General features: G+C 43.8%; 49 protein-coding genes, 1 rRNA gene and 1 pseudogene. 28 read left to right on the forward strand and 23 right to left on the reverse strand.

Translation table 11 applies throughout. The features are described from left to right. Together BLR65_RS14900 and gyrA are read right to left on the reverse strand one after the other, a co-directional pair. A 16S ribosomal RNA gene (locus tag BLR65_RS14900) occupies positions 1 to 76 on the reverse strand; the annotation flags it as partial. A 368-nt stretch (positions 77 to 444) separates the two neighbouring features. After that, the gene (gyrA, locus tag BLR65_RS14905) at positions 445 to 2,886 is read right to left on the reverse strand and encodes a DNA gyrase subunit A (protein ID WP_093795071.1); all 2,442 of its coding nucleotides are present in this window, start codon (positions 2,884 to 2,886) and stop codon (positions 445 to 447) included. A 194-nt stretch (positions 2,887 to 3,080) separates the two neighbouring features. Between gyrA and ytaF the strand changes: the two genes are divergently transcribed. Further along, a complete protein-coding gene (gene ytaF, locus BLR65_RS14910; RefSeq protein ID WP_093794989.1) occupies positions 3,081 to 3,710 on the forward strand; it encodes a sporulation membrane protein YtaF in 630 nt (209 codons plus the stop codon). 87 nt (positions 3,711 to 3,797) lie between these two features. Further along, positions 3,798 to 4,865 (forward strand): butyrate kinase, encoded by a 1,068-nt coding sequence (buk, locus tag BLR65_RS14915; RefSeq protein WP_093794990.1) that lies wholly within the window; start codon positions 3,798 to 3,800, stop codon positions 4,863 to 4,865. Positions 4,866 to 4,994: 129 nt separating this feature from the next. Here buk and BLR65_RS14920 read toward each other — a convergent pair whose 3' ends face one another. The 5 genes from BLR65_RS14920 to BLR65_RS14940 form a co-directional block, all read right to left on the reverse strand. After that, positions 4,995 to 6,299, reverse strand: coding sequence for a SpoVR family protein (locus BLR65_RS14920; protein ID WP_093794991.1), 1,305 nt, complete (start codon positions 6,297 to 6,299; stop codon positions 4,995 to 4,997). Continuing rightward, the gene (yhbH, locus tag BLR65_RS14925) at positions 6,293 to 7,525 is read right to left on the reverse strand and encodes a sporulation protein YhbH (protein ID WP_093794992.1); all 1,233 of its coding nucleotides are present in this window, start codon (positions 7,523 to 7,525) and stop codon (positions 6,293 to 6,295) included. Before yhbH ends, BLR65_RS14920 begins: the two co-directional genes overlap by 7 nt. Positions 7,526 to 7,544: 19 nt before the next feature. After that, on the reverse strand, positions 7,545 to 9,470 hold the full coding sequence (locus tag BLR65_RS14930; protein ID WP_093794993.1) for a PrkA family serine protein kinase: 1,926 nt from the start codon (positions 9,468 to 9,470) through the stop codon (positions 7,545 to 7,547). Between the two features lie 195 nt (positions 9,471 to 9,665). Next, entirely contained in the window at positions 9,666 to 11,363 is a 1,698-nt protein-coding gene (locus BLR65_RS14935) for a methyl-accepting chemotaxis protein (protein ID WP_093794994.1), read from the reverse strand. A gap of 198 nt (positions 11,364 to 11,561) precedes the next feature. Then, positions 11,562 to 12,083 (reverse strand): hypothetical protein, encoded by a 522-nt coding sequence (locus BLR65_RS14940; protein WP_093794995.1) that lies wholly within the window; start codon positions 12,081 to 12,083, stop codon positions 11,562 to 11,564. A 154-nt stretch (positions 12,084 to 12,237) separates the two neighbouring features. On the opposite strand from BLR65_RS14940, the gene BLR65_RS14945 reads away from it, so the two are divergent. Continuing rightward, the gene (locus tag BLR65_RS14945) at positions 12,238 to 12,717 is read left to right on the forward strand and encodes a YbaK/EbsC family protein (protein ID WP_093794996.1); all 480 of its coding nucleotides are present in this window, start codon (positions 12,238 to 12,240) and stop codon (positions 12,715 to 12,717) included. Positions 12,718 to 12,871: 154 nt separating this feature from the next. Here BLR65_RS14945 and BLR65_RS14950 read toward each other — a convergent pair whose 3' ends face one another. Continuing rightward, the gene (locus tag BLR65_RS14950) at positions 12,872 to 13,864 is read right to left on the reverse strand and encodes a beta-ketoacyl-ACP synthase III (protein WP_093794997.1); all 993 of its coding nucleotides are present in this window, start codon (positions 13,862 to 13,864) and stop codon (positions 12,872 to 12,874) included. 278 nt (positions 13,865 to 14,142) lie between these two features. Between BLR65_RS14950 and BLR65_RS14955 the strand changes: the two genes are divergently transcribed. Further along, positions 14,143 to 15,228, forward strand: a complete 1,086-nt coding sequence (locus BLR65_RS14955) for an FUSC family protein (protein WP_093794998.1) — start codon at positions 14,143 to 14,145, stop codon at positions 15,226 to 15,228. Between the two features lie 50 nt (positions 15,229 to 15,278). Here the strand turns inward: BLR65_RS14955 and BLR65_RS14960 are convergent, their stop codons facing one another. The 8 genes from BLR65_RS14960 to dnaA form a co-directional block, all read right to left on the reverse strand. Next, positions 15,279 to 16,619, reverse strand: coding sequence for an acetyl-CoA hydrolase/transferase family protein (locus BLR65_RS14960; protein ID WP_093794999.1), 1,341 nt, complete (start codon positions 16,617 to 16,619; stop codon positions 15,279 to 15,281). A gap of 732 nt (positions 16,620 to 17,351) precedes the next feature. Next, positions 17,352 to 19,268, reverse strand: coding sequence for a DNA topoisomerase (ATP-hydrolyzing) subunit B (gene gyrB, locus BLR65_RS14965; protein ID WP_093795000.1), 1,917 nt, complete (start codon positions 19,266 to 19,268; stop codon positions 17,352 to 17,354). A gap of 17 nt (positions 19,269 to 19,285) precedes the next feature. Next, a complete protein-coding gene (remB, locus tag BLR65_RS14970) occupies positions 19,286 to 19,540 on the reverse strand; it encodes an extracellular matrix regulator RemB (RefSeq protein WP_093795001.1) in 255 nt (84 codons plus the stop codon). Next, positions 19,518 to 20,384, reverse strand: a complete 867-nt coding sequence (locus BLR65_RS14975) for a DciA family protein (protein ID WP_093795002.1) — start codon at positions 20,382 to 20,384, stop codon at positions 19,518 to 19,520. The genes remB and BLR65_RS14975 overlap by 23 nt, the downstream gene beginning before the upstream one ends. A gap of 4 nt (positions 20,385 to 20,388) precedes the next feature. Further along, complete coding sequence (gene recF, locus BLR65_RS14980) at positions 20,389 to 21,486, reverse strand: DNA replication/repair protein RecF (protein WP_093795003.1); 1,098 nt, start codon at positions 21,484 to 21,486, stop codon at positions 20,389 to 20,391. Beyond that, positions 21,483 to 21,704, reverse strand: coding sequence for an RNA-binding S4 domain-containing protein (locus BLR65_RS14985; RefSeq protein ID WP_093795004.1), 222 nt, complete (start codon positions 21,702 to 21,704; stop codon positions 21,483 to 21,485). Before BLR65_RS14985 ends, recF begins: the two co-directional genes overlap by 4 nt. Before the next feature lie 85 nt (positions 21,705 to 21,789). Continuing rightward, positions 21,790 to 22,917 carry a DNA polymerase III subunit beta gene (gene dnaN, locus BLR65_RS14990; RefSeq protein ID WP_093795005.1) on the reverse strand — a complete coding sequence of 376 codons (1,128 nt, stop codon included), beginning with the start codon at positions 22,915 to 22,917 and terminating at the stop codon, positions 21,790 to 21,792. Between the two features lie 284 nt (positions 22,918 to 23,201). Next, positions 23,202 to 24,869 (reverse strand): chromosomal replication initiator protein DnaA, encoded by a 1,668-nt coding sequence (dnaA, locus tag BLR65_RS14995; RefSeq protein ID WP_093795006.1) that lies wholly within the window; start codon positions 24,867 to 24,869, stop codon positions 23,202 to 23,204. 421 nt (positions 24,870 to 25,290) lie between these two features. Here dnaA and rpmH point away from each other — a divergent pair, with 421 nt between their 5' ends. The 5 genes from rpmH (at position 25,291) to jag (ending at position 27,387) form a co-directional block, all read left to right on the forward strand. After that, positions 25,291 to 25,425, forward strand: a complete 135-nt coding sequence (gene rpmH, locus BLR65_RS15000) for a 50S ribosomal protein L34 (protein ID WP_093795007.1) — start codon at positions 25,291 to 25,293, stop codon at positions 25,423 to 25,425. Between the two features lie 64 nt (positions 25,426 to 25,489). Further along, entirely contained in the window at positions 25,490 to 25,852 is a 363-nt protein-coding gene (gene rnpA, locus BLR65_RS15005) for a ribonuclease P protein component (RefSeq protein WP_093795072.1), read from the forward strand. Next, a complete protein-coding gene (gene yidD / locus BLR65_RS15010; protein WP_093795008.1) occupies positions 25,849 to 26,067 on the forward strand; it encodes a membrane protein insertion efficiency factor YidD in 219 nt (72 codons plus the stop codon). The genes rnpA and yidD overlap by 4 nt, the downstream gene beginning before the upstream one ends. A gap of 55 nt (positions 26,068 to 26,122) precedes the next feature. Continuing rightward, a complete protein-coding gene (locus tag BLR65_RS15015; RefSeq protein WP_093795073.1) occupies positions 26,123 to 26,749 on the forward strand; it encodes a YidC/Oxa1 family membrane protein insertase in 627 nt (208 codons plus the stop codon). A 2-nt stretch (positions 26,750 to 26,751) separates the two neighbouring features. Then, positions 26,752 to 27,387: an RNA-binding cell elongation regulator Jag/EloR gene (jag, locus tag BLR65_RS15020; protein WP_093795009.1), complete on the forward strand. Its 636-nt coding sequence runs from the start codon at positions 26,752 to 26,754 to the stop codon at positions 27,385 to 27,387. 96 nt (positions 27,388 to 27,483) lie between these two features. Here jag and BLR65_RS15025 read toward each other — a convergent pair whose 3' ends face one another. Further along, positions 27,484 to 28,230, reverse strand: a complete 747-nt coding sequence (locus tag BLR65_RS15025) for a hypothetical protein (RefSeq protein WP_093795010.1) — start codon at positions 28,228 to 28,230, stop codon at positions 27,484 to 27,486. A 150-nt stretch (positions 28,231 to 28,380) separates the two neighbouring features. Between BLR65_RS15025 and BLR65_RS15030 the strand changes: the two genes are divergently transcribed. Beyond that, positions 28,381 to 29,148 (forward strand): sulfite exporter TauE/SafE family protein, encoded by a 768-nt coding sequence (locus BLR65_RS15030; protein ID WP_093795074.1) that lies wholly within the window; start codon positions 28,381 to 28,383, stop codon positions 29,146 to 29,148. Between the two features lie 29 nt (positions 29,149 to 29,177). Here the strand turns inward: BLR65_RS15030 and BLR65_RS15035 are convergent, their stop codons facing one another. Further along, entirely contained in the window at positions 29,178 to 30,080 is a 903-nt protein-coding gene (locus BLR65_RS15035) for a chemotaxis protein (protein ID WP_093795011.1), read from the reverse strand. Positions 30,081 to 30,327: 247 nt separating this feature from the next. Here BLR65_RS15035 and mnmE point away from each other — a divergent pair, with 247 nt between their 5' ends. The 4 genes from mnmE to noc all read left to right on the forward strand — a co-directional run bounded on the left by mnmE (position 30,328) and on the right by noc (position 35,357). Continuing rightward, on the forward strand, positions 30,328 to 31,713 hold the full coding sequence (mnmE, locus tag BLR65_RS15040) for a tRNA uridine-5-carboxymethylaminomethyl(34) synthesis GTPase MnmE (protein WP_093795075.1): 1,386 nt from the start codon (positions 30,328 to 30,330) through the stop codon (positions 31,711 to 31,713). A gap of 31 nt (positions 31,714 to 31,744) precedes the next feature. Continuing rightward, positions 31,745 to 33,619 carry a tRNA uridine-5-carboxymethylaminomethyl(34) synthesis enzyme MnmG gene (mnmG, locus tag BLR65_RS15045; RefSeq protein ID WP_093795076.1) on the forward strand — a complete coding sequence of 625 codons (1,875 nt, stop codon included), beginning with the start codon at positions 31,745 to 31,747 and terminating at the stop codon, positions 33,617 to 33,619. Positions 33,620 to 33,622: 3 nt separating this feature from the next. Continuing rightward, the gene (rsmG, locus tag BLR65_RS15050; RefSeq protein WP_093795012.1) at positions 33,623 to 34,342 is read left to right on the forward strand and encodes a 16S rRNA (guanine(527)-N(7))-methyltransferase RsmG; all 720 of its coding nucleotides are present in this window, start codon (positions 33,623 to 33,625) and stop codon (positions 34,340 to 34,342) included. Positions 34,343 to 34,421: 79 nt separating this feature from the next. Further along, the gene (gene noc, locus BLR65_RS15055; protein ID WP_093795013.1) at positions 34,422 to 35,357 is read left to right on the forward strand and encodes a nucleoid occlusion protein; all 936 of its coding nucleotides are present in this window, start codon (positions 34,422 to 34,424) and stop codon (positions 35,355 to 35,357) included. Positions 35,358 to 35,486: 129 nt separating this feature from the next. Here noc and BLR65_RS15060 read toward each other — a convergent pair whose 3' ends face one another. The 3 genes from BLR65_RS15060 to BLR65_RS15070 are packed head-to-tail and all read right to left on the reverse strand — an operon-like array spanning position 35,487 to position 39,494. Next, the gene (locus tag BLR65_RS15060; protein WP_093795014.1) at positions 35,487 to 36,416 is read right to left on the reverse strand and encodes an ADP-ribosylglycohydrolase family protein; all 930 of its coding nucleotides are present in this window, start codon (positions 36,414 to 36,416) and stop codon (positions 35,487 to 35,489) included. Positions 36,417 to 36,431: 15 nt separating this feature from the next. Further along, on the reverse strand, positions 36,432 to 38,807 hold the full coding sequence (locus tag BLR65_RS15065; protein WP_093795015.1) for a homocysteine S-methyltransferase family protein: 2,376 nt from the start codon (positions 38,805 to 38,807) through the stop codon (positions 36,432 to 36,434). 3 nt (positions 38,808 to 38,810) lie between these two features. Beyond that, positions 38,811 to 39,494 (reverse strand): hypothetical protein, encoded by a 684-nt coding sequence (locus tag BLR65_RS15070; protein ID WP_093795016.1) that lies wholly within the window; start codon positions 39,492 to 39,494, stop codon positions 38,811 to 38,813. Positions 39,495 to 39,701: 207 nt separating this feature from the next. On the opposite strand from BLR65_RS15070, the gene BLR65_RS15075 reads away from it, so the two are divergent. The 6 genes from BLR65_RS15075 (at position 39,702) to BLR65_RS15100 (ending at position 45,920) form a co-directional block, all read left to right on the forward strand. Beyond that, positions 39,702 to 40,463, forward strand: coding sequence for a ParA family protein (locus BLR65_RS15075; protein ID WP_093795017.1), 762 nt, complete (start codon positions 39,702 to 39,704; stop codon positions 40,461 to 40,463). Next, the gene (locus BLR65_RS15080; RefSeq protein WP_093795018.1) at positions 40,456 to 41,370 is read left to right on the forward strand and encodes a ParB/RepB/Spo0J family partition protein; all 915 of its coding nucleotides are present in this window, start codon (positions 40,456 to 40,458) and stop codon (positions 41,368 to 41,370) included. Before BLR65_RS15075 ends, BLR65_RS15080 begins: the two co-directional genes overlap by 8 nt. Before the next feature lie 61 nt (positions 41,371 to 41,431). Beyond that, positions 41,432 to 42,829 (forward strand): aspartate ammonia-lyase, encoded by a 1,398-nt coding sequence (locus BLR65_RS15085; protein WP_093795019.1) that lies wholly within the window; start codon positions 41,432 to 41,434, stop codon positions 42,827 to 42,829. A gap of 13 nt (positions 42,830 to 42,842) precedes the next feature. Continuing rightward, entirely contained in the window at positions 42,843 to 44,066 is a 1,224-nt protein-coding gene (gene hydF / locus BLR65_RS15090) for a [FeFe] hydrogenase H-cluster maturation GTPase HydF (protein WP_093795020.1), read from the forward strand. 14 nt (positions 44,067 to 44,080) lie between these two features. Continuing rightward, positions 44,081 to 45,226: an aminotransferase class V-fold PLP-dependent enzyme gene (locus BLR65_RS15095; RefSeq protein ID WP_093795021.1), complete on the forward strand. Its 1,146-nt coding sequence runs from the start codon at positions 44,081 to 44,083 to the stop codon at positions 45,224 to 45,226. 1 nt (position 45,227) lies between these two features. Next, on the forward strand, positions 45,228 to 45,920 hold the full coding sequence (locus tag BLR65_RS15100) for a DUF554 domain-containing protein (RefSeq protein ID WP_093795022.1): 693 nt from the start codon (positions 45,228 to 45,230) through the stop codon (positions 45,918 to 45,920). On the opposite strand, the pseudogene BLR65_RS31830 reads toward BLR65_RS15100, so the two are convergent. Further along, positions 45,887 to 46,024, reverse strand: a pseudogene (locus BLR65_RS31830) (hypothetical protein); the annotation flags it as partial. The gene BLR65_RS15100 and the pseudogene BLR65_RS31830 overlap by 34 nt on opposite strands. Here BLR65_RS31830 and BLR65_RS15105 point away from each other — a divergent pair. The 3 genes from BLR65_RS15105 (at position 45,975) to BLR65_RS15115 (ending at position 47,877) form a co-directional block, all read left to right on the forward strand. After that, positions 45,975 to 46,484 (forward strand): DUF4446 family protein, encoded by a 510-nt coding sequence (locus BLR65_RS15105; protein ID WP_093795023.1) that lies wholly within the window; start codon positions 45,975 to 45,977, stop codon positions 46,482 to 46,484. The pseudogene BLR65_RS31830 and the gene BLR65_RS15105 sit on opposite strands and share 50 nt — an antisense overlap. 79 nt (positions 46,485 to 46,563) lie before the next feature. After that, positions 46,564 to 47,484 carry a peptidoglycan DD-metalloendopeptidase family protein gene (locus BLR65_RS15110; protein WP_093795024.1) on the forward strand — a complete coding sequence of 307 codons (921 nt, stop codon included), beginning with the start codon at positions 46,564 to 46,566 and terminating at the stop codon, positions 47,482 to 47,484. 15 nt (positions 47,485 to 47,499) lie between these two features. Further along, a complete protein-coding gene (locus tag BLR65_RS15115) occupies positions 47,500 to 47,877 on the forward strand; it encodes a bactofilin family protein (protein WP_093795025.1) in 378 nt (125 codons plus the stop codon). A 127-nt stretch (positions 47,878 to 48,004) separates the two neighbouring features. Here BLR65_RS15115 and yyaC read toward each other — a convergent pair whose 3' ends face one another. Further along, positions 48,005 to 48,625, reverse strand: a complete 621-nt coding sequence (gene yyaC, locus BLR65_RS15120) for a spore protease YyaC (RefSeq protein ID WP_093795026.1) — start codon at positions 48,623 to 48,625, stop codon at positions 48,005 to 48,007. 151 nt (positions 48,626 to 48,776) lie between these two features. Between yyaC and selA the strand changes: the two genes are divergently transcribed. From selA to BLR65_RS15145, 5 genes are all read left to right on the forward strand, one after another. Beyond that, positions 48,777 to 50,153, forward strand: coding sequence for an L-seryl-tRNA(Sec) selenium transferase (selA, locus tag BLR65_RS15125; protein WP_093795027.1), 1,377 nt, complete (start codon positions 48,777 to 48,779; stop codon positions 50,151 to 50,153). Between the two features lie 33 nt (positions 50,154 to 50,186). Continuing rightward, positions 50,187 to 52,067: a selenocysteine-specific translation elongation factor gene (gene selB, locus BLR65_RS15130; RefSeq protein WP_093795028.1), complete on the forward strand. Its 1,881-nt coding sequence runs from the start codon at positions 50,187 to 50,189 to the stop codon at positions 52,065 to 52,067. A gap of 396 nt (positions 52,068 to 52,463) precedes the next feature. Continuing rightward, the gene (locus tag BLR65_RS15135; RefSeq protein ID WP_093795029.1) at positions 52,464 to 53,570 is read left to right on the forward strand and encodes a class II glutamine amidotransferase domain-containing protein; all 1,107 of its coding nucleotides are present in this window, start codon (positions 52,464 to 52,466) and stop codon (positions 53,568 to 53,570) included. Beyond that, the gene (locus BLR65_RS15140) at positions 53,558 to 55,195 is read left to right on the forward strand and encodes a glutamate synthase-related protein (RefSeq protein WP_093795030.1); all 1,638 of its coding nucleotides are present in this window, start codon (positions 53,558 to 53,560) and stop codon (positions 55,193 to 55,195) included. Before BLR65_RS15135 ends, BLR65_RS15140 begins: the two co-directional genes overlap by 13 nt. A 12-nt stretch (positions 55,196 to 55,207) precedes the next feature. After that, on the forward strand, positions 55,208 to 57,517 hold the full coding sequence (locus BLR65_RS15145; RefSeq protein ID WP_093795031.1) for an FAD-dependent oxidoreductase: 2,310 nt from the start codon (positions 55,208 to 55,210) through the stop codon (positions 57,515 to 57,517). The last annotated feature ends 154 nt before the right edge of the window (positions 57,518 to 57,671 follow it).

Below are 57,671 nucleotides of genomic sequence, written 5' to 3' on the forward strand. Positions count from 1 at the left end.
TAACTCCCCGTTCGACTTGCATGTGTTAGGCACGCCGCCAGCGTTCGTCCTGAGCCAGGATCAAACTCTCCATAAAAGTTTTATTTATGAAGCCATTTGTTGGCTCTTATAATCAAGAAATTATTTATTGACGTTGAATTATCACAAATGATAATTCAACCGCACATCTGGCTTTTGATGCATTACTTACATTGTTCAGTTTTCATGGAACATCGTCGTTTCGTTTTGTAGAGCCGACAGTTATATATGTTATCACGTATTTTTCACCGTGTCAACATCTTTTATTGTTGGTATTTACTGTATTTCATATGCGGGTTCGTCTGTTTTTCCTCTCTTCGAACCAGCTTGCCTATCTTATCATGTATCGTGTACTTGTGTCAATAGCAATTCTTCTATTTGCAACACAAGAGGAAAAGCGCCCCGCAAATCGAGACGCTTACCTTTTTAATCATTATTAGCTTTCTTTTCAACAACTGCCAAGGCAACAACCTGATCATTTTCTTCTGTACGCATCACCTTTACGCCTTGCGTACTACGACTAGTAACAGATATTGTATCAATCTCCATCCGGATTACGATGCCGTCGCTGGTAATCAGCATTAGTTCCTGTCCTGGTTTAACGACTTTTATACCAACAACATAACCGATTTTTTCAGCTGAATTTGGTTTTATATTGATAACACCTTTACCACCGCGACCAGTCACCCGGTACTCACTAACCGCTGTCCGTTTTCCATAACCTTCTGAGGTTATTGTTAGTACTTCGCCATCTTTTTTCACAACATCCATAGCCACAACCTGGTCATCATGATCCAGAGTTATCCCTTTTACACCATGCGCGGTTCTACCCATGATCCGTACATCATCTTCATGGAATACAATTGCTTTGCCATCCCGGGTTCCCATGATGATATCACATTCACCGTTGGTTAGCTTTACGCCAATCAAATCATCATCCTCATCCAGGGAAATAGCAATCAGGCCGCCTTTGCGGGCAGTATCAAATTCAAGCAACTCGGATTTTTTGACAATGCCTTTCTGTGTTGCCATAAACAAATAACGTCTGGCACTAAATTCTTTAATTGGAATGACAGCAGTTATTTTTTCGTCTTTTTCCACTTGAAGCAGATTGACTATAGCTGTCCCTTTAGCGGTGCGACCGGCTTCCGGTATCTCATAGCCTTTTAAGCGATACATTCGTCCCCTGCTGGTAAAGAACAAAAGATTATGATGTGTTGTTGCTACAAATAAATGTTCAACAAAATCTTCTTCTTTGGTCCCCATTCCGGTTACACCTTTGCCGCCCCGCCGCTGGCTGCGGTAAGTGTCGACAGGCAACCGCTTGATATAACCTTGATGTGTTAAGGTTATGACGATGTCTTCTTCTGCAATAAGGTCTTCCATATTCATTTTGGATACATCGCTGGTAATGACTGTGCGGCGTTCATCAGCAAACCTTTTTTTTGTATCTAATAATTCGTCTTTAATAATATTCATAATCTTGTGCTCATCTGCCAGCACACTTTCCAACCACTCAATTGTCTCCAAAATATCTTTGTATTCATTTTCGATTTTTTCGCGTTCAAGGCCGGTTAGGCGTTGAAGACGCATATCCAGAATTGCCTGGGACTGCTTTTCGCTTAAATCGAATTTATCCATTAATGCATTTTTAGCAATTTCCGGAGTCTGGGATTGCCGAATTGTACTAATTACGGCATCCAGATAATCTAATGCGATTTTTAAGCCTTCTAAAATGTGAGCCCTAGCCCGTGCTTTATCTAGCTCAAACTTAGTACGACGAATAATTACATCTTTTTGATGTTCTAAATAATATCGCAGAACCTCCGGCAAAGTAAGCACTTTGGGATGCCCATTGACCAAAGCCAACATATTGACACCAAATGTATCTTGCATTTGCGTATGCTTATACAGTTGGTTTAAAACAACATCAGCATTCGCGTCCCGTCTAAGTTCAATGACTATCCGCATTCCCTTCCGATCACTTTCATCGCGAAGGTCAGTAATGCCGTCAATAGACTTATCGCGGACAAGCCCGGCAATATTTTCAATAAGTCTTGCCTTATTGACCTGATAGGGCAACTCGGTTACTATGATGCGTTGCTTCCCGTTAGACATAGTTTCGATCCTGGCCTGTGCCCGGATTTTGACACTGCCCCGTCCGGTAGTATAGGCCTGGCGAATACCTTCACGGCCAAGGATCAAAGCTCCAGTAGGAAAGTCGGGGCCTTTTATGGCCATCATTAATTCGTTGATGGTCACGTCCGGGTTGTCAATCATCATAATAAGGCCGTCAACCACTTCCCCGAGATTATGAGGAGGAATATTGGTAGCCATGCCAACAGCAATGCCTGATGAGCCGTTAATTAATAAATTAGGCACCTTAGACGGTAGAACTGCCGGTTCTTTTAATGATTCATCATAGTTGGGAACAAAGTCAACCGTATTTTTTTCAATATCAGCCAACATTTCTTCGGCAATTCGCGCCATACGTACTTCTGTATAACGCATAGCCGCTGCTGAATCGCCATCTACTGAACCAAAGTTGCCATGCCCGTCTACCATCATATAGCGGCTGGAAAAATCCTGTGCCATTCTAACAATGGCATCATATACCGAACTATCACCATGAGGATGATACTTACCTAAAACTTCACCGACAATACGGGCCGATTTTTTATAGGGTTTGTTAGAAGCCATCCCGGCCTCATGCATAGCGTAAAGTATCCGGCGGTGAACCGGCTTCAAGCCGTCGCGGACATCAGGCAACGCCCTCATAACAATAACACTCATCGCATAATCGATATATGAATTCTTCATTTCCTCTTCAATTTTGACAGGCAAAACTTTGCCTAATCCAAAATCCAAACCTTCTTGCACAAAACCACCTCAATAATTCGACATTCTACTATATTTTCCCCATTTGCGAAAAAAAATCCTGCAAGAACTTAATTAAACTGCAAAACTATCTACTTTTGGCTGTCAGTAACCGAATTTTGCCGCCCGCATATACTATCACGTAAGATCAATCAATCTTATTGCAAACAGGAGGCGCTCGGTTCATGCATCTTTTTTATGTATTATTGCTAGGATTTGCTGTCAGCCTTGATGCTTTTGCCGCTGGGGCTGCCTATGGATTAAAAACAATAAAATTACCAGTCAAATCATTACTTGTAATTGGCGTAATTACGGCTTTATGCACTGGAATAGCCATGGCCCTTGCCTGTTACCTTGGTTCATTTATTAACACATTTTTTGCTATTACTGCCGGGTCGATGCTATTAATAGCTATCGGCTCCTGGAATATACTTCAGGAATATCTGTCCAAGAAAAACACTTGCTGTCCGCAAGTAAACAGTGCCAGCTTCTCTTTTCGTATTGGACGAATCGTAATTAATATTATGGCTGATCCGGAAACGGCTGATATGGATCACTCCCACTCAATCAGTACCTCTGAAGCTGTTCTGCTTGGGCTGGCCTTGGGAATTGACAATATGGTTGCCACTTTTGCCGCTGCCTTAATTAAACCGCTTCCTATCTATACACCGGCAATCATGGCCTTTATTCAGGTTTTTTTGATTGCTATCGGCATTTACGCTGCATCTCGACTGGCTTCCGATAACCTAAAAAAACGCTTTTCTTACATTCCCGGTGCTATATTGATCATTCTGGGCCTCTTACGTCTGGTTTAAACCAGGCGATTTTTTTACTGATACTTAACAATTTTTGCTAATAATAATACAATAGAGCTAATACTATAATTATCATGGAGGTTATTTATGCCATTTAATATCTTGACAATTAACCCCGGTTCTACTTCTACTAAAATCGGTTTATATCAGGACATCAGTAATGTATTTACCCAGATCATTGACCATAGTGCCCAAGAAATTGCCCAATTTCCCACAATTACAGATCAATTTGCATTTCGTCTGGAGCAGATAAGAAATTTTTTGGCTAATCAAAATTTGCATGCTAAAGATTTATCTGCGGTTGTCGCCCGCGGCGGCTTATTAAAACCAATGGCAGGTGGGACTTATCAGATTAACCAGGCTATGCTTGATGATTTAAGACATAATCGTTATGGTGCTCATGCCTGTAATCTTGGCGCGATTATTGCGGACCTTTTAGCTAAAGAAGGAGGCTGCCCCGCCTACATTGTCGATCCTGCTGTTGTTGACGAGTTAGCACCTGTAGCCAGGCTTACAGGCTGTCCGGGAATTACCCGTAAGAGTATTTTTCATGCACTCAATCAAAAAGCTGTAGCTAAGCGTTTTGCTAAAAGCATTAACCGTTCTTACGACAGTCTTAATCTTATTATTGCGCACCTTGGCGGCGGTATTTCCATTGCCTGCCACACTTTTGGACAAGCAATTGATGTGAATAACGCCTTTGACGGAGAAGGTCCGTTTTCACCGGAACGGGCCGGTACATTGCCAGCCAAACAATTTGCCGAAAAAATTATTAATGAAAAACTTGATCTTACTACTATCTCGTCAATGATAGCCGGTAAAGGTGGTTTAGTAGCCCACCTGGGCACCAATGACGTACGGGAGGTGGAACGCCGGATTACTGCCGGGGATAAACAAGTAGAACTGGTTTATCACGCTATGATTTATTCAATCGCCAAAAGTATTGCGGCGGCCGCCGTACCCGTATGCGGCAATGTTGACTATATTATTATTACTGGGGGTATCGCTTATTCTGATCAGCTTACCTCCAAACTCAAAGAATATATTGGCTTTATCGCGCCGGTAATTGTCATGCCTGGTGAAGATGAGCTCCGGGCACTGGCTGAGGGAGCCTACCGGGTACTTATCGGCGAAGAAAATGCAAAACTTTATTAGACTACTTGTCCGCCCCGTGCCTTTTGGCGAGAAGCCTTAACTGCTTTGTGAGCTTATATCAATCTAGAGCTAACAACGTGCTAAGGAAACCCCTGAATTGAGCAAAGCTTAACTCAGGGGTTTCCCGGTTTATGCATCCCAAACAGAAACAATCTTATCTTCCGTACAACGAACAATTTTATCTTTATCATAAAGTTTAGTCTTTAAATCTACTTTATTGCCCCATAGCTCAGCCACATATTTAATTGTTTCTTTCGTATAATTCATTTCTAATTCCCGTCCATCAAAAACATGTTCCAATATGAGTACCCCATTTTCTACACTTTGCACCCGAATTTCCGGCACCATCCCCAAACCAACCGAATTGGCCAGTTCATTACGAATGACCTTCCAGCCTTCTTCATCAGCGACTTCGGTAACGACGATATCGATTCCCCGCACTTTGTAATTAAATAGACACAATTCTTCGCATAATTCTTTGTTTAAAAAACGCCGCAGAAAAGACTGATCCCGTTCTTGAGCACGAATTTCAAATATTTTTTCCTGCCCATTATTTTTTTCCAGATATTCAAACATTTTAAATCCGATAAAATAGGGATTAATTTGTCCCTGATGCGGTCTGACGACAAGATTATGGCGCTGCAAAAATTCGAGATACAGTCCTTGCGGTAAGTCTAATTGCTGGAGAATATGATAGTGCCAATAACTAGCCCAACCCTCATTCATAATCTTGGTTTCCAGCTGTGGCAAAAAGTAAAAAGATTCTTCTCTCACAATACTAGCCAAATCTTTTTCCCAAGCAGCAAGCTTACCCCGTTCGCTTAAAAATCCCAATAAATCAGTTTTTAACCGGTCTGGCACTTCATTCGGATCTTCTTTAGCCAGTTCGCTTCTTGTGGGCAGTTTACCTTCTCCCTGCCGCCTGATTTGAAACCGCAGTGCATGAGCGGCATCCAATATGCGCTCAACATTTTTGGGTCCAATACTAGGATCGGCAATATAATCCCTAACCCGGCCAGCATGGCTTTTAAACATCTCGACCGTTAATTCCGCCCGGGTATTTTCTTTAAACAACCGGTTATTTTTAAAGAAATCATTATGCCCATACACATGAGCAATGGTTAATATCTGCAGCAACAAGGTATTATCACGCATAAGATAAGCAATGCAGGGATCAGAGTTAATCACCATCTCGTATGGCAAGCCTGTCAGGTTATACGTATAGAAAGTTTTTTGCCGTTCATAAGCCTTGCCATAACTCCAGTGGGGGTAATGGGAAGGCATTCCCACATATGCCTCATAGCAAAGCATATCTTCATAACTGCAAATTTCAAACTGTTGCTCATAACAATCTAAACCAATATGTTCTATCAGCTTTTCAATTTTATCACTCCAATTTTGAAGCTCGCTCAGAGTATAGTCCGCCGTCACCATGCATCACCTCTGATCTCGGGTCCGGCTTGAGATCCGGCATCTAAATCCGCTTCCGATTCTTTTTCCAATATTCGCTTAAGGGCCGGCCAGATATCTTCTTTTCGCCCCATTGATACAATAATAAAGTTTTCTTTCTTGACTTTTTGCTCCAACTCATGGCGAATGGTAATACCGTAACCATAATTAGCCAATATCTCGGCATAACCTACCAAGTTACAGACGTTGGCCAATTCTTTTGCCTTTTCGATGGTTCGCGGATTATCCTCGGTCCAATTATCACCATCAGTACAATGAAAAGCATAAATATTCCAAACTGTAGGATTGTACCGCTGTTCAATAATCTCCAATGCCTTGGCATAGCCACTGGATATCATTGTCCCTCCTGATTCACCATGATGGAAAAATTCCCGTTCGTTGACCTCTTTCGCTTCCGTCGTGTGGGCAATAAATACTACCTCTACCTGCTCATACTTCCAGCGTAAAAATTGATATAATAAAAAGTAAAACGTGCGTGCCAAATATTTTTTGGTTTGATCCATGGAACCTGATACATCCATAATACAAAAAACGACGGCATTAGAATGACGGCGAATATCTTCCTTTACCCGGTAATATCTTAAATCCTCTTCTCGGAACGGCACTCTCGCCCGTACCGGCTGACCATCTTCGGAGTAAGTTTGACTGCAGCGTTTTTCTCTGACCAGACCTTGTTGGCGCTTAAGCTTTTCGACCAGGGTCCGTTTTTTGGCCAGGCGCGGTGGAATCCCCTTACGCTGATAACCGGATTTTTTAAAGATATGCTCTGATTCCTGAACGGCAAATTTTTTACGTTCTAAATCCGGCAGCTTCGCTTCTTCAAACATATAGTTGATAATTTCGTCCATAGTGATTTCGGTTTCATAAATATCTTCCCCCGGGTCACTGCCGGCCTGGCCTATCCCTTTTTCTTGCTGGCTGTTGGTTCGACCGATAACCTGGCCACGTTCTTCCTTGCCAGTGCCGCTTGCTGTTCCCCCATTATTCTTACCATAAATAAACTGATACTCCTTGATTCCGCGGATAGGTATTTTTATTTTTTTATTTTTGCTTTGGCCGATAATACTTTCATCGGCAATAATTTCACCCAAGTTTCGCTTAATGGCGTCTTCCACAAGTTCACGGTGGCGCTTACGGTCATATTGTGAACGGTCTGACTGTCCGGTACGTCCTTCTTTAAAAATTGCCATCGGTTACCTCCGCTGTCTCCTAGTCTTTCCATAAATTATTAGCGGCGTATTTTAGGACTACATTGCAACAATGCGGGCAATATCCGTTATCTTGCATAGCCTCGACCATGGCATTAAATTTAACATCCTGCTCTTTATCGCGAACTCTTGCCTGGGTAATAATCCGGGAAAGTTCCTTGACCGAAGCGGTTAACTTCTTCTCAATAGCATCCTTTAAAGGTTCATAACTTTTATAATCAATCTTACCGCCGCTACGCATAATCGAAAACATATAAGAAGTAACATCCTGGCGGAATCCTTGAGCAGCGGTGCCGGTAATACCGATTTGTTCCTCAATGGACTGCAAAAATTTGATATCCGGCTCTAATTCCTCCCCGGTATTGACATCTTTTAGTTTGGTGGCATTTACATAGGCTTCGGCATGATCAAGATAATTATTAAACAAACTTTCAGCCTGTTCCCGGTAACCGTGAATAAATGCCTTGGTAACTTCTTTCTCTAATATTTTATTATATTCTTTTTTAATCGTGTCTTGTAAAAAACCAAGATATCGTTTCTTCTCATCTTCAGCAATGGCTAACTCTTTGGTCGCTTTCACCATGTTCTCAATAACTGCAATCGGATTAATACAATTAAACTCAGATTCAGACAGAGTAGTATCCAGCACTTTCATTATAAAACGGGTGGATATGCCGGTCATCCCTTCACGCAAAACTTCATCACGAAGCTCTATGATATCAATTTTTTTGGTTGATCCTTTTTCTACAATTTCCTCACCATTATAGATTTTCAATTTAGTGAATGGGTCCACTTTAGAAGAAGCAGCCAGACGGGTGAGTATCGCAAACATGGATGCCACTTCAATGGTATGGGGGGCAATATGAGCATCAAAACTGCTGTTTTTCAAGACTTTGCGGTATATCTTGACTTCTTCATCCAATTCCAGGCAATAAGGAACTTCAACCTTGACAATTCGGTCCAAAATCGCTTCATTGGTATGATCTGATTTAAACTTATTCCACTCGGCTTCATTCGAATGAGCCAAAATAATCCCGTCAAAATAAATCATCGCGCCTTTTCCCGGCGAGGGAATGGATTTTTCCTGAGTGGCCGTAATCATTGTATGGAGATACTCCACGTCATTTTTAAATACCTCAATAAATTCGACAACTCCACGATTTCCCACGTTAAAAGCACCATTTAGCGATAATACCCGTGGATCGTCTTCCGGATAAAGGTCAAGTTTGGAAATATCAACAGACCCCGATAAAACCGATGTATCCTGGTTATTCGGGTCAACTGGCGGAACGACACCAATTCCTTTGCGCGAACGGATAGAAAACTCCGAAGTTGTTATTGGAAATCGTTCAAATTCGCCATTATAATCATGCTTTAAGCGATAACGGCAAATTGGGCACAGATCGCCTTCAATTCTTACTCCCAGTAATTCTTCAAACTGAGGACGAAGATGTTTAGGGATAAGGTGCAATGGCTCTTCGCGCATCGGGCAATCCTTAAGCACATAGATGGGCGGACTCATTTCCAGTGCTTCCTTGAGGGCTTCCATAATGGAAGATTTACCGGCACCAACTGGTCCTACCAAATAGAGTACCTGGCGGGATTCCTCGCCCTTCATTGCCGCCGAATGAAAATAGCGCATAATCTTCATAATGCTTTTATCAATACCAAAAAACTTATTTTGAAAAAACGTATAGCGCTTAATTGTGTCATTGCCGTAAACCCGTTTTAACCGTGGTATTTCTTCTGTCTTTATCACTTCGACACCAGGCTTGATTAATAGCTCATACATACGTTGATGAGCCAGGACCGCTATACCTGGACTTTCTTTTACCATTTTCAAATAATCTAATAATGTACCATCAAATTTATATTGTTTATGCTCACTGCGATCCTGCTTAATTAAATGTTCAAAATCGTTGGCCATACTGACTTGCCTCCTTTTACTGATTATTTATAAAACTGAATTATTTTGAACTATCCGTCTATATGCTCATGTTAATGGTTATAAAAGACTTCTGCCTTTTTACTAATTTATTACGAGAATCGAAAAATTGGGCCTGTCTAAACAAATAAAAAAAGCAATAGATGTTTTGGTAACATCCATTGCTTTTTAATTCTCTTACTTATTTTTGTTGCCCTGTTTTTCTCCGACAAACAGCATGCCGATAGTCTTTCCGTTTTTATCTTGGAGTGGTTCATAGTTTACAATATACCATTGCCGCATAACGGTCGCCCGCCCAATATATTCATTTTCACGCTGTAATACCGCCTTTTCAACATATTGGGCGGCTGGGGTGCCGGTAGCCCGTCGTCCCGCTTTTGTTGTCACGGTAGTGGCAATACGGGTGTTTCCCTGAAATACTGTAAATGCGGCGTCCACTTGCTGCGCGATATCATCAACCAACCGGTCATTATTATTGATTGTTTGTTCCCCAACCATAAGTTGATTATTGCTGTTAATATAAATCTCTCCATATTTCAGCAGCAATTCACGCGCCTTGTTAAGTTTACCTTTTATCCGAGCTCTGGTAAATTCATCAACAGCTACAAACTGTGCTGTCATTTCCTCCATATTTTGCGCCATACCATGAAGATCGTTGGTAGAAGCAGCAATTTTTTCAATCGTAGCAAATACTTCTTCACTAGCTGCATTGATTTCCTGACTAGCTCCTGAAAATTGTCGGGCAATATCTGTTATTTCACCCACATTCCCAGCAATATTTTCAATATCTTTTGTGACTTCGGCCGTATTCTGGGCCATATTACTTACTTGCTCATTAAGTTGCTGGCTGATAGTGATAATCCGGTTTAAGGCTGCTTCTGAGCTACTGGCCATTTTCTCACCTTTGTGCGCTTTATCAACTCCCTCCTCAATAGCAGCTACCGTATCAACTGTTTCAGTCCGTACTCCAAAAATCAAGTTAGTTATTTTCTCTGCCGATTGCCGCGAACTTTCGGCAAGTTTGCGCACCTCGTCAGCCACCACTGCAAATCCACGGCCCTGTTCCCCGGCTCTAGCGGCTTCAATAGCAGCATTTAATGCCAATAAATTAGTCTGAGCCGCAATCTCTGTAATAACTTCGACAATCTGACCGATCTGCCCTATCCTGTCAGCCAAGCCATGAATGGCTTTTGCCGATACATCCATTTGATTTTTTACACCGGTCATAGCAATAATCGCCTCTTTGACCTGAGCAGCCCCTTCACAAGCGCTGTCAGCGGCCTCTTTAGCCAATTTAGCGGTTTGTACGGCAAGCTGATTAATATCTTGTACTTGCATAGTGGCATGGCCGGCAGACTTGCTGCATAGCTCCAAATCATGTACTTGTTGAGAAGAACCTGCCGCTATTTCCCCCATGCTGGCTGTTGTCTGACGCATAGACTCTGTTGTCTGAGCCGTATATTCAGACAGGTATCTACTTGTCTCCGATACTTTGCCGCTGATTTGCGTAATTTCGCTAACCAAATCGTTAATTTTATCCATTACATTATTGGTATTATGGGCTAGCTGGCCGATCTCATCATTTGTTGCAATATGCAGTCGCTGCCTCAAATCACCGCCGCCGGCAGACATTTCCCGTAAACTGGTAAGTAATATATGAATCGGACTGGCTATCTTTTTGGCGATTGTTACTGCCCATAGCAATAATGCCACTATACATATAACTATATAAATCAGTATAATTCCGTAAAACTGGTCTTTAGTTAAAAAAGTTATTAACAGCAGCATGCCGATTAGCGGAACCGTACCGGTAAACAAGAAGCATAATGCTAGCTTCCCTTTAATACCTGTAAGCCATTTTACTACATAACTCATTGCCTGAATCACTCCTTTCTAACAAGATTCTGTTGCTTAATTAGTTATATGATAATACTTTGTGAAATTTCTGTCAATTACTGCCACGAATGGGAACTTTTTTAGCAAATCCAAAAATTGTTATAAAAAAAAGAGTAATATCTCTATATATGACATTACTCGCATTTTCATATTCACCCATCTAATTAACCTGCCCTTTTATTTTTTGCTTTCCATAGTCGCGGTGCGTGAAAAACATAGATCGGATGTTAGCTGTTCAAAAAAATTCACATTAAATTCTCCCGGAACAGTACCGTTTGTTAGCCGGTTACTATTAAAACCAATAACAACTCCCTGAATGATTGCTCGTGCTTTAGTACCTGGCAAAGGTATCCCACGGAAAGGATTAAAATTTAATGGCGCGATATAATAATTTAAAATTCCGGCACTATTTACAACCAAGCGGTTGGGATCAAGACCGTCTGCCATATAGACGGCATCAGTAGGCGCAGCCGGCCTGAGGCCCCTATCGGTAATAAACCATGCGGTATAAACACCCTGAGGGATCAAACCTTCCGCCGATAAGGAAATACTTCCGCAATTACCTTCACCACATACTTCCCCGCTTGCCGTTGCCTGTACCCAAAATCCCGCATCAATTACTGGCGGTTTATTAGCCGGTAGTACTGTAAACTCAAGCTGACAACATCCTTGACAGATTTCAGGTTTTTTATCGCTCATGTTTTCTCTCCTTTTCTGTCATGTTGATTAAATTTATATATTATATGTACAATAAATTACATAAGTTCCCTATAAACTTTGGAATCAAGATTTTGCTTTCATGGGAAATAATGTATAATAATATATAGTTATCCAATATACAGGAGGATACCCTATGGAAAATATATTAGGGAAAAGCGCCAGTAAAGTACAAACTGCACTCAATCAATATGGTTTGGATTTAAAGATTCTTACCATGCAGGATTCCACTCGCACCTGCGCTGAAGCAGCTCAAACAATCGGCTGCCAGGTAGGGCAAATTGTCAAATCAATGATTTTTCGCGGTAAAACTTCTGGTACTCCGCTGCTGATTATCGCCAGCGGTACTAATCGCATTAATGAGAAAAAAATGAAAGAGTATTTAGGAGAAGCGGTAACCCGCCCGGATGCCAACTATGTACAAGAAACCACTGGTTTTGCAATTGGCGGTATTCCCCCTCTTGGCCATTCTACTAAATTAAAATGCTTTATCGATTCAGATCTCTTTCAATATGATGAAGTTTGGGCTGCTGCCGGCACCCCTTTTACTGTTTTTAGACTTACACCGGACCAATTACTAACGATTACCCAGGGACAAGTCATTCAGGTAAAATAAGCGCATAAGAAAAGGACTCGGCTTGTGCCACGGCAGAAGCTCTAGTCAATCTTACTTATTATCAGAAAAAGGTTATACTTTCTGATAATGCCAAAAAATCCGCTGGCAATGAAACCAGCGGATTTTGCAATACTCGTCGGATTAATCTATCAATTTATTTGCCCCAGCGGATAATTCCTGCTCCCCAGGTCAATCCGCCGCCAAAACCTGCTATGGCAATAATATCTCCCGCTTTTACCCTGCCGCTTTTGACACCTTCATCAAGCGCTATGGGAATGGAGGCAGCTGAGGTATTACCATATTTATCAACATTAACAACAACCTGCTCCATTGGCAGACCTAACCGTTTTGCCGCCGATTGAATAATGCGGAAATTAGCCTGATGCGGAATAAGATACTTCACATCGCCAGCAGATAACTGGGCATTCTCCAGTGCTTTATTAATCGTTTCCCCCATCGTTCTAACGGCAAATTTAAACACTTCATTGCCGTCCATATGGGTAAAGTGAAGTCCCTGTGATATGGTTTCCATTGTTGTCGGCATACGTGAACCGCCGGCAGGCACCTTAAGAAGATGACCGCCGGTTCCCTCGGCGCCCAAATCGACACCAAGAATGCCATAGCCTGGAGCTACTTCACCTAAAACAACAGCACCCGCCCCGTCACCAAAGAGTATAGCTGTATTTCTATCCTTCCAGTCAGTGATCGTGGATAAAGTCTCCGCACCAATTACCAATACTTTCTTATAAGTCCCCGCTTTAATAAAAGAACTACCAGTGACCAATCCATAGATAAAACCAGAACATACCGCCGTCAAATCAAAGGCGGCCGCCCGGACAGCTTTGATATTTTCCTGTACCAAACAGGCAACAGAGGGAAACTGCATATCAGGAGTAACTGTCCCGACAATAATCAAGTCAATATCCTCGGGAGATACGTTTGCGTCCTGCAGTGCTTTTTCAGCCGCTTTGGTCGCTAAGACCGACGTAGCCTCACCTTTTTTTACAACCCTTCTTTCCCTGATACCGGTGCGCTCAACAATCCATTTATCTGAAGTATCAAGCCTTTGTTCCAGATCAAAATTAGTCACCACTTGCTCAGGAACATAAGAACCTATCCCTAAAATACCTACTGATTTATGCTTCACTCAATAGCCTCCTCGCTCATTCTTAAACATAATTAAGCTTACACAAGTATTATTTCACAAATGAGTTACAATAAATACCATAAATATCCTTTTAATCCCCTACCTTCATTTCTCGCCAGATTTGGCCTATTACTCTAGGCTAATTAACATACCGTACAAATCCTTTGCTGCATAGATAATATAGTTAACTAGTAAAAGTGTATATGGAATTATTTTATAATTTAAGTTATCATAGATTACACTATAAAATCAATCAAAATAAAAGATTGGGGATTTACATGAAGCTAGGTGCCCGTATTATTAAAACAGGTATTGCCGTAACTATCACAATGTTTCTTTGTAAACTGATCAATCTAGAACCAGCTTTTTTTGGTGCTGTTTCGGCCGTTATTAATATGCAGCCGTCAATTTTTTTAACAATAAAAACGGCCAAAGATCAAATTATGGTTCATATTTTGGGAGTAACTACCGGTCTGGCTTTTGGCTATGTATTCGGCAGCAACCCCATAATTATGGGAATTATAACAATTCTGCTTATATCGCTGCATATTCGGTTTAAATTCAAAAGCAATGTGACAATGGGAATTATTGCCGCGTTATTTATCCTAAGTTCCAGTGCCGAACAATTTCTTCCCCATGCGCTTGCCAGGACAGGGGTAATATTTGTCGGCCTCAGTGTCGCTATGTTTGTTAACATTATTCTTTGGCCGCCTCGTTACAAACAGCAATTTAAAGAAAAACTGCTGGCAAGCAATCAACAGGCTGTAGAGTATTTTTGTCAAGCCATTCATGACTATGTTCAGCTTGAGAGTGATCAGCCGTCTTTACACCAGGAACAAAAGAAAGCTGTTCATAAATCGAATAAACAATCACGTACATTATTAGAATTCCTCAAGCGTGAAGATGATGTGCTGACTTCAGCTACAACCGAACAAACCAACCGGTTTACGACTGCTGAAAAATTTATTGATTACAACCAATCACTAATCGGTAAAGCCGACCGTATTTATGAGCTCTTACCTGAGCGGTTCGAACGGCGGCGTCAAGCAGGCCTGCCGCCTATTAGCCCTGAATTTAAAAAAATATTGAAGATCTTGTCAAGCGGTTGTATTACCATAACAAGAGTCAATGAAAAGCTGCGCTCTGTTATCATTCATGAGGTCGCAGCCCAGCCTGAAGAAATCAGTGAGGATTATTGGGAAATATTGACCAATGCTATTGAACACTGGCAGCCCAAAGTCAGCGGCAGCTATTATCTTCATGCCCTGTTAGACGTAGCTGTAACCGCTAATGAAATTAAGTGGGCCTCACGTCAGGCCAAAAAGCTTTTATTTGAAAGTATGTCCGAGCATTTTACAGAATAAACGGCGGAAGTCCAATATACTTTCGCCATTACTATATTCATTTTTCTACATTACCTTTTATTTGAGCGTCGCCAAATTTTCATTTGCTCTGCATGCTGAATAAGCTCATTCTGAAAATTAGGATGGGCAATACTAATAATCTTTTCTGCCCGTTCCCAGGTTGAACAGCCTGCCAGATTTACCTTGCCCCATTCGTTTACAAGATAATGAGCCTGAGTCCGCGGGGCCGTCACAATACCGCCTGCTGGCAAAGTAGGCACAACACAGGAAGACATAACCCCTGTTTTTTTATTGGTATAAGACGACCGAAAGCAGATAAAACTTTTTCCACCCCTTGATAAATAAGCTCCTGTTACAAAATCCAGTTGCCCGCCGGTCCCGCTGATTTGCCGGATACCGGAAGACTCAGAGGATATTTGTCCATAAAGATCCACTTCCACACAGTTATTTACAGAAATAAAATGATCCAGTTGCCTAATAACGGCCGGATCGTTGGTATACTCAACAGGATAAACGGCCAAAAAAGGATTTTGATCTATCCAGTCATATAATTCCCTTGATCCGGCGCTAAAATTCCAAACGCTTTTGCCTTTATCAATCTGCTTATACTTATTTGTCAATTTACCCTTTTTGTACATGGCCAAATAGGCGTCAACCAGCATTTCTGTGTGCATACCAAGATCTTTAACATCTGATTCCGCAATTAGATTGCCGACGGCGTTAGGCATACCGCCAATTCCCAATTGAAGAATTGATCTATCAACAACTTCTTCCACAATTAACCTTGCTACCTTCTCGTCAATTTCATCCGGTACGGCAACAGGCAATTCGGGAATACCAATCTGATTGCTTTCAACGATATAATCCACCTCCGAAATATGGATACATTCTTCCCGACCACCTAAAGCCCTGGGAAATTGCTCATTCACTTCGACAATTACAATTTTTGCAGTTTCTAATGCGGCCTGTGTAGCGGATGTAGATAAAGAAAAATTGAAATAGCCATGTTTATCCATGGGGGCAACGCAAATCATTGCGACATCAACCACGAGCTCGTTACGATAATAACGTGGCATATTGCGATAAATCATCGGAATAAAGCTACATAAGTTACGGTCATGCAATTGACGGTCATACCCGCTAAAGTGCCAGCTGCAGTAGGTAAAGCATTCTCGCTTTAGATCTGCACTTACGATTTGCCGGGGTTTTAATGTTAATGCACCGCGAATTTTTATATCCTGCAATTCTGGTTTTCTTTTGGCTAAAGCCTCATCCAGCAATATCGGCTGGTTTGTACCAAAACCGTAATCAACCCAGTCTCCGGATTGAACTACCTTAACGGCTGCTTCCGGAGTACGCAGCTTTTCTTGATATTCATGAATATAATTCACTTTGTTGCTCCTTTCCGGGAAATCGCAAACCTCCAGGGATTAAACCACTTTTTTCTCTGTCTGATTAATAATGCTTTATTATCCATAATCATTTTCCGTTCAAACCGTTATGCTTATACATTGCATGTAACCAACTATAAAATTAAAATAGTTCGACTGTAAAAAAGCCTTTTCCTTTATTATCCTATGACGGGAAAATAGTATTATTTTATTTAATTCTTAACCAATCAATGCTATATTGTTAATAAAATACAAGTATTTTCCTATTGATTTCTCTTCAAGCCGCGAACATATCATACCCAAAAGCATACTATGAAATATGACCTACTCTTTTTTACGATATTTCGAAGGAGGAATAGAATATGCCGAAATGGGATCCCCCCGAAATGTCAGAATGGGAAAATGACCCTGAAGAAATAAGAGAGGATAATCGTCAGTGCTGTCCGCGTGGCTGCTTTCCACGAAATTGCTATCCCCGTCACCACTGCTATCCTTTTAGCTGTTACCCTCGGCACCAATGTTACCCTTATGGCTGTTTCCCATTACATGGCTGTTTCCCGCGCCTCTAGCATTATATTATTTTGCTTCAGCCCTTCTTATCAGTGCATAAAATGCACTGATAAACACATAAGATAAATTTTAATTTTTCATGATCTAAAATATTTATAAAAAAGCCACAACCCAATATTTTTAAAGGTTGTGGCCTATTCTTAATATATCGAAATTAAGTAATTATATATCTAAATTTCTGACCTTGCTGGCATTATCTTCAATAAATTTACGCCGCGGTTCCACCTTATCCCCCATCAGTACGGAGAATATCTCATCAGCCGCCATGGCATCCTCCAAGTCAACCCTAAGCACGGTTCTCGTTTCAGGGTTCATAGTTGTTTCCCATAACTGTTCAGGATTCATTTCTCCCAGACCTTTGTAACGTTGGACATTAATGCCGTCACGCCCAATTTTATTAAGCAGGTTGTCCATTTCGGCGTCACTATAAAGGTACCAGCTTTCTTTCCCTTTTTTAACAAGATAGAGCGGCGGCTGAGCAATATAAACATGCCCATTTTGAATCAGAGGCTGCATGTGTCTGTAGAAAAAGGTTAACAATAACGTACGGATATGAGAACCGTCGACGTCGGCATCTGTCATAATAATAATTTTACCATAACGACGTTTTTCGATATCAAATTCATCGCCGATTCCGTTGCCAAAAGCAGTAATCATAGCCCTGATTTCTTCGTTATTAAGAATTTTGTCCATCCGGGCTTTTTCAACGTTAAGAATTTTTCCCCGCAGTGGCAGTATAGCCTGAAAACGGCGGTCACGTCCCTGCTTAGCGCTGCCACCGGCACTGTCGCCCTCGACCAGGTATATTTCAGCCTGATCCGGGTCTTTTATTGAACAATCCGCCAGTTTTCCCGGTAATGAACTGGATTCCAAAGCACTTTTCCGCCTAGTTAATTCACGGGCTTTGCGGGCAGCATCCCGGGCACGGGATGCCATGACGGCTTTTTCAATAATTTTCTTGATTACAACCGGGTTTTCCTCAAAATATTCATTAAGGCCATCTGAAACAATATTATCAACTATGCCTCTGACTTCACTATTGCCCAGCTTGGTCTTAGTCTGCCCTTCAAACTGGGGTTCTTGTATTTTAACGCTGATAACCGCAGTTAAACCTTCACGTACATCCTCACCGCTTAGATTTTCATCATTTTCCTTAAGCAGGTTAAATTTTCGGGCATAATCATTAATAGACCGGGTTAAGGCGATTTTAAAACCACTTAAATGCGTGCCGCCCTCCTGGGTATTTATATTATTAACAAAAGAATAGATGTTTTCCGTATAGCCATCATTGTATTGTAAAGATATTTCGGCCAAAGTAGTTTCTTTGGACCCGTTTAAGTAAATAGGTTTAGGATGAATGACATCCTTATTTTTATTTAAGTGTTCAACGAAAGACGTAATCCCGCCCTCGTAATAAAATTCTTTTTTTACGCCGGTTCGTTCATCTTCCAGGGTAATAGTCAGGGTCCTGTTAAGAAATGCCAGTTCCCGTAGACGACTTTTTAGCGTGTCAAAATTATACTCTAATTCTTCAAAGATCTCGGCATCCGGTTTAAACCAAACTTTTGTCCCGGTTTCTTCGGTTTCACCAATAATTGTGAGACTTTGTACCGTATTGCCGCGTTCAAAGCGGATAAAATGAATTTTACCGTTCCGTTTGACTTCTACTTCCATCCATGCCGACAGGGCATTAACTACCGATACACCAACCCCGTGGAGGCCACCGGAAACTTTATAGCCCTCACCGCCAAATTTGCCGCCGGCATGAAGAATGGTAAGCACGACTTCTACGGCCGGTTTCCCGGTTTCATGCATATCTACCGGAATGCCGCGGCCATTATCAACAACTATAATACTATTATCTTTGAGTATCTTAACTTCCACCCGGTCGCAAAAACCGGCTAAAGCTTCATCAATACTATTATCCACCACCTCATACACTAAATGATGCAAACCTCTGGCCGAGGTGCTGCCAATATACATGCCAGGCCGTTTACGAACAGCTTCCAACCCCTCAAGAACCTGTATTTGCTGTGCGCCATAATGGCCGTTTACTGTTGTATCATTCATATCTTCCATAATTGCCTTAACCCCCGTTATTCCTCATCTCCAACCGGTATATACCCAGCCCGTTTCTTTAGAGTCTGCGATGATATTGCCGAAAGATAAATATTTTGATCCGTTATAATAAAACTCTTGGCACTATTGTTGGAAATATCGATAATCTTATTTTTTGCTTTAACATTTTTTAAGTAATCGCTGGTATTTGACGAATTAGTAATACTTAAATCCAAAATTGCAATTACATTGCGTAAGGGGATAACCGTATCAGCGCCTAAATGCAGAAACATAGTTTTTCCTCCTAATTTTTTCCGCAAGTCGTACTTTTATCTTACTAATTACAGTATTGACTATGGTTGCGTCAATCCTGTCCGGCTTAATTCCCGTCATTAACATGACTAAAGTAGCCTCGTTTAGCCTATCCCAACCAGGTTCAAATAACGCATGGACGAGTTTATGAATCAAGCGTTTTTTACCTGTATGGAACTCGCGGGGGCTACAGGGAACAATTTGGGACGCTTCCTGATAAGAAAGCCAGGGAGCCTCCGTAAGTAGCTGAATAATTGCCTGTTTTTTTTCCTGTTTATATTCAAGGCTGCATACACTGCAATAATTTTGTCCCGGCTGAACCAGAACACTACAACGTTTACAGGATTGCCAGCCGGCTTTTTTCTTGGCCTTATCAATGCCTGTCTGCTTTATTAATACATAATAACATTTTTTTCTTAAATTAATATCCTTGATTGGCTCTGTTGCTTCCCATACACCAGTTAATTCCTCCGAATCCAGTTTGGCAGGCCGTATGGAAAGAGAACTCTGTTCATCCTCTTCATGATTCTGGTATTTTTTTAAATCTCCTGCTTGAAACCTGATATCCGCCACTAATTTTTCATGTAAAAACATATTAATTTTATTAATAATTCCGGGTTTCAGCATCATAAGATGATGGCTCCACACCGGATTATTTACAGCCAGCAGCAATACGCCATGTTTAATAGATATAGGCCAGGCATGTGTGGCAATCTCATCGCCAGCAATCTCCGGCCAATGCACAATAACTGACTGAGCATTGTATTGCTTGTTGATTCCCAGCGACTTAAGTGTATTGGGAACGATATCTTTTATCCGAAACATCCTATCACTCCGTTACCATACCACCCTGAATATGATAAAATTTTCCAAATTTTATATGGGCAAAATACTGTTCATCGGCAGCGGTAATAAAAGTCTGGATTCGCTCTCTAATAAATAAGAGTAACTCAGAACGACGGGCGACGTCAAGTTCACTCATAACATCATCCAATAATAAGATAGGATATTCCCCTGTTTCCGATTTAATAAATTCCAGTTCAGCCAGTTTAAGCGCCAGGACACCTGTTCGTTGCTGGCCCTGTGAACCAAAATTACGCAAATTTTTACCGTTCACTAAAAAAGTAAGATCATCACGATGCGGACCAATGCCTGTACTGCCACTAAAAATATCCTGCTTACGCTGCTGCTCTAGCTGTTCGTGATACCAGCCATTTAGGTCCCCCACTTTGTTCTGCCTGGCACCATTTAGAAAATAATTCACGGTTAAGCTTTCGCGGCTGCCAGTAAGCTTACGATGGTGAAGGTTAGCCAGCATAGTAAGCTTTTTTATTGACTCCATACGCTTTTGGGTAATATTAGCAGCAGCATCTGCCAGTTGCTCGTCCCAGGGTGAAAGCAAATCAGCAGCAGCCCTGCCGTCTCTGATTTTTTTTAGGAGATTGTTACGCTGCCCCAGGAGACGGTTATATGCTAATAATTGCCGGTAATAAACAGGGTTAGCCTGGGAAATCTCATTATCCAAAAAGCGCCGACGTAAGGCCGGCGCTCCTTTTACTAACAGTAAATCTTCTGGTGAAAACAGTATTGCATTAAGTGAACCAACAATTTCCCGGGCCGGTAAAGGATGACTGTTATATAGTATCTCTTTATTTTGGCTTGTTATTAATTTTATTTTTAGTGAATTTTCAACATCTTGACGAAAAAAAATAACTTCAATACTAGCTGCGGCCTGATCCCAGCGTATTAATTCATGATCGGTATTAGTCCGGTGTGAACGTCCCATAGCAGCTAAATATAAAGCTTCGATAAGATTTGTTTTTCCCTGGGCATTGGGACCAATAAATACATTGATATTAGCAGAAAAATCTAAATTTAAGTTAACATAATTACGAAAATTATGTAAAACAAGCCGATTTACTCTCATGCTTCACCTGTAATAATTCTCCAGCAGCCAATTCCTTTAATATCAATCACATCGCCTGTGCGAACCTTTTTTCGCCGTTCGGAAATTATGTTACCATTAAGTTTTATCCGTTTATCTGCAAGCAATGGCTTTATTTGTGCCCCGTTATCAATGATACCTGCCCACTTTAGCAGCTGGTCCATATTAATTTCCTCAGTATATATTTCAATTTGATCCATCGTTTTTCCTCCATGGAAAAGTCTATTAACTAAAAAAATAAGCTTATTTACTATACTATGTGAAATAAGCTTATTCTTCATGCAATTAATTGGTACGGACAGGAGTTATGATGTAGTTGTAATTTTCGTCATTGATTGGTCGCACGCTGGCTGGGCTTAAAGGTGTATTAAGTGAAAATTGAAGTTCGGTCGATCCAATATTTTTTAGAATATCAGTTACGTATTTTGCATTAAAGGCAATGGTTATTTCCGTACCTTCGGTCGATACAGGGATGCTTTCATAGGCCTTACCAACATCAGGGTTATTGGACGTAATAATGACTTCATTAGAGTTGAATTGGAATTTTATTACATTATATTCGCCATCTTTAGCCATTAATGAAACACGTTCAACTGCGTCCATAAAAAGAGCTGTGTTAATTAGTACTGTTGTCCCGAATTCGGGTGGGATGACCCGGTTATAATCCGGATATTGCCCTTCGATTACACGTGACTCAAGATAAACGTCTTCAAAATTAAAAGATACTTTGTTCTTTTCCCAGCAAATTAATACATCGACCGGAAGTTCGGAAGTCAGCAGCCTGGCTAATTCGTTTAATACTTTCGAGGGAATAATAATTTTGCTGTTGTTACCAGTAGTACTATTTTCGGTTGCGCTCTTTTTCAAGGCTAAGCGATGTGTGTTTGTTGCTACCATCCTGATGTCATTTTCGGTCAACTCCAATAGGGCACCGGTAAATATTGGTCGGCTTTCTTCGGTTGCACAAGCAAATACAGTTCTTTTGATTAAATCCCGTAAAACATTATCTTTGATGACAAATGTATTAATGCTGCTCATTTTATCACTTAGCGGCTTTAGTACCGGAAATTCTTCAGCAGGCAGAGTCAGTAGATTAAATTGTGATGTGCCTGCTGTAATTTTTATTGTCCGGTCTTCATTCGAAGAGCTAATTTCAACGGTTTCGCCGGGAAGGCGTTTGACAAGTTCCTGAAAATAACGGCCTGATAATACAATTTTTCCGGGAATTTCTACTTGTGCGTCAATTGAGCAGCTTATGCCGATTTCATAGTCCGTTGCTTGTAATTGCAGTTTACCGTTTTCTGCAGATATATAGATACCTGAGAGAATAGCCAGTGCTGCCTTAGTTGATACTGCTTTTTGGACAATTTGCACTGCATGGTTTAGTTTATCTTTTGCACAGGTAATTTTCATAGAAAAAGCCTCCTTGCAATTGTAATGTTAGACAAAGATTTTAAAATTAAACGGTAATATTATTATTATTTAATGCATATAGTAATAAATAGCCGTAATAGTAGTAGGCGCTGTTGATATGTTGATAAATATGTCGAACGCAGACGAAACACAGCTAACGCCTGTTGGTAATATGTCGATAAGTATATAGCGAGTTATCAACATATTCACAGAAAAATCGTTGATTAAAGTTATTAACATTTTGTGTACAAGTAATTCGACAGGTTATTAACATAGTTATACACTTAAGACTCAATCCGTTTAATAAGTTCTTTAATCGTATTATTTAGTTTGGCATCCGAGTTTCTTTCTTTGCTGATTTTGTCGTGAGCATGAATTACGGTTGTATGATCCCGGCCGCCAAATATTTCACCGATTTTTGGTAAGGATGTTTCGGTTAGTTCGCGGCAGAGATACATGGCAATTTGTCTGGGAAAAGCAACATTACGAGTACGTTTTTTGGCCGATAAATCTTCTAATTTAATTTTAAAATGACCAGCTACGATTTCTTGAATGAGATCGGTGGTGATTTGTTTTGGCCGGCCATTCGGGAAGATATCTTTGAGTGCTTCCGTGGCTAAATCAATATCAATTGGCTGATTATTGAGGGATGCATAGGCAATTACCCGAATCAGTGCGCCCTCAAGTTCACGAATATTGTTTTCAATACGGCTGGCTATATAAACAATAACTTCATTAGGAACGTTGAGGTTTTCCATCATGGCTTTTTTTCGCAGGACAGCAATACGTGTTTCTAAATCAGGAGGTTGAATATCGGTAATAAGGCCCCATTCAAAGCGAGAGCGCAACCGGTCCTCCAAGGTTTGAATTTCCCGCGGCGGCCGGTCACTGGAAATGATTATCTGCTTGTTGGCATCATGCAATGTATTGAAAGTGTGGAAAAATTCTTCCTGGGTATGTTCTTTTTTCGATAAAAACTGTATGTCATCAACCAGGAGAACATCTATGCTACGATAACGCTGGCGGAAACTCTCCGGATTGCCGCTAATAATTGAATTGATAAGTTCATTTGTGAATTTTTCACTTGATATATAAACAACCTTTATGTTGGGATTATTTTCTCTAATACGGTGACCAATGGCATGCATGAGGTGAGTTTTTCCCAAACCGACGCCGCCATAAATGAAAAAAGGATTGTATACTTGAGCTGGTGCTTCCGATACCGCTAAAGAAGCGGCATGCGCCAACCTGTTGGAATTGCCGATAACAAATGTGGAAAAAACGTATTTGGGGTTTAAATTACATTCTTCCGGTGCCGCTGGTGCTGGAGTGGTGATGGGTTGTACAGGATGTTTTTCTTGTTTCTCTCTAAAATTATTGGTTTGGGGAATTATTTCTGCGGCAGCGGTGTCTGCTGAGAGAGAAGCGGCAGCTTCGGGAATATCGCCGATATCGTCAAGAATTTTTAGGTAATCAGCATTATTTATCGCGTCATTAGGTATATTTTTATCAGCTATTTCCGGAGGAGCAGGTTCAGCATCCAATTTTTCCACATTTGTAGCAGGTGAAGCTTCGGTTGCTGCTTGCTTTTCTATCGCCAGCAGCGAGGTTTCTTCGACACCCTCCATATCGATATCCATATTAATGAAAATAATATCGAAATCTTTATTAGCGGCAGCTTTTAAGGCAGCTTTGATAACAGGTACATAGCGGCTTTCTAGCCACTCTTTCACAAATTGTTTAGGCGTGCCGATTTCAATAATATTTCCCTTAATTGAAAGAGGCATTGTTGATTTGATCCATGTTTCAAAAAGTGGTTTGATGAACGCTTTTTTCATATGTATCAAAGCCTGCTGCCAAATGCTTGCCATATAAGCAGTGTCCGCGCTCATAATGTTGTTCAGTCCTTTCTTTTTTTTATGTTTTCCACAAAATATCATAATAATTAACATAAGTTATCCACAAACATATCAACAACTGTTAATAACTTTTATTCAGATAGTCTTTAAGGCGAAAAAAAAATGCATCGGCGGTACATAATATTCCCGCGAGCGTGTAATGCCGGTCTATGAATTCTTGTGGATAAACCTGTGAATAAGTATAATTTTTTGGGGATAAGTATAAAAATAAGGGTATAACACAAAGTTATTCAGAGGTCTGTTGATAACTAGGTATTTTTATATTAACAAATCATCTGACAGTTATCAACAAGATATTTTCGTCAATAGCAAAAAAGGTAGTAAAATATCCACAGATCAAATTATTTGTTATTGGCTGAATTCTTGACATGAAGGCTTATGCTAGTCTATAATTTAGACTAGTGAAATTTTGTAGATTTCAAAGGTTTCCTTTTTTATATAAGGAGGTGTAAGAATGAAACGTACTTATCAGCCTAATACGTTGTGGAAAAAAAGAACCCATGGTTTTCGTGAGCGTATGTCGTCAAAAGGCGGTCGCCTTGTTATAAAGAGAAGACGCGCTAGAGGTAGAAAAAAATTGTCAGCATAGTAGGCCGCTTTCGTGGCCTATTTTTTCCATTGAGTAAAAATTTTTAGGAAACCGGATGATTGATATGGTCAAAAGGTTTGTTCTGCCTAAAGTAGGCAGGCTTTGCCAAAATAAAAGTTTTCAGGCTGTTTATCGGTCGGGCAAATCATATGCCAATAAATATTTGGTATTATATGTTTTGCCTAATCGATCGGCCAATCGTCGTATTGGATTTGCTGCCGGTAAACGTTTAGGCACAGCCGTTGTACGCAACCGGCTGAAACGGCTGTTAAGGGAAGCTTATCGTCACCAGCAGGAAAAGCTCGTTACCGGTGTTGATCTTGTGGTTGTCGGCCGGCAGCCACTGGTTAATGCAGGAATTGACCAGGTAGTAAAAGCATTTTTGGAGCTTTGTGCCAAAGCAAAGATACTGGTGGAAAAAACATGAAACGAATGATAACCTTATTTATTATTGGCGGTATCAAGTTTTATCGTTTGTTTATATCTCCCTTGAAGCCGCCTAGTTGCCGGTTTGTGCCTACCTGTTCGGAGTATGCACTAATGGCTATTGAAAAATATGGGGTTTGTCGGGGGTTGGTTATGGCTGTGAAGCGCATCTTGCGCTGTCATCCGTTCCATCCTGGCGGATATGATCCTGTTTAAATAAACATCCAATGATTTGCAGGAGGGAAATTTTTTGGATTTTTTGAGCAACATTATGCAGGGCGCATTGAATTTCTTTTATAATTTGACAGCGGGGATGGGGATTGCCAATTATGGTGTTGCTATCATTCTGCTCACCATTGCGATTAAGGCCTTAATGTATCCGCTGACTGTTAAGCAAGTCAAATCTATGAAAGCAATGCAGGATATTCAGCCCAAAATGAAGGAAATCCAGACAAAATATAAGGGGAATCCGGAAAAGCTGAATAAGGAATTGGCAACCTTATATAAAGAGGCAGGCGTAAATCCGTTAGCCGGCTGTTTGCCTTTAATTGTACAAATGCCGTTTTTGATTGCCATTTTCTATGCTATACGTGATTATCATTATGTACAGTCACCGAGCTTTTTGTGGATGACAGATCTGGCGCAGCCTGATCCTACATATATTTTGCCGGTACTATCAGCTCTCACTACTTATATTCAGCAAAAGCAAACCACTGCTGAAATGAATCAGCAGACTAAAATGATGATGATTTTTATGCCCCTGTTTATTGGTTATATTAGCTTAAGCTTCCCGGGCGGTTTGGTGCTGTACTGGGTAGTAAGCAATATATTCCAAATTATTCAACAGTGGTTTATGTACCGCAATAATTCTTCAGTTGCTCGTGAGGAGGCACGCTAAGAATGAATGGTAAGCTTAATACGATTGAAAAGACAGGAAAAACCATTGATGAGGCAATTGAGCTGGCGCTTGCTGAACTTGGAGTAACCCGCGATCGCATTGATTATGAGATCTTGGAAGTTCCCAGTAAAGGTTTGTTCGGGTTTATCGGTTCTAAGCTTGCCAAAGTAAAAGTAACTGTTCGTGCTGTAGATCCGGTGGAAGAAGCCAAACAATTCTTGACAAAAGTATTCAAAGCAATGAATATTACGGTTTCTATGGAAAAAATGACCCATGATGAGCATGTGGTAATTAATCTCCGGGGAGAAGATCTGGGTGTATTGATTGGAAAGCACGGGCAAACATTGGATGCTCTTCAGTATCTGACTAATTTGGCAGCTAACCGTGACGTCGAGGAGCGTAGCCGGATTGTTCTCGATGTGGAAGATTATCGTAAAAGACGTGCAGAAACGTTATCTCGTCTGGCAATGCGTCTGGCTGATAAGGTAAAGCGCCGGGGCGAAAGAGTGGTGCTTGAGCCTATGAGTCCGCAGGAACGTAAAATTATCCACATGACATTACAAAATGATCATAAGATCGTTACTTACAGTGAAGGTGACGAACCCTATCGCAAAGTAGTAATTGCTTTGAAAAAGTAGCAGCAAAAACAGCCGGGATGACCCGGCTGTAGTTTTTTAATCCAATCTTCCTAATATACTGACTGATAAACTAGTGCAACCATATTTTGATAATTTTTATGCGATAATGGTACGCTGGTAAGGTTGGCCGCATTTTGGGCAATAGGATGCCGGCGGGGCACAATCGATAAAGTCTTCCGATACTTGACTACATCCAGGGCAAAAGGTTTTCAGCTTAATTAGATAGCGTTCGGACGCCTTGGCTTGCGTAATTGCTTCTTTAAGCGGCACCAACACTTCGGGTGGCAGGGTAAACAGGTCATTTTGCTCGCCGGTGGTATCTTGATGATTTATTAGCAAACTTGTTTCATTTAATTCCGCTATTTCGTTTATTTGTCCATAAGGGATGATTAACCAGCGGCATTCCGGATCACCGGCGGGTTTATCAATAAAATATAGGGCATGGCTGGAAACAACCAAGGCACCATTTTCATCTAAAAAACTTGCCGGAACAATGCGATGAATCGCTTCACCAAGCCATAGATTGTCAGGAACATGGGTGAGCAATGATTGCAGTTCAGGACTTAAAGATGAATAATCCCGGTATTTTTTACTAACCGGTAGTGCAGGGGGGACACCATCTAATAGAATGGTAATGGCTGCTTGTTCAGACTTAAATGCTTTATAAATAGGAATAATATTGTTTACATTGCCTTTATAGATAATGACGGATGGGATATTGTCCAAAGCCATCTTTATGGCCAATCGTCCGCGTAATAGAGTGTTTTCCAGGCGTTGCCCCAGGTTTACGAGGCGGGAGCACCCTTTTAAAATAATACTGTAATATTGGTGTTCGCTGCTCATACAGACACCTCGCTTTCATCAATATTGTACAATGCCTGGTTGCCATTGGCAATAACAAGAAAAATTAAATTATCCTTGCTTTCTATTAATTATTAGGTATATGATAATTAAAGCTATGATAGGAATAAAAGCATAGGAGTGTTATTTTTGTTGGAAAGTATTGATCCCCAAATTATTGTTTTTTTACTTATTGCCGGTTTTATTGCTGCTTTTATTGATTCGGTAGTGGGAGGTGGCGGTTTAGTATCCTTGCCGGCGCTGTTGTTTACCGGTTTGCCCCCCAGTGTAGTGCTTGGTACAAATAAAATTGCCGGTACAATGTGCTCCATGACAAGTACGATATCTTTTTTACGTTCCGGGAAGATTGATTGCCGCTTAGTGGCCTGGTTATTTCCGTTATCTTTTATCGGTTCGGTACTGGGAGCTTATACAGTGCGAAATATCCCCCCCGAATTTCTGAAGCCGCTGGTTGTTATTTTGCTGGTAGTTGTCGCGGTGTATACCATGGTAAAGAAGGATTGGGGAGCTGAATCAAGATATGCCGGATTAACTGCTAAAACAAAGTTATTAATCGGTCTGGCTACGTTTACGATCGGTTTTTATGACGGATTTTTCGGTCCGGGTGCAGGCTCATTTTTTATTTTTTCTTTTTTACTGTTAGGGTTTGATTTTGTTGTCGCGGCGGGAAATGCCAAAGTTATGAATTTTGCCAGTAATATTGCCGCCGTAATAACATTTCTTTATCTTGATTCAGTAAATTTACAGTATGGGCTTATTATGGGGACAGCCATGATTGCTGGTGCTATTGCCGGATCACGGTTGGCAATAAAAAGTGGCACTGCTTATGTAAGGCCGCTTTTTATCGGGGTAACCAGTCTGCTGATCGGTAAACAATTATGGGATTTAGTAATGAAGTAAGAAGACTACCAAAAAGGTAGTCTTCTTACTTATAGAATCAGTTTATCCACAAGGTCAATTAGCTGAGTAATTTCCGGTTTGGACACTTGTCCGTTAGCACCGATTGATTCGCCTTTTAAACGCATTTCCTCATTAATGAGGGAAGAGAAGATAACAACAGGTAAATGCTTGAACTTTTCGTTGTCCTTGATGCGTTTTGTTAAGTGATGGCCATCCATTTGCGGCATTTCAATATCGGTGATTACCATTTGTATTTTACTTTCAATAGGTTTGCCGTCGGCGCCCAGTTGTTCAATCTTTTGCCAGGCGTCTTGTCCATTTTCCGCCAAGATAATATTCGGATAGCCGGCATTGTGGAGAGTTCCTAACAGAAGATCGCGCAGGAGGCGGGAGTCTTCCGCAACCAAAATTGTTTTGTTTTTGCGGATGTCCATAATATTGGCAGGCACAGATGCTATCTTATTAAATTTTTCATTCATCTCAGGATTAATTTCAGACACTATTTTTTCGAAGTCTAGCAGAACGACCATTTTTTCGGCCATTTTGATAATACCGACAACCATTTCCGAATTGGCGATATTAGGAGGAGGCTCCATCGCTGTCCAGGAAATGCGGTGGATACGCGAGACTTCATCCACAAGAAACGCTACATAATAGTTATTTAGTTCGCTTACAATTACCTTGGGTGAAGTAGTGGATGACTCAGCACCCAGGCAGCGAGGAAGATTGACTAACGGCATAACTCTGCCACGTAACGTAAATATACCATCAACCCAAGGATGTACATTGGGCATTTTGGTGACAGGCATGGGATTTATGACTTCTCTTACTTTAGCTACATTGATACCATAACTAACGGGACCAATCGAAAATTCCACTATTTCAAATTCATTAGTTCCGGTTTCAAGCAAAATCCCCTTTTTCTCAGACATGCCATCCCTTCTTTCTCATTTCAATATCCATAATGAATCAAATTACGCCGATAATTAGTATTTCTATGTTATGGTTCTTATACCTTCTATTCGTTTGCCTTTAGAATTAATTTTATGAGTATTTTTACTTTATTCGGAGGAATACTATATTGATTGTGTCCTGATGCAGGAACATGAAAAATGGTAGGGAATAATTATATATTTGTATATTTGCTTGTATTTTTAAGGAGTGAAAATGGTGATTGGGCTGACAAATGATGATACAATTAGCGCGATTGCTACGGCAGTCGGCGAAGGCGGCATTGGGATCATCCGGCTAAGTGGTGATAAGTCGATAAGCATTGCGGATAAAATTTTTGCAAGTAACGCCGGTAAGCGGGTCATCAATACTCCATCTCATAGAGTGTTATATGGTACCATCATAGATCCGGAAAATAACGAAACAGTTGATGAGGCGCTTATCCTTGTCATGCGTGCTCCAAGGTCGTACACTTGTGAGGATATTGTGGAAATCCATTGCCATGGCGGGCCGGTACCCTTACAACGGGTTCTAGCGATTACGCTCGGAGAAGGTGCAAGGCTGGCCGAACCGGGCGAGTTTACCAAGCGGGCTTTTTTGAATGGACGGTTGGATCTGGCACAGGCGGAAGCAGTTATTGATATTATCCGTTCTAAAACCGACGCTTCGCTTAAAGCAGCGGTTGGTAACTTATCAGGCCGGCTGTCGGAACAGGTAAAAGGGCTGCGCCATGCTGTTTTGCGGATGATTGCCCAATTGGAGGCCGCTATCGATTTTCCTGAAGAAGATATTGAGGAAGCGGCCGCAGCTGATGTTGCGGAATTGATTAAGCAGGCTGATTTACAGTTGGCGTCGCTACTGGCAACTGCGCAAACGGGACGGATTTTACGGGAAGGCTTGGCCACGGTTATTATTGGTAAACCCAATGTTGGTAAATCCAGTTTATTGAATGCCTTACTGAGGGAGAAACGGGCCATTGTTACCGATATTCCCGGGACCACTAGGGATATTATCGAAGAATATGTTAATATTCGTGGTATACCGCTAAAAATTATTGATACGGCCGGAATTCGCGAGACAGCCGATGTGGTGGAAAGAATTGGCGTAGAACGGGCGAAAGAACTGGTTGGACAGGCTGACCTTATTTTACTGTTATTGGATTCATCCACACCTCTGGCGACAGAAGATAAGTCGGTGTTAACCTTATTGTCCGGCAAACAGGCACTGGTGCTAATTAATAAGAGTGATTTGCCTGCCCGGCTGGAAGTGGCCGAGGTAGAAAAGTACACTGCTGGCCGGCAGGTGTTAAAAATATCAGTGACACAGGGAATGGGGCTGGAACAATTAGAGAAGGAAATTGTCAATATGGTATATAGTGGCCAAATAAACCAAGGTGAAGCTATGTTTGTCAATAATGTCCGCCATGCCAATGCCTTGCGGCAGGCACAGCAGAGGCTTGCTGACGCTTTGACCACGATTGAGGCCGGTATGCCAACCGATTGTATTGTCATTGATTTGCGGGCTGCCTGGGAAAAGCTTGGTGAAATAACCGGCGATACGGTAGGCGAAGATATTATTGATCAGATATTTACACAATTCTGTATCGGCAAGTGAAAGTAAAAGCAAGATAGATGAGGTGGAAATTTTGTTTCAAGCAGGTACATACGATGTGGTGGTGATTGGGGCCGGGCATGCCGGCTGTGAAGCTGCTCTGGCTGCAGCCCGGCTGGGGTGCCGGACACTACTTACCACACTTAATATGGATAATATTGCTATGATGCCGTGCAACCCGGCAGTTGGCGGGCCGGCTAAAGGCCATCTGGTACGAGAAATTGATGCGCTGGGCGGCGAGATGGGGGTTAATACAGATAAGACCTGTATACAAATGCGTATGCTGAATACCGGTAAGGGACCGGCTGTACATGCCCTTAGGGCACAGGCGGATAAGAAACTTTATCAGTTGGCGATGAAGCATACGCTGGAGACCCAGCCGAATTTGGCTGTCAAGCAGGCCTTAATTGACGATATTCTTGTGGAGAGCGGGCATGTTGCCGGCGTTGTAACCGAATTGGGGGAAATATACCGTACGACCTGTGTAATTATTGCTACCGGCACATATTTGCGGGGAAAAATTATACTGGGCGAAATCAATTATCCGGGTGGACCGGCAGGTCAACGGGCGGCGGATAAGCTCTCAGCGGCACTTAAAAGACTGGACATTTCCCTTATGCGGTTTAAGACCGGCACACCGGCGAGAGTGGATGCCAGAACCGTTGATACCGGTAAAATGACGATTCAGCCGGGTGATGATACGACTCATAATTTTTCGTTTATGAGTGATATTGCAACGCGGGAGCAGATTCCCTGCTGGCTGACGTATACCAATGAACGGACCCATGCTATTATCAGGGAGAACCTGCATCGTGCGCCTTTATATATGGGAATTATCGAAGGAACAGGTCCGCGTTATTGCCCGTCCATTGAGGATAAGGTGGTACGCTTTGCTGATAAACTGGCCCATCAGGTATTTGTTGAACCTGAGGGAGCCCATACTATGGAAATGTATATTCAGGGTATGTCCACAAGTCTGCCGGCTGATGTTCAGTTAGCTTTTTTACGGACTATTCCCGGATTGGAACGCGCTGAAATTATGCGTCCCGGTTATGCAATCGAATATGATTGTGTTGATCCTAAAGAATTGAAACCATCACTCGAAACCAAAAAAGTTAACGGTTTATTTTCGGCAGGTCAGTCGAATGGCACCTCCGGCTATGAAGAAGCCGCAGCCCAGGGATTAATGGCAGGTATAAATGCGGCTCTTTTAGTACAAGGCCGTCCGTCGTTTATTCTATCCCGTTCTGATGCGTATATCGGGGTATTGATTGATGACCTGGTGACAAAGGGGACCAGCGAGCCCTACCGGATTATGACTTCCCGGGCCGAATACCGTCTCATTTTGCGGCAGGATAATGCCGATCTCAGGCTAACGGAAAAGGGAAGAAAGATTGGCCTCGTGACGGATGAGCGTTATGCGCGATTTGTTGCCAAGCGGACGGCAATTGAGCAGACACTAGCCTGTTTAAAAAGTATGCAAATTACCCCCCTGCCTGAAATTCAGGAAAAAATGGCTTCTTTGGGTACGGCTGAACTGCGGACAGGCATTACTCTCTACGACCTGCTGCGGCGTACGGAAGTTAATTATGAGGCGATACGCCGGTATTTTGACCTGCCGGAGATTTCCCCTTTAGTTCGGGAACAAGTAGAAATTGCCATTAAGTATGAAGGCTATATTCAAAAACAGATTGAGCAAGTTGAGCGGTCGTCTAAACTGGAAGCTAAACACTTGCCGGAAGCTATCGATTATAGTCAAATTAGCGGGTTATCGCTGGAAGCGCGTCAGAAACTCAACAAAATTAAGCCGCTGTCAATTGGACAGGCTGCGCGTATCTCCGGCGTGTCTCCGGCTGATATTTCGATATTAATGGTGTATTTGGAACAACAGCGGAGCAGACAGGAGTAAACTATGGAAAAGTTTCAGGATATTTTGGCTAAGGCGGCTATGGATTATGGGCTTAGCCTGGGAGCGGAGCAATTGGCCGCGATGGCTGACTACTATCAGCTGTTGGTCATGTGGAATGAAAAAATGAATTTAACCGCTATTACCGAACCGTGTGAAGTAGCGGTTAAACATATGGTGGATTCGTTGTCCTGTTATCGGCAGGACCTGTTTACACCTGGTGTTAGCTTGGTTGATGTCGGAACAGGAGCCGGTTTTCCTGGTATTCCTCTTAAAATTTTTCAGCAGGATATAGAGCTCACTTTAATGGATTCCTTAAACAAACGGTTGAATTTTTTACGGGAAGTGGTGGCAACTCTTAATCTTAGCAAAGTGCAAACTGTTCATGCCCGGGCCGAGGAAGCCGGAAAAAACATACAATACCGGGAAACATACCAACTAGCGGTGTCACGGGCCGTTGCCAGACTTAATATTTTATGTGAACTTTGTCTGCCTTTTGTTAAAATTGGCGGTTGGTTTATAGCTTTGAAGGGGGCCCAATACGAAGAAGAATTGCGGGAGGCGGCGCATGCCATTGATTTGTTAGGTGCTAAAGTTGACAGCGTTATGCCAGTAATTTTACCGGGGTTAACGGACAAACGGGCTGTTATTTATATTAAAAAAATTGCCTCAACCCCGGCAAATTACCCACGCAAAGCGGGTACTCCGGAAAAAAAGCCGTTATGATTTAGAGGAAATTGCCATTATTTGCAGAATATAAAAGATAATATATCGCAGTCTTAATTGTTTTGTAGGTGGTGGAATCATGAGAAATTTGGCCAAGCTGTTTGGTATTGGAGAGGCTTCGCCAACTATTCCCGAAAATGTCCCGGAAAGTGCTCCTGTTGTTACGAATGAGCAAATTGATGCAGCGAATATTGCGCCTAGGCATACAGAAGAAAATAGTATCGATGTACAATCTGTCCAGAAAGTATCGCCTGAAAGCATTGTTCCCAACCCGTTTCAGCCGCGTAAAACGTTTAACGATGATTCATTGCAAGAGTTGGCTGCTTCCATCCGAGAGTTCGGGGTTATTCAACCGCTGTTAGTACGCCGCCAAGGAGAGACATATGAATTGATCGCCGGTGAGCGCCGTCTCAGAGCGTCGCGGTTAGCCGGTCTCGCCGAAGTTCCTGTTATTATTCGCGAGCTTGATGATAAAGAAATGGCTGAACTTGCCATGATCGAGAATTTGCAACGGGAAGATCTGCATTTTTTAGAGGAAGCAGAAGGCTATCAGCACTTAATTGCCAGCTTTAATTTTACGCAAGAGGAGTTGGCACGCCGTGTAGGGAAAAACCAGTCAACTATCGCCAATAAGTTACGATTGTTAAAGTTGGTGCCTGAAGTGCGCCAAGTTCTTGTAAGCGAGAATTTAACCGAGCGACATGCCCGTGCACTTTTAAAATTGGATGATTCCCGCAGGCAAATGGAAGTGCTTGAAGGGGTTAAGGCTAAAGGATTGAATGTTCGGGAAACGGAAGAGCTAATTGAGAACTATACGAACAATATTTCCCGGGAAAAACAGGCTGCTCCCCGGCAAACTGTCGTTAAAATTATTAAAGATGTACGCATTTTTATCAATACGATTAACAGTGTAATTACCCAGATGAAAAAGAGCGGGATGGATATTAAGGTTAAGCAGGATATTGAAGGCGATTATGTCAATATCAGTATTCAGGTAAAAAATAGTCGCAAATAGCAGAACCACAAAGGCACTATTCTTGTAATCCCATTAATAAGTAAGCGTGAAGGGCTTAAAAGGCGTAAAATCTGTAAAATAATTGCAGAATTTACGCCTTTTGGTATAATAGGGCTGACAGCGGTGTCGCTAGCGTTTTTGTTTTTGCGAGAATACAAATAGTTCGTCAGCTAGTGTCTGAATATAATTTTTTTGGTATAAACTGGCCAGCCATGATTCAGGTATATTGTCGGCCCCATAATAGGCACCGGCCAGTTGGCCGTAAACAGCCCCGGTAGTATCAGCATCATCACCGAGATTAACAGCCAGCAAGGCGCCTTCGGCAAAGTTGCTGCTGTGGTGAAAGGCCCATAATGCAGCCTCTAAGGAATCGACCACATAGCCTGTACCGCGAATGGCCGGCGGATTTTTTTCCTTGAATGATCCTGTCGCGATGGCGAAAATTTTTTTTGTCAGCGGTTTTTCCCAGCCCATGGAAAGCGGGGAATAGCAATCGGCAAGCAAGGTATCTTTTGGTCTGCCCTGCAGTGCGCCAATTATGAGCGCTGCCAAAAAGCGGCAGCCATTCACTGCTTCAAGAGCGGCATGCGTGGTGCGGGAACTATCGGCAGCGAAACAGATGGCAGCGGCTGGTTGTGTCGCATAAGCAAGAGCAATAGGTGCCAGCCGCATAATGGAGCCGTTACCGGCTGTGTGGGGGTGCTCAGAACCGGCGTAGAAATTTCCGGTTCTGCTATACGATTCTAGTGCTGCTCGCACTGTGTTGCCAATATCAATACAGTGTCCGGTACTGCTTAGATAACCTTCCTCATACCAGCGGACATAGCGGTTCATTTGATCGGCAGGATCAAAGCCCTGGCAATGGAGCAAACTGTTTGCCAGACATAAAGCCATGGATGTATCATCCGTCCATTGGCCTGGGGCGAGATTGTTGGCACCGCCGCCGGTAAGTCCGGTCAGAGGAGTAAAACTGCCTGGTCTTTTAAACTCCAGCGGCATGCCGAGCGTGTCACCGATAGCCAGTCCTAGCAGTGCCCCCCGGTAGCGATTCTGATTCATAACGCCCTCCTTGCGCTAAACTTTATTGGCAACCAGTTGTTTAGCGATGTTGACGGCAGTAACCCCATTGGCGGCATAGGCGTCAGCACCGGCCTGGCGGGAATAGGTTTCCGTCAGCACAGCTCCCCCGACAATGGTTTTACCTTTATAATTAGCGGCCTTAAGGGCGGCAATCGTATGATCGATCTGTGGCAGGGTCGTAGTCATCAGCGCACACAGTCCCACAATATGCGGCTGTTGTTCCAGGACCGTTTGCACTATGGTTTCTGCGGCAACATCTTTGCCCAGATCAATGACTGTAAAACCATTATTTTCGAGCAGTGCGGCGACGATGTTTTTTCCTAAATCGTGAATATCTCCCTTTACGGTGGCGAGAACTACTGTACCCAGGCTTTGTGTCTGGTGGGCGGGTAATACCTCTTTGATCGTATTAAAGGCAGTCCTCATGGTTTCAGCGGATAATAATACTTGCGGCAGGAAGCACTTACCCTGGCTGAAAGCTTGACCAACTTGATTCATAGCAGCGGTCAGGGCTTGTTCCGTGATAACCAGCGGAGTAAAATTTTCGGCTAGTGCTTGGCGTACCAGTGGTGCAACCCCGGTTGTCTCGCCGTTAACAACACTTTGACGAATTTGCGTTAAGATATTGTCAGCGGCGGCAGGGGCGATGGACGCTTTATCGTCCATATCCACATATTTTTTGCTGTAGGCGATAACTGACTCGGAGTTGCGGCCGCTTAAGGTAACCGCAGCGGCCCAAATATCCTGCATTAACGGATCAAAAGGATTAAGAATCGGGGCATCTAGGCCGGCATCCAAGGCCATAGCGCAAAATGCGGCATTCAGTAAATCGCGTCGTGGCAGGCCAAAAGAGACATTGCTAAGGCCCATGACAGTGGGGCAGCCAAGTTGTTCGCGATATAATTTGAAGGTTTGCAGAGTCTCAGCGGCAGCTTTGCTATCTGTGGCTACTGTCATAACAAGGGCGTCAAGCAGCAGGTCATGGCGTTCCAGGCCATGATCCAGCGCAGCGGCAACAAGGTGCTTTGCTACCGTAACCCGTTCGATTGCCGTTGTTGGTACCCCGTCATCGGCTATTGGTAGGCATAATACAGCGGCGCCGTATTTCTTGGCAAGCGGTAAAAAAGCTTCCAGACGTTCGGTTTCAGCCGTAATTGAGTTGATCAGTGCCCGACCGGGATAAGCCTTTAAGGCAGCCTCAAGAGTTGCCGGGTCTGTGGTGTCAATGGAAAGTGGTGCGTCGACCAGGCTGGACAGGTCTTCGACAGCTTGCTTCATGGCAGCGGGCTGATCTAGGCCGGGAACTCCCATATTTACATCCAGTATGGCAGCTCCCGCTGATAATTGTGCCAGGGCTTCTTTTTTTATTGTGTTGAAATTACCGGCCTTAATATTGGCCGCCAGTGCTTTACGGCCTGTAGGATTGATGCGTTCCCCGATAATGACAGGGGCAAACTGCGCACCAATTGTTACGGTACGCGTTCGGCTTGTCAAAGCGGTGAAAGGGCGAGTACGCTTTACCGTTACGGGCGGCAGCTGGTTGACCGCTTGGCGTATAGCCTGAATATGGGCAGGTGTCGTGCCGCAGCAGCCGCCGATATAAGTTGCCCCGGCAGCAGCAAGTTTGGGAACCCAGCCAGCCATTTCCTCGGCTGTCATGGGAAAAATCGTCTGACCGTCAATTAACCTGGGCATACCGGCATTTGGTTGCACGCTGATGGGGATAGAGCAATTCTGGGCTATCGCTTCAATTACCGGCAAGAGTTGCGCCGGGCCCAATGAACAGTTGGCGCCAATGATATCAGCTCCTAAAGATTCTAATGTGATGGCGGCGGTTCGTGGGTCGGTGCCTGTTACAGTGCGGCCGTCCGCATCGAAGGATAGCTGACAGATAATAGGGTGGCGCGTGGCCGCTTTAGCGGCCAGGAGGGCAGCCCGCATTTCCTGGATATCAATAATTGTCTCAATGATGATATAGTCAACACCGGCCTCATCAAGGGCTGAAATTTGTTCATAAAATACCTCATAGGCAGCATCAAAGGTAAGTTCACCTAAAGGGGCAATAAATTTACCGGTTGGGCCAACCGAGCCGGCTATTTTGGCCTGTGACCCGGCGGCTTTCCGGGCGGCGGCGGCGGCGGCCTGATTTAAGGCCGCTACTTTGTCTTCCAGATTATAATGTGATAGTTTTATGCGGTTAGCCCCAAAGCTGTTTGTTTCAATAATATTGGCACCTGCATCAATATACTGGCTATGGATGGCCGTAATTTTCTTGGGTTCTTCCATATTCCATAATTCAGGGCATTGGCCTGGCTTTAGGCCGGCTTGTTGCAACATGGTACCCATTGCTCCGTCAAAAACTTGAATCATCTACTATTTTGTCTCCTTTCGTGCCTGGCAGCCAGGCTGACCGCATATATTACTGGCCATTTCCTGCTGCTGCGGTAGGTTAATTGTATGGTGGTAAGGATATAGGCCAACAATAGCGGTAACAGATTTGCGCGGCACTAACATTTTTGTGTCTGTCACACTAAGGCCGATATCATCCCCGCCTGCAAGCTTAAGTATTTCAGGCTGTATATGGATTGACCAATCCCCATAGCCTGGGCTAAAACGGCTGCCGGCCGCTAAACCGGCGTGTGATGCCTGCTCCGCAATTATATGGCAAACAGCGTCGCATGCCGTTTCTACGGCAGTAGTCCCGGCTGCATCCAAGAGTAGTCCCAAGGTATATTTATTCTGTAAAAACAAATTAGATACTTCCTGCTCTAACGGCAGACCGATAGTTACTGCCATGACTGCCACTTCAACTGCCCCGGCCAAATGTTTAATAATACTGTCTGCGGTTAAGATAAGTGGATCGTTTGCTATTATGGTATGTAAGTCCTGGTCGTAGGCATATAGTTGCCAGATTCCCTTCGGCATTGCCAATAATTGGGCTTGTGTACAGGCTTCGGTGAGAAGAACGCTGGGAAATTCAGCCTTTTGTCTTAGTCCTGCGTAGCGTTTGGTTTCAACTGGGTCAACGATAGTTATCCGCGGATGATAAATTGGCATTTAGGAACCTCCTTAACAACGAGGTATTATAAGCATTATAGTATATTTTGCCGTGTTATTAAAGCGGCGAACGTCTGACTTAACAAATTATTAAAATCACGAATATAGTTATGTAAACATAATTATATTTTCTGTTTTTTTGGCAGGAAATCACATAGATATGTGGAATGAAAAGATGGAACTAATCTATTTTGAGGTGAAAAAAGTTTGGTTAAAGTGATTGCTATTGCCAATCAAAAGGGAGGAGTAGGCAAAACAACGACCGCGGTCAATCTCGCCGCTTGTTTGGCAGAGTTAGGTAAGAACGTTTTATTGATTGATATTGATCCACAGGGGAATTCGACGAGTGGATTGGGCTTTAATAAAGGAAGCATTCAGCGTTGTGTTTATGACGCACTGATTAATGATGTCCCGGTAGAATCAATCGTTGTTCAGACAGAGATTCCTAACCTTAAATTATTGCCGGCAACCATTCAGTTGGCAGGAGCGGAAATTGAGCTTGTATCGATGATGTCGCGCGAAGGAAAATTGAAGCGGGCTTTAGATAAAGCTAAATTCAGTTATGATTATGTACTGATTGATTGTCCGCCTTCACTCGGCTTGCTTACGATTAACTCTTTGACTGCGGCTAATTCCGTATTGGTACCGATTCAGTGTGAATTTTACGCGCTTGAGGGTTTGACACAACTTATGAATACAATTAGTTTGGTGCAAAAGAACCTTAATCCAGTACTTACATTGGAGGGAGTAGTGCTAACCATGTTTGATGCCCGTACTAATTTGTCTATTCAGGTTGTGGATGAAGTAAAGAACCATTTCCGTCATAAGGTTTACCAAACCATTATTCCCCGCAATGTCCGTTTGAGTGAGGCCCCTAGCCATGGACAGCCTGTTATTAAATATGATCCTAAATCGAAGGGAACCGAAGTATATTTTGATTTAGCACGAGAGGTGATTGGTGATGAGTAAACGTGGATTAGGAAGAGGTCTTGATGCCTTGTTTAATGCGCCTACTAATGGGCAAACTGCTGAAAGTAATGAACCTATTAAAGAAATTTCCCTGCAGGAGATAGTTCCTAACCAACATCAACCTCGCCGTGATTTTGATGAGGAAGCACTTGCCGAATTGGCGCAGTCAGTCAAACAGCATGGAATTATTCAGCCGGTGGTTGTCCGTAAGACTCTGACTGGCTATGAATTAGTTGCTGGGGAACGCCGCTGGCGCGCTTCACAAATGGCCGGATTAAAACAAATACCTGCCGTAATACGTGAATATACAGATGCTGAAATGATGGAAATAGCCCTTGTTGAAAATCTGCAGCGTCAAAATCTGAATGTTATTGAAGAGGCGGTTGCTTTTCGCCGCTTGATTGAAGAGTTTGGCTTAACGCAGGAAGAAGTATCGCAAAGAATTGGTCGCAGTCGGTCAATGATTGCTAATATCATTCGTCTTCTTAATCTTCAACCCGAAGTCCAGGAATTTGTTTCACGTGGAACAATGACAATGGGGCAGGCCAGGCCTTTATTGGCATTAGATTCCCCGGAAATGCAGTTAGAAGTCGCTAATCAAATCATTGAAGAAGATTTATCGGCTCGTGACGCTGAAGAATTGGTGCGTCGCCTGGTGGCCAAGCAGCCGGTGAAAAAGGCAGAAGCAAAGCCTAAAGAGGAAGAAGAAGATCAATTTTTTATGAATGAATTTGAAGATCGTTTGAAAGTAATTTTAGGAACACAGGTAAGAATAAAGCCAGGTAAATATAAAAGTAAAATTGAAATTGAGTATTATTCAAATGAAGATTTAGAACGTATCATGGAGATGTTGTCCAAACGCCAGGAAAATGTTAATTCGAAATTCCAGGGGCAATTGGTGGTTTAACTGGAAAATTGTTTCACGTGAAACATTATAAAGGATCTCCTGACAATAGAGGTGGATAAAAATGAGGATTGAAAAAGACTTGTTGGGCGAGCGGGAGGTCCCGGCAGACGTCTACTACGGCATCCACACTTTGCGCGCTCTAGAAAACTTCCCCCTATCCGGTTATAAAGTAGCTGCCGTTCTCGTCAAAGCCATCGCTTTAATTAAAAAATCAGCAGCAGAAGTAAATGCGGAACTTGGTTATTTGCCCAAAGAATTAGCCCAAGCAATAGGTACCGCAGCTAATGAGATAATGGACGGAAAGTGGCAAGATCAGTTTGTTGTGGACGCTTTGCAGGGAGGCGCAGGTACTTCAACAAATATGAATGTCAATGAGGTGCTGGCGAACCGTGCCATCGAAATTTTAGGAGGGTCACGAGGAGATTATCAGCTGGTGCACCCACTCAATCATGTAAATATGCATCAGTCAACAAATGATGTCTATCCGACGGCACTGCGAATCGCTGCTATTTGGCTGCTAAAACCGCTAAGTGATGAATGTGCGGCTTTGCAACAGGCGCTTCAGGATAAAGAGGCTGATTTTGCTGGAATAATAAAGGTTGGACGGACGGAAATGCAAGATGCTGTGCCTATTATGCTTGGACAGGAATTTAGTGCTTATGCCGGTGCAATTGCCCGTGACCGCTGGCGCCTTTATAAGGTCGAGGAACGCTTGCGGCAGGCGGCCCTTGGTGGAACAGCTATCGGCACAGGCTTAAATGCGGATAAAAAGTATATTTATATGGTCAATGACCGAGTACGGCAATATGCGGGAGTCGGTTTAGCCAGGGCCGAAAATATGATTGATGTCATTCAAAATGCGGATGTATTTGTAGAAGTATCCGGACTGTTAAAGGCTTTAGCAGTTAATCTTGGCAAAATAGCCCATGACTTGCGCCTTATGTCCTCAGGTCCTCGGGCAGGTTTGGGAGAAATCCGTTTACCCGAACGCCAAGCGGGATCTTCTATTATGCCGGGGAAAGTCAATCCAATTATTCCGGAAGCCGTTAATCAGGTTGCTTTTCATGTTATGGCTTCAGATATGGCAATTGCCATGGCCGCACAATCGGGACAGCTTGAATTGAACGCTTTTATGCCATTAATCGCTCATCATTTGTTAGAGAGTTTGTCGCTATTAACCAATGCGGTAAAAATTTTGCATGAATTCTGCATTCGCGGTGTAACTGCCAATTGTGAACAATGTACGGCTTTACTTAACAATAGCCAGGTAAGCGTTACGGCTTTGGTGCCTCATATCGGCTATGATTTGGCGTCACAGGTAGCGCGCAAAGCTATGGAGGAAAATACAACAGTGCGGGAAGCCGCAATTCGTTTGGCTGTATTGCCTGAGGAAAAAATAGATGCTGCCCTTGACCCTCGGGCAATGACTCATCCGGGGATTGCCGGTAAGCCCAAATAGGGAGGAATCGAGCATGCAAGAAACACCAAAAGGATCACGCCTGCATATTGCAATATTTGGGCGGCGCAATGCCGGTAAATCCAGTTTGATCAATGCCCTTACCAATCAAGACATAGCATTGGTTTCGAATGTTCCCGGAACAACGACCGACCCGGTATATAAAGCTATGGAGATACTGCCTATCGGACCGGTAATGGTTATTGATACCGCAGGTATTGATGATGTTGGCGATTTGGGAGCATTGCGGGTAGAACGGACAATGCAGGTATTAAATAAGACCGATTTGGCAGTCATTGTTATTGATCCTGAAGAAGGCATAACCAGTTTTGAAGAAGAATTGGTTAAAGAAATAAGAAAACGCAATCTGCCTATTGCCGGTGTAGTGAATAAAAGTGATACGAAAACCGTCTCACCGGCAGAACTAGCAACATGGAGGCAAATGCTTGCTTTGCCTTTATTGTTGATCAGTGCCAAAACCGGTCAAGGTATTGAAGAATTGAAACGTCAAATGATTAAACTGGCACCGGATGACTGGGAGGGGCCGCAATTAATTGGTGATTTGGTGTCGCCTGGTGATACGGTTGTTTTGGTTGTGCCGATTGATTTAGCTGCCCCGAAGGGAAGACTAATATTGCCACAGGTTCAGACGATCCGTGACTTGCTTGACAATGATGCCTGTGCGGTTGTAGTCAAGGAACGGGAATTAAAAGAGGCGCTTGATAGTCTGAAAAATCCGCCGCGCTTAGTCGTTACCGATTCTCAGGAATTTATGAAAGTAGGGGCAGATACGCCGTCGGAAGTCATGTTAACTTCTTTTTCGATCTTGATGGCACGCCATAAGGGAGACCTTGAAACCTTAGTAGCGGGAGCAAAGGCTATTGATGCTTTGCAACCAGGTGACAAAGTGCTAATAGCAGAAGGCTGCACCCACCATCGCCAGGCTGATGATATTGGAAAAGTAAAAATCCCGCGCTGGCTGAGACAGTCAGTAGGGGGTGAGCTGGATTTTGCATGGGTGTCAGGGGGAACTTTTCCGCCTGATTTAACAAAATATAAGCTGATCGTCCATTGTGGAGCCTGCATGCTTAATAGGCGCGAAATGTTGTATCGCCTGGCAATCGCCAGAGAAGCCGGAGTGCCGATCGTTAACTATGGCTTATTGATTGCGCAGATCCATGGAATTTTGTACCGGGCCCTTGCGCCTTTCCCGCTTGCGCAAATGATTCTTGAGGAATAAGGGGCGAACAAATTGTGATTTATCTAGATAATGCGGCGACAACTTGGCCCAAACCTGAATGTGTTTATCAGGCGGTCGATGAATGTTTGCGCACGATGGGAGCCAATCCGGGGCGAGGCGGGCACAGTATGGCGAGAGCTGCCAGCATGCTGGTATACGAGGCAAGGGAAGCTTTAGCGGAACTATTCCATATTGATGATGCCAATCAGATCGCGTTTACTCATAATGCCAGTGATGCCATCAGTATGGGCCTATTTGGCATAGTACAACCCGGTGATACAATTGTGACAACTGCAATGGAACATAACGCGGTAGCCAGGGCTGTGCGCTTGGCCGAATCACAGGGAGTCAATGTTTGCATAATTCCCTGCAACTCCCTGGGACAACTGGATATGGCGGCAATGGCGGCAGCCATCAGGCAAAAACCAAAGTTGGTTATTATGGCTCATGCTTCCAATGTTACCGGAACAATTATGCCAATTGAAAAAGTCGGCAAACTGACCAAACGGTTTGGCGTCATTTTTATGGTAGACGCTGCGCAAACCGCCGGCGTGGAAGAAATTGACGTGGACACTATGAAAATTGATGCTTTGGCCTTTAGTGGTCATAAAGGACTGCTTGGACCACAAGGTACAGGCGGTCTTTATGTACATGAGACGGTCGCAGTTAAACCGTTGCGGGTTGGAGGCACCGGCAGCTTGTCTGAATCAGACAGGCAACCGGAATTTATGCCTGACAAGCTGGAAAGCGGCACTCCCAATACACCTGGCATAGCCGGTATAAAAGCAGGTGTCAGATACATTTTGACTACCGGACGAAGTAAAATTCAGGCCAAGGAACTGGAATTAACAAAATTACTGCTGGCAGGTCTGAAAACTGTTTTCGGGGCAACTGTCTATGGTCTGCAGGAGTACGGCGGTCGCACCGCCGTACTGTCATTTACTCTGTCGGGAAGGGATAGTGGCCAGGTAGCCCATATTCTTGACAGAGACTATGGTGTTGCCTGCCGATCAGGTTTGCATTGTGCCCCGTGGGCGCATCAAACAATAGGAACATTAAAGACAGGAACAGTAAGGCTTAGTCCGGGATATTTCAACACAGAAAACGAAATTGAACAAGCGCTTGCTGCGATTAAAAAAATTGCGGCCCAGGGAGGATAAAATGAAGGGAACGCTAGTGAATGCTGCCGCAGTTATAATAGGATCCGGTTTGGGATTAGCTCTAAAACAAGGAATACCCGAAAAATACCGGAATACACTTGTACAGGGGATGTCATTAGCTGTAGGCGTTATTGGTTTACAAATGGCGCTAAAGACGCAGAATATCCTTATTGTTATTATGGGAATTGCCGTTGGTGCCATTATCGGGGAAACACTCAATATTGATGGGGGCTTAAATAAAATCGGGGCATGGCTATCTGCTAAATTAAGCAGTGCTGGCGCTGAAGGTCCAAATTCAATTGGACGCGGTTTTGTTACAGCCAGTCTGGTCTATTGTATTGGTGCCATGGCAGTTGTAGGTTCTATTCAGGACGGTTTAACCGGAGACACAAGTATACTTTATGCTAAGTCATTGTTAGATGGTATTATTTCAATCGTTTTTACATCAAGTATGGGCATCGGCGTGGCTTTTTCCAGCTTAAGCATATTGATTTATCAGGGCTTAATCACAGTACTGGCCGGTTTTTTTAGTGCTATATTATCCGACCGGGTAGTTACGGAGCTCACGGCAACCGGCGGGATTCTTATTGTTGGAGTGAGCATACTAATGCTGGAATTAAAAAATATAAAATTGGCAAATTTACTGCCGGCAATACCGGCTGCAGCGGCAATCGCATATTTCTGGCCGACATGAATACTATGGAAATAGGATTGCAACCGATAAAAGGAAAGGTGGTACACAGCTACCATGGATTTGTCGCAATATACATTATTTATTACAGCTAATTTACCGTACATATTATTAGGATTGACTGTGCTAATCTTTATTGCATTGCTCGTTTTTATTAGTGTCAATATAAAGATGAGCAAACTGAATAAGCGCTATCGCAGAATGATGAATGGAATGGAGAACGCAAATATTGAACGCCTCTTATTGAGCCATATAGAGGAAGTTCGCCAGGCGGTGAGTAAGGTCAATCAGCTAGATGAAAAATGCCGTCAGTTGGATGCCATTACGACCAAAACCATACAAAATATAGGATTGGTTCGCTTTAATGCATTTGAAGATACCGGCAGTGATCTAAGTTTTGCTCTGGCATTATTGGATAAAAATAAGAACGGCATCGTTCTATCCAGTATCTATGGTCGTAATGAGTCCAGAATATATGCCAAACCGGTTGTTGACGGCCAGTCTACTTATCACCTTACAGAAGAGGAAAAACAAGCTTTGAAGATATCTCTGGAAAAAAATTCATAAAATAGCAGGATTTTTTCAGGTTTTGGCGAATAGTATCGTGGTTAGGCGTTTGTAAGCTTTTGAAAAGAAGGTGATATGGTTGATACAAAAAACGCCAAAGCCTGACAAACGTGAATATACGTTTATGATTGTGCCCCATCACGGCAAATCCGTATTTAGCATTCGCATTCCCATAAAAACGATTAAATATACTGCCGCGACACTAGGTATTTGTTTAGCAATTCTTTCGGGTACAATGATAAATTATCGTTATCAGGCCAACTTGACGAACCAGGAAAAATATGAATTGAATCAACTGCGTGAAGTGAATAGTAAACAGCATGCCGAACTGGAGGAACTCGCTAAAGAGACAGCCGATCTCCAGCAGGACATGAACCGTCTAAATCAACTGGACGCCGATTTGCGGCGCATGGTAAATAGTGAAGACCTTACGGATACATCAAGATCAGCTCCTGCCAGGCTGACAAATTATAATGGACAAGGTGGTCCTGAGGTACATCCTCAAACGGCCGAGTTGCTTAACTTAGTGAAAGAGCTTAAAGTAGCAGTTAATGAACGGGAAAACAGTCTGCGCAGTTTACAGGGATCATTAATTGAGAAAAAGGAACGGCTGTCGGCCACCCCGTCAATCTGGCCGACAAACGGGGAAGTAACGTCCCGTTTTGGGTGGCGTAATTCGCCCTGGGGCAGAGGCAGCGACTGGCATCCGGGAATTGATATTGCCAATGAAGCCGGTACGCCTATTGTTGCCACCGCCGATGGCGTTGTTGTTAACAGTAGTTGGGTCAGCGGGTATGGTAATATGGTTGAAATCGACCATGGTAACGGTATGGTGTCGATATATGGGCATAATGCCCAATTGCTTGTGAATGTTGGTCAGCAAGTAAAAAAAGGACAATTAATTGCCCGGATGGGAAGTACTGGTGACAGTACCGGACCACACGTGCATTATGAAATACGGGTTAATGGCACAGCAGTGAATCCATCTAGTTTTTTGTAGGAGGTAAGCGTTATAATGTTTGGCAGTAAGAAGCAACCTAGCACCATTGGTGATCAAGTCGCCACGATTATTGGCAGCGAGACTGCTTTTAAAGGTACAATTACATCACAAGGAACAGTTCGAATTGACGGGCGGCATGAAGGGGAGATTACTACTGCCGGTGATTTGGTGGTAGGGGAAGACGGGAATCTGGAAGCTCAGATTAAGGCGCGAAGTGCTCTTATTGCCGGCGTAGTAAAAGGAAACATTGATGTTTCCGATAAATTGGAACTATTGCCTACTGCTAAAGTATATGGTGATATCAAAGTTGGCACGCTAACCGTCAGCGAGGGAGCGATATTCCGTGGTGCGTGCAATATGATAAAAGAACCTTCGACCGAGGGTAATGAATGATTTTGATAAAAAAAGCAGGATACACATCAGTGTATCCTGCTTTTTTTATCAAAATAGGTTGCAAGCAAATCAGGAGAAGGCTATTCTCAGTCCTCTAAGTGGCGACCGTGTTACAAAATGCTTATACTTAAGAACTGTGATTGCGCCCGAGAGCAAAGGATATGCCGTGAGCAATGGTGTCGGCCATTTTCATCACCAGGTTAAGCCGGGTGCTTTGTAAAACAAGATGTTCCATAAAGCCGCCTACATTGACAATACCGGTAATGTAAGCATTGCCGACAGCCGGGAGGTCTTTATTTACGGCTGCGCCGGGTTTAACCGACCCGTGTCCAAGTGTTACGCAGCCCACATTCTCCAACTTGCCGAGACAAGCATCGACAGCAATAATAAACGGATGGGCAAAGGAGGAATTAATTGTTGACAGCATACTTCCCAGATTGGTGGCGTGAACTGGGTCATCCAAAGTACCGTAGACATGAGGAAAATAGTTAATTGTTTTTAATTTTGTACCTGTTAATGGCCCCAGTGCATCCCCGGTTGACCGGTCAGTACCAATACATAAAACAACAATTTCCCAACCGTCTTTTTTTGCATTTTCAACTAACTTGCGGATAGAAACCGATAGGTCATAAATAGCGTTTGGTTGACTAACATTAAATTTGATTTCACGTGCAAGCTCGGGAGCCACCGGCGGCTTAAGCGGTGACAGTTTATTGATTATGGGAAAATTCAAAATGTTATTCAGCATACTATGCTCCTGTCAAATAGTTGTCCTTACCATTATGTGTAAAATAGAAGCACTCTATACATAACGGCAGGAATTTCTAATATCTAACAGGAATAATAAATGAAATGTTTACCAGACTGTAATAGACAAAGGTTTGCAAGGAGGTTCAACAGTGGAGGTCACGAATAAATTCAGAACGCTGCCGGCCATTGATAAACTTTTATCTATAGTGGCAGCTGACCCGGAGATAAGACACTATCCCCATGAGTTGCTAACTGTCTGCCTGCGACAGGCGGTAGCCGATGCCCGAACCAGGATAAAGCACGGTGACGGCAACGCCGGCAGTACAGATTCTATTATCAGGGCTGCGAAAATTTTGCTAAGAGAGCAGGCAGGATCTAGTCTGCGGCGGGTAATAAATGCTACCGGCGTTGTGCTTCATACTAATTTGGGCCGGGCGCCGCTCAGCAAACGGGCTCAGGAGTGTGTAACGGGAATTATGGAGGGCTATAGCACGCTGGAATACGCTGTGGAGAGCGGGCAGCGGGGCAGTCGCTATGCGCATGTGGTAGAGCCGATTTGCCATTTGACAGGGGCGGAAGACGCGCTGGTGGTAAATAATAATGCCGCAGCCGTATTATTGGTTCTCTCGGCTTTAGCCAGGGGACGTGAAGTTATTGTCAGCCGGGGAGAGCTTGTTGAAATTGGTGGTTCTTTTCGGGTCCCTGATGTCCTGCGCCAGAGCGGCGCAACCTTGGTTGAAGTAGGCACCACAAACAAGACTCATCTTGCAGACTATGAACAGGCGATTGGGCCAAATACGGCGGCTATCTTAAAGGTACATACCAGCAATTACTGTATCATTGGCTTTACATCCCAGCCTGAGGGGACGGAACTGGCTGCGTTGGCCCATAAACATAATCTACCGGTGATTGAGGATTTGGGGAGCGGCACGCTATTGCCTTTAACTGCCGGGGGACAGACCGAGCCTGCAGTAAAGGAGCGGTTGCAACTGGGATTTGATGTACTTACTTTTAGTGGTGATAAGCTGTTAGGAGCAGGCCAGGCAGGGATAATTGCCGGCAAGCGTCCATATATTGAGCTGATGAAGAAGCAGCCATTGCTGAGGGCGGTTCGCATTGACAAACTATCATTGGCAGCACTGGAAGGAACGTTTAAGGACTATATTATCGGCAGTCCCGGGCAGGATGTACCGGTCTTGGCTATGCTGAATGCCGACAAACCTGTTTTAGAGCAGCGTGCCGACCGGCTAAAAGAATTAATCGTCAACTTGAATGCCGGCTTTGCCACAGAAGTAGTTCAGCTCAATTCACCGGCAGGTGGCGGAGCTTTACCGGCTGCTGTATTGAATGGTTATGGGGTAACCGTGACCCATAAGAATCTGCGTACGGAAGAATTGGAAAGCCGGCTACGGCAGCGGACGATACCCATAGTGACCCGCATTCGCGAGGATAAGGTAATTTTTGATGTACGCTGCTTACTGGAAAGAGACTTACCAGATATCGCAAATGCTCTGGGCGCATTATAAGTAAATGCAGCTCGACGATTCGGAGGCTATAGTATGAAACACATTATTATTGGGACTGCCGGGCATGTTGACCATGGCAAATCAGCAATTATTAAGGCTTTGACCGGCGTGGATACCGATCGTTTGAAAGAAGAAAAATTGCGGGGCATATCGATTGACTTGGGTTTTGCCTCGCTGCCGCTGGGCGATAAGGTTATTGCCGGGATTGTTGATGTTCCCGGACATGAACGGTTTTTAAAAAATATGCTGGCGGGAACCGGCGGCATAGACTTAGCCATGTTGGTTGTGGCTGCCGACGAAGGGATTATGCCGCAAACCAAAGAACATTTGGCCATGCTTCAACTATACGGAATCCGGGCCGGTTTGATTGTAATCAATAAAATTGACAAGGTGGATGAAGAGTGGCTGGAAATGATTGAAAGTGAAATACAAGCGTATGTAAGCGATACTTTTTTAAAAGATGCTCCCTGCTGTAAAGTGTCGGCTGCGACGGGGGAGGGGCTTGATGCCCTGAAAACTACGTTAACCGCTTTGGCGGAAAAGGTGCCCGCACGCAATAGCAGCGCTCCGTTTAGACTTTGGATTGATCGGGTATTTACGATTAAGGGGTATGGGGCAGTTGTTACAGGTTCCGTACTTAGCGGCAATATAAAGGTAGGTGACAGCGTTACACTTTATCCGGCTGAAACCATCGTCAGAGTTCGCGGCATCGAATGGCATGGCGAGAAAGTGGAGAAAATCGCGGCAGGCCAGCGAGCTGCTATCAATTTAGCCGGGGTAGAGACAGAAGAACTGGCACGCGGGATGGTACTCAGTGCTGTTGAACGGGGCGAGATTAGTACAGTATGGGATATAGCAGCCGAATGGCAGCAGGAGGTCGAAAGCGGCTTGCGTATTCGCCTGCATCTGGGTACTGGCGAATTTATAGGCCGAATCTATGCGTTTAAGGACACCGGAAATCAGTATATGCGGCTTATTTTGGAGGAACCACTGGCCGCTGGGGCTGGTGACAGGGGAATCATCAGACTGTATTCGCCACAATACTTGCTGGGAGGAGTATCGCTTATCGCGCCGGGGCGCCAAAGCAGGAAGCTTTCCGTTTCACGGGCGGCACTTGCCGATGCAATCACCCATGATGACGAAATAAATGCGCTGTATTATCGCCTGGCGGAAAGCCGCCACGTATTAACCCAGGCAGAGGTTAGGCGACAAAGCGGCTATCTGCCGGACAGAGCCGTAGATCAGGCCATAAACACCCTGACGACCGCCAAGCGTCTATATTGTCTGGAAAAAAATTATATTACAACCGATATGTTTGCCAAACTGACCAATATGGCAACCACGATGATTGGCAGCTTTCATAAAGCGCAGCCGGACCGCAGCGGTCTTTCCAAAGAAATAGTACGGCAAAAGCTGGGGCTCAATGAGAAAAGTTTTGAAATCCTTCTTAATCAATGGGTGACTGCGGGAACGTTGGTCAGCAGTGGCGGCGATCTTGCGTTAAAAGAACACGCTGACCAGCATGGCGACTGGCGGCAGACAATAGTAGAAAAAACAGAGGCTGCCCTGGCCGATATCGGCTTAACGAATATCGATACCGCTTTATTGGCGCAAAAACTGGCGCTGCCCTTAGAAAAAGCCAAGGCAGCACAGGATGTGTTAGTCAAGGCAGGTACGTTAATCAAGCTGGGAGATTTCTTTGTATACAGCAAAACAATGCAGTACATTGTTCAAGTTATTCACAAGCACTTCCAAGGAAAACAGACATTAACAGTAGCCGAATTACGGGATATTTTGAAAACTTCAAGGAAAGTGGCCTTGCCTGTGATAGAATACTTAGATATGCATAAATATACAGTAAGAGATGGTGATGTGCGCCGTCCGACCCGCAAAATACTTGATTTGTCAGAATAAACTTACTTTAAATATGCATATTGACAACATACCAATTACTTTTTATAATTAAACTCAAAACCAGCATATGTACACTTGCGTATTTATATGGAGTACATGTGTATCTTAAGGGAGTGTGTCTAGGGTTCCGCGCAGGTATGCGGCTGGACCAAGCGGCACAGGTGCAGCGTGGCACAGCACTACACCGTGGGTATAAAAGACCCGGCGGAAGGTCCCAGTCGTTGTGGATTCTTCGCCAGGTTTTTTTTTGCCCCTAAAAACAGGAAAAAGGGATGTGGGCTTTCGCTTCCGTAAGAGCCTCGGCGCAAGCCCGGTTTCTTTATTCCTGTAGCATGTATGGACCGGGATGAAGGTTGTCTTGTTTTAAGCAATTATTGGAGAGGGTGGTAGAGTAGGATGTGTAGAATAGGGGCTATAAAAAGTAAAATAGCATTTCATCCTTCACTGGCGTTGCACTTGATGCTTCCCCAGCAGGAAGGGCACGACAACTCTGGTTTTGCTATGGTCATGCAAGACTTAGAGGGGGTTTTTGCCAAGTGTAAGGATAAGCCGCTACTGTCATTGGCCTGTACGCAAAAAGGCGCAGCGATGGTAGAGCATTTTATGGAGACTAACAACTTTACTCCTGTACATGAGTGGATTCCCCGGGGAGTTCGTCAGCCAGGTCTTGATATAAAAGCTATGCCTTACTATATTTTCAGGGCCTATGACTATCCTGAGTATTACCGTACGGCTACGCAGGAGGCTAAGGAAGAATTGCTGTTAGATACCCGTTTGGCACTAAGAGCTTTACTTGATGCTGAAGACCAAGGGTACGTTTATTCGTTCTGGCCGGATGTGCTAACGCTAAAGGAAATAGGCGATCCTCGCGATATTGCCACTTATTTTAAGCTGTGGGACAATAACGGCGACTTGATGTCAAAAAATGTCGTTGTTCAGTGCCGGCAAAATACAAATTATGATATTGTGCGCTATGCCGCGCATCCTTTCTTCCTGCAGGGATATACACTCTGCGCCAATGGGGAAAACACTTTCTATACAAAAAATAAAGAATATCAAAAATCCTTGCATCGCGGCTATATTGGATTCGAATCTGATTCACAAAACTTCTTATATACATTGCACTATGTTCTTAATGTACTCAAATGGCCAATAAAATATTATAAGCATGTTATAACCCCACTGCCCTTCGATGAAATAGCTAAACGCCCGGATCACCGCGAATTGACAGCAATACGTCAGTCGTTAGGACATTTGGAGATAAACGGCCCTAATACCATTATTGCTATGCTGCCGAATGGACGGATGATGACTTGCTGTGATTCTAAAAAATTGCGGCCGGTTGTTGTCGGCGGCGATGGTACGACTATTGCTATTTCATCTGAGGTCTGCGGTCTTAACCAAATATTGCCGAACCGTAATCAGGAACTTGATGTGTATCCCAATGAACGTGAAGTTGTAGTTATTACGCCGGAACTGGAGGTAGAGCGATGGAAGCAGTAAGAGTACAAGACGTTAGTGTAAATGATCTGCCTTGGAAAATCCAATATATAAACGAGCGTTGTACGATGTGCGGCAGTTGTGTGGCTGCTTGTACTTTTAATGCTATCGAGGCAGCTATCGAACGCCGGTCGGTTACGGTTTCGACAGGACATCAGCCTGAGCCGTGTCAACGGCATATGGCAGTACCGGTCATTCGGCAAAGAGCGGTAAGCACAAATGCCTGTGTGGGCTGTGGTATGTGTGAAAAGGTTTGTCCGAATAGTGCCATCAAACCTGTGCGCAACGTTGATTCCCGGATTAACTGCTTAAACAGAAGCGGCGGTTCACCGGTTAAACGCGGTGGCCGCAACGCCTTGTTAGGGGAAGAGCGGACACTGGATAAAATTGTGGTTGGCCGTATTTCGCAAATGACGGACCCTTCCTTGGATTCCGAACGGCATACCTTTGATATTTTAGCCCCGTTTGGGCGTGTTCTTCCTCCCAACGAACTACCGCTTGCCTCCAATGGCCAGGAGCTTACGCTCACAGATAAAACGCCGCCGGTAAACTGGATCTACCCGGTAATTTTCAGTGATATGTCAATCGGTGCGTTGTCAACCAGGGCTTGGGAAGCAGTTGCACTGGCAACGGCTTACTTAAACGAAAAACATAATATACCTGTCAGAATGTGTTCTGGCGAAGGCGGCATGCCAATTAAACTTCTTAAGTCAGAACAACTGAAATATATGATTTTGCAGATTGCCTCGGGTCACTTTGGCTGGAACCGGATTATTCAGGCGATGCCGCATATGAAAGTAGATCCGGCCGGTATTTTGATTAAAATCGGACAAGGGGCTAAACCGGGGGACGGCGGTCTTTTGCCGGCGGCCAAAGTATCAAAACCGGTGCAGGCCATCCGGGGGGTGCCCAAGGCGGATCTCTTGTCGCCGCCGAACCACCAAGGCCTATATTCCATTGAAGAATCAGTACAAAAAATGTTTATGTCCATGAATGCCGCCTTCAAATTCCGCGTGCCTGTTGCTATTAAATGCGCGGCTTCAGCGACATCGGTGTCCGTATATAACAACCTCATACGCGATCCCTACAAAATTTGTGGCGGTTTCTTTATTGACGGCATTCAGGGCGGTACCGGCGCAGCCAACGAGGTTTCACTTGATCACACCGGCCACCCGGTAGTATCGAAGATCCGGGAATGCTATCTGGCAGCCGTTAATCAAGGCCGCCAGGGGCAAATTCCCCTTTGGGGCGGTGGCGGTTTAGGCTTAAGTGGCAACGCGGCTGCCGATGCTTTTAAAATGATTTGCTTAGGGGCAAATGGTGTATTTTTGGGCAAACTGCTCATCCAACTGTGTGGTTGTGTGGGTAATGAGCATGGACGCTGTAATTCCTGTAATACGGGCAACTGCCCGGCAGGAATCTGCACGCAGAATCCACGTTTGGTTAAACGATTGGATATCGACAAAGCAGCGCAAAACATTGTTGAATACATGCTGGCCTTAAATAGCGAGCTTAAAAAGCTGATGGCCCCGGTCGGGAACAGTTCGCTGCCTGTCGGACGATCTGATGCGTTGGTTACTACGGATAAAGCCATCGCTGACAAATTAGCCATCCAATATGTATGTTAGGGGGAACTGCGCATGTTTACAATAAATACAATTGACGGCAATAATCGGATGTCAACGCAGGACCTCTTGGAGAGGATAAATGCAGCGTTGGCCCAAGGAGAAACTGAATTTTATATCGAGGCTTCCGGTCAGCACGATATTGGCGGGCCGCTCTGGCAGCCGGAAGGAAAGCCGTTGAAGTTTCATATAAAAAATGCCGGCCAGCGGGTCGGCTCCATGTGCCTGCCGGGAACGGAAATTATTGTTGAAGGATCATCTTCTGCCGATGTCGGCTGGCTTAATGCCGGCGGCCGCATCATTGTTAAGGGCGATGGTGGCGACACAACGGCGCATTGTGCGGCTGCCGGTACTATTTATGTCGGCGGCCGGGCAGGAACCCGTTCCGGCTCATTGATGAAGCATGATCCGCTTTATGAGGCTCCCGAGTTTTGGGTATTAAAAAATGTCGGCAGTTTTGCCTTTGAATTCATGGGTGGCGGTATTGCGGTAGTATGCGGGTATGACAGTCAGCAGTTTGAATCGGTTCTCGGTAACCGTGCCTGTACCGGCATGGTAGGCGGAATTGTGTATTTCAGAGGTACTGCCAGTGGCATATCGGCCAAAGATACGAAAATACTTGCCCTGAATGAAGAAGATATTGCTTATCTTGATGGTAAGATGGATGACTTTTTGACCGCAATTGACCGTGCGGAGCTCCGGCGTGAATTAAGTCACTGGCATGAGTGGCAGAAAGTAGTGCCGCTTACCTATGACGAGCGACCGAAAAAAGCCAATACCAATATGTACTCTTTCCGTACCGATGAATGGGTTCCCGGCAGTATTTTCGGCGATGTATGCGAGGATGATTTTGCCGTAATCGGCATGATAGCCACCGGGAAATATCGCCGCCGTGTGCCTGTATGGGAAAATGGCAAATACAGTGCGCCGTGCGAATTTAATTGCACAGCCTCAATACCTTCGCAACAGCGCTTTAATTTATTGCGGGAAGGCAAAATTGAGGAAGCCTATCGGTTGGTGCTGGAATATACACCGTTTCCCGGTTCCGTATGCGGTGCCGTTTGCCCTAATTTGTGTATGGACGACTGTACGCGGAAAACAGTTGATATATCGGCTCAAATTGGAAAACTGGGCCGGTATTCCAGCGAAGCTGATTTGCCAATGCCTGAGAACAGGACCGGCAAGCAGGTTGCGGTTATCGGCGGTGGTGCAGCCGGCTTGACGGCTGCTTGGCAACTGGCGCGTTTGGGACATGACGTAACCGTGTTTGAAGCCGACGAAAAAGTAGGCGGCAAAATGGAGCAAGTTATTCCCCGTTCCCGTCTGCCGCAGGAAACACTAAGCCGCGAAATTGCCCGCATAGAAAAAATGGGGGTTGCCTTTAAAACAGGAGTAACGGTTGATAAAGCAAAATTTACGGCAATAAAAGACAGCCATGACGCGATTATAGTCACCACAGGCGGACATACCACCAAAGTGATTCCCTGGCCGGGACATGAACGGATCGTTAAAGGCCTTGAGTTTTTAAAGGCCGTAAACAAAGGTCAAAAACCGGAGATTGGCAAACGGATTATTGTCATCGGTTGCGGCAATTCCGGCATGGACGTTGCCGTAGGCGCGTATGGACTGGGAGCTGAGCAAGTTACCTGTATTGACGTACAGCGTCCGGCTGCCTTTGATCATGAGATTGACCATGTTAAGTCGCTGGGGGCGGAGATACTTTGGCCGGTATTCACGAAAGAGATTACCGATCAAGGCATTATTACCCAGGAGGGCCAGTTGATTAAGGGGGATACCGTGATTATTGCCATCGGCGAGTCCCCGGATCTTAGCTTCCTGCCTGATGGTATCGAACGCGAACGCGGCTGTCTGAAACCAGCGAATAACAGCAGTATTGCTCCGGGAATTTTTACGGCTGGTGATACCGTACGTCCAGGTAGGCTTGTGGATGCTATTGGCGCAGGACGCCAGGCTGGTTTGGCAGTGGACGCCTATTTGCAGGGTACGACCTTTACACTGGCGGAAAAGGCAAGAATTCCGGCAGGCCGGATCAGTGCGGCCTATTTTAAAAAGTGCCATAGCTGTGATGTGCCTGAGGCTAATAGCGACTATAATCGCTGCATTAGCTGCGGTACTTGCCGGGATTGTCATATGTGCCTGAAATCTTGTCCGGAAAACGCCATCACCCGTACGGTAGGGGAAAATGGCGCCGAGTATACTTCGGATCCGAATAAATGTATCGGCTGCGGTATTTGTGCCGGTATTTGTCCCTGTGGTATTTGGAATATGGAACCAAATGCCGAGCCGCTTACTTTTTATAAATAAAATATGCAATAACCAATTGGTGCCGGCGCTGAAAGCGTCGGCGTTTTCTTTAACGGAGGGAAGTATGGCTACAAGGTGGATGATGGTTGATGTACAAATATTAAATACTTTTGTAAGTTTAAAAGAGACAATAATAATTAAGTACATCTAAGAG

It is taken from the genome of Sporomusa acidovorans (genome assembly GCF_900101845.1).
In the GTDB taxonomy this organism is placed as follows: Bacteria; Bacillota; Negativicutes; order Sporomusales; family Sporomusaceae; genus Sporomusa; species Sporomusa acidovorans.

Excerpts from the sequence above, each read along its gene's own strand:
- noc (WP_093795013.1), top strand. The coding sequence starts at position 34,422 with ATGAGAAATTTGGCCAAGCTGTTTGGTATTGGAGAGGCTTCGCCAACT.
- BLR65_RS15085 (WP_093795019.1), top strand. The coding sequence starts at position 41,432 with ATGAGGATTGAAAAAGACTTGTTGGGCGAGCGGGAGGTCCCGGCAGAC.
- gyrB (WP_093795000.1), bottom strand. The coding sequence starts at position 19,268 with ATGGAAGATATGAATGATACAACAGTAAACGGCCATTATGGCGCACAG.
- BLR65_RS14945 (WP_093794996.1), top strand. The coding sequence starts at position 12,238 with ATGGAAAATATATTAGGGAAAAGCGCCAGTAAAGTACAAACTGCACTC.
- BLR65_RS14920 (WP_093794991.1), bottom strand. The coding sequence starts at position 6,299 with ATGGTGACGGCGGACTATACTCTGAGCGAGCTTCAAAATTGGAGTGAT.
- BLR65_RS15105 (WP_093795023.1), top strand. The coding sequence starts at position 45,975 with ATGGATTTGTCGCAATATACATTATTTATTACAGCTAATTTACCGTAC.
- BLR65_RS15070 (WP_093795016.1), bottom strand. The coding sequence starts at position 39,494 with ATGCCAATTTATCATCCGCGGATAACTATCGTTGACCCAGTTGAAACC.
- rpmH (WP_093795007.1), top strand. The coding sequence starts at position 25,291 with ATGAAACGTACTTATCAGCCTAATACGTTGTGGAAAAAAAGAACCCAT.
- yyaC (WP_093795026.1), bottom strand. The coding sequence starts at position 48,625 with ATGCTGAATAACATTTTGAATTTTCCCATAATCAATAAACTGTCACCG.
- BLR65_RS14940 (WP_093794995.1), bottom strand. The coding sequence starts at position 12,083 with ATGAGCGATAAAAAACCTGAAATCTGTCAAGGATGTTGTCAGCTTGAG.
- hydF (WP_093795020.1), top strand. The coding sequence starts at position 42,843 with ATGCAAGAAACACCAAAAGGATCACGCCTGCATATTGCAATATTTGGG.
- BLR65_RS14975 (WP_093795002.1), bottom strand. The coding sequence starts at position 20,384 with ATGTTTCGGATAAAAGATATCGTTCCCAATACACTTAAGTCGCTGGGA.
- BLR65_RS14930 (WP_093794993.1), bottom strand. The coding sequence starts at position 9,470 with ATGGCCAACGATTTTGAACATTTAATTAAGCAGGATCGCAGTGAGCAT.
- BLR65_RS15025 (WP_093795010.1), bottom strand. The coding sequence starts at position 28,230 with ATGAGCAGCGAACACCAATATTACAGTATTATTTTAAAAGGGTGCTCC.
- BLR65_RS15015 (WP_093795073.1), top strand. The coding sequence starts at position 26,123 with ATGCAGGGCGCATTGAATTTCTTTTATAATTTGACAGCGGGGATGGGG.
- rnpA (WP_093795072.1), top strand. The coding sequence starts at position 25,490 with ATGGTCAAAAGGTTTGTTCTGCCTAAAGTAGGCAGGCTTTGCCAAAAT.
- BLR65_RS15080 (WP_093795018.1), top strand. The coding sequence starts at position 40,456 with ATGAGTAAACGTGGATTAGGAAGAGGTCTTGATGCCTTGTTTAATGCG.
- BLR65_RS15100 (WP_093795022.1), top strand. The coding sequence starts at position 45,228 with ATGAAGGGAACGCTAGTGAATGCTGCCGCAGTTATAATAGGATCCGGT.
- BLR65_RS15145 (WP_093795031.1), top strand. The coding sequence starts at position 55,208 with ATGTTTACAATAAATACAATTGACGGCAATAATCGGATGTCAACGCAG.
- ytaF (WP_093794989.1), top strand. The coding sequence starts at position 3,081 with ATGCATCTTTTTTATGTATTATTGCTAGGATTTGCTGTCAGCCTTGAT.
- BLR65_RS15060 (WP_093795014.1), bottom strand. The coding sequence starts at position 36,416 with ATGAATCAGAATCGCTACCGGGGGGCACTGCTAGGACTGGCTATCGGT.
- yidD (WP_093795008.1), top strand. The coding sequence starts at position 25,849 with ATGAAACGAATGATAACCTTATTTATTATTGGCGGTATCAAGTTTTAT.
- yhbH (WP_093794992.1), bottom strand. The coding sequence starts at position 7,525 with ATGGCAATTTTTAAAGAAGGACGTACCGGACAGTCAGACCGTTCACAA.
- BLR65_RS15140 (WP_093795030.1), top strand. The coding sequence starts at position 53,558 with ATGGAAGCAGTAAGAGTACAAGACGTTAGTGTAAATGATCTGCCTTGG.
- BLR65_RS15065 (WP_093795015.1), bottom strand. The coding sequence starts at position 38,807 with ATGATTCAAGTTTTTGACGGAGCAATGGGTACCATGTTGCAACAAGCC.
- BLR65_RS14955 (WP_093794998.1), top strand. The coding sequence starts at position 14,143 with ATGAAGCTAGGTGCCCGTATTATTAAAACAGGTATTGCCGTAACTATC.
- BLR65_RS14985 (WP_093795004.1), bottom strand. The coding sequence starts at position 21,704 with ATGGATCAAATTGAAATATATACTGAGGAAATTAATATGGACCAGCTG.
- dnaA (WP_093795006.1), bottom strand. The coding sequence starts at position 24,869 with ATGTTAATTATTATGATATTTTGTGGAAAACATAAAAAAAAGAAAGGA.
- jag (WP_093795009.1), top strand. The coding sequence starts at position 26,752 with ATGAATGGTAAGCTTAATACGATTGAAAAGACAGGAAAAACCATTGAT.
- dnaN (WP_093795005.1), bottom strand. The coding sequence starts at position 22,917 with ATGAAAATTACCTGTGCAAAAGATAAACTAAACCATGCAGTGCAAATT.
- selB (WP_093795028.1), top strand. The coding sequence starts at position 50,187 with ATGAAACACATTATTATTGGGACTGCCGGGCATGTTGACCATGGCAAA.
- BLR65_RS14935 (WP_093794994.1), bottom strand. The coding sequence starts at position 11,363 with ATGAGTTATGTAGTAAAATGGCTTACAGGTATTAAAGGGAAGCTAGCA.
- remB (WP_093795001.1), bottom strand. The coding sequence starts at position 19,540 with ATGTTTCTGCATTTAGGCGCTGATACGGTTATCCCCTTACGCAATGTA.
- BLR65_RS15115 (WP_093795025.1), top strand. The coding sequence starts at position 47,500 with ATGTTTGGCAGTAAGAAGCAACCTAGCACCATTGGTGATCAAGTCGCC.
- rsmG (WP_093795012.1), top strand. The coding sequence starts at position 33,623 with ATGGAAAAGTTTCAGGATATTTTGGCTAAGGCGGCTATGGATTATGGG.
- buk (WP_093794990.1), top strand. The coding sequence starts at position 3,798 with ATGCCATTTAATATCTTGACAATTAACCCCGGTTCTACTTCTACTAAA.
- recF (WP_093795003.1), bottom strand. The coding sequence starts at position 21,486 with ATGAGAGTAAATCGGCTTGTTTTACATAATTTTCGTAATTATGTTAAC.
- BLR65_RS15135 (WP_093795029.1), top strand. The coding sequence starts at position 52,464 with ATGTGTAGAATAGGGGCTATAAAAAGTAAAATAGCATTTCATCCTTCA.
- BLR65_RS15035 (WP_093795011.1), bottom strand. The coding sequence starts at position 30,080 with ATGTCTGAGAAAAAGGGGATTTTGCTTGAAACCGGAACTAATGAATTT.